Genomic DNA, 57,671 nt, shown 5'->3' with positions numbered 1-57,671 from the left:
GATCAGCACCGCGGTGATGATGGCCACCGGGTGCAGGCTGACCACCTCGGAAAAGAGGATGGGCACCAGTACGTTGCCGTCGAGCGCCTGAATCACGGTATAGGCGATCAGCACGTACCAGAAGCCGGCCGTCGGGCCGAACGCCACCAGGGCCACCAGCGCGACCGGCACGGTCACGACCGCCGCACCGATATAGGGGATGATCACCGAAAAACCGACCAGCATGGACAAAAGCATCACGAACGGCATGTTCAGCACGGAGAACACCGCGTAGGTCACGACCCAGACGATGAGGATCTCGAGCACCTTGCCGCGAATGTAGTTGCCGATCTGGGCATCGACCTCCTGCCACACCCGGGTGACCAGGTCGCGATCGCGCGGCAGGTACTGGCTGACCCAGGCGACGAGCTGGTGCTTGTCCTTGAGGAAGAAGAACACCAGCACCGGCATGAGGACGAGGAAAATCAGAAGGTTGACGGCGCTCATCACGCCCGAGAAGGACACCAGCGTGGCGCCATAATTGACCAGCTCGGAGCCGATATTGTCGAGCCAGCGCGACAGTTGCTCCTGCGAGATCAGCGCCAGTTCGCGCTGCCCCTCCTCGGCGACCAGTTCACCGGCGTCGTTGGCGACCGTCTCGGTTTCGCCTTCCGGCGCGGTCGGGGCGACCAGCTGGGGATAGCGATCCGGCAGCTTGGCGACCCAGTCCTGGGCCATGGCGACGTAGCTGGGCAGGTCGCGCACGATGGCGGCAAGCTGGCGGGTAAGCATCGGCACCAGGCCGAAGAGCAGGTAGACCAGCGCGGCCATGAAGCCGGTAAACACACCGATGACGGCCAGCAAGCGGGGCGCACCCAGCCGCTCGAGCCGCAGGACGCCGCCCTCGAGCAGGTAGGCCAGCACCAGGCTGGCGAGCACCGGCCCGAGCATCTGTCCGAACAATGCCACGGTCAGCACGCCCAGCGCCAGGAAAAGCGCCAGGATGACCACCTGGGGATCGGAGAAGTGCCGTCGGAACCAGTTGTTGACGCGCGCGATCATGTCTGGATTATACGGGCGCGAGCCCTGCCCGGTGGGCCTTCCCCGCAAGAAGGCCACCGGGCAACGTGCCGTTCAGGAGTGTTGTAGCTGCGGGTAGAAAAGCTCGTTGTGTCCTGCACTCAAAAGTCGAAGCTCAGCATGGCCTGAACCTCGAAATCCTGGTCCAACTCGTCACTGACCACGCCCAGGAGGTTGCCGCCGAAGGCGTACTCCGGTGGTGCGTAGGCCGCGTTGAGATGCAGCCGGCTGCGCTTGCCGACATCCTTGGACAGCCCGGCCATGACGGCGTTGCTGGCCATCTCGGAGTGCAGGGCCGCCGCCAGGGTCGCGGCCGTCGGGCGCGGCTGCGTGCGCGTGCGGTAGTCGAAGAACAGTTCGATATCATCCGCGGCGCGCCAGCGCCAGCCCAGGCTGTAGACCGTCAGGTCATCCCAGGCGAAATTCGGACTGTTGCGATCACCCAGCAGGGCGGTAAAGCGTGCCGGCAGCGAGCGGCTGGGAAATGCGCCGACATCGCTGTAGAAAATCTGCGAAACGCCCAGGCTCAACCAGGACCGGGGCGTGGCGTGCAATTCCAGCCCGAACTGCACGCGCGGCGGAATATCGAGCTCCGCGCTGGCGCCATGAACGCCGCGCACGGTGGCGAACTCGTCCATGTCGATGCGCGACTGGAAAGCCGCCTCCACGCGAACACCCCTGAGCAGCTCGCTCGTCATGGCAAAGCGCAAGCCGGTTCCGTGCGACACCTCGGTGCGCGCGGGGTCGAAAAGAAGCTTGTCGACCTGCCCGGTCGTTCCAAGGCGCGTGGCGGCCGGCTGCAGATTCATGCCCGCGCTGCCGAAGCGCTGACTGGCGAGTACCGCGCTGACGGTCAGGTCGCTGCGAGCCGATACGCTGTGAGTCACGCCCGGCATGACGATCGAGCGCTGGAAGCGGTCCGCGCGGCGGATGTTCTCCGACAGCGAATCGTTAAGCAGCAGGCTCATGCGCGACTGGCGAAACGACAGGCGCAAGGGCTGGCGCCCACCGGCCCGCATCAGGGGCAGGGCGAAATCCGGAAGGATGATCGTTTCATCGAACTGCAGCCAGCTGACGTGCGGCAGCTCGCGCGACGACAGGCGCTCGAGCTCGGGCGTGATCTCGTTGGCAAGATACTGATCCCAAGGGCCCAGCTCGAAACCGGCGACGTACCAGGCCAGGCCGGCATAAGGCGTGAAGGGCAGTGAACCGGACACGCGCGGCATCGACCAGGCCGGCGAAGCCAGCGTCAGGGAAGCGGCGAGAACAGCGATGAAAACGAGCCGATGCGTCACGGGTTCGGTCAATCGAATGGAGACGGTGCAAGTGTACCGTCACTCATGGCAAAAATACAACGACCGGGCGCGGAAAATTGCGCATTATTGCCCGAGCCCGCGCGATTGCTGAGCCTGAGCGTGTCGTGGCATGTTGCGAAACAGCAACAAACGGCCCGCCCGGGCGGTGCCCGGAGGTGCTTCAGTCCAGGCGCTCGCAGATGGCGTCGGTGAAACGCTCGGTCGTGCCGCTGCCACCCAGGTCGGGGGTGGTGCGATCACCGGACTCGATCACCTCGGCGATGGCGCGACGAATACGCGCGGCGCGGTCGTTGTCGTCGAGATGCTCGAGCATCTGGGCGGCACCCAGCATCAGGGCGCAGGGGTTGGCAATGCCCTGCCCGGCAATGTCGGGGGCCGAGCCGTGGACGGCTTCGAACATGGCCGCCTTCTCGCCGATATTCGCACCCGGCGCCAGGCCGAGGCCGCCGACCAGGCCGGCGCACAGATCGGAGATGATGTCGCCGAACAGGTTGGTGGTGACGATCACGTCGAACTGCTCGGGCCGCATGACCAGCTGCATGCAGGCGTTGTCGACGATCAGGTCGTTGCTTTCGATGTCCTTGTAGTCCTCGGCCACCTCGTGCGCGACGCGCAGGAACATGCCGGTGACGTCCTTGAGGATGTTGGCCTTGTGCACGACGGTAACCTTCTTGCGACCGGTGCGGCGGGCCATTTCGAAAGCGAATCGAACCACGCGCTCGCAGCCCTTGCGCGTGACCACCATCTTGGATTCGGCGCGGCTGTCGTCGGGGGCCGTCCAGGCACCCTCGCCGAGATAGGCGCCCTCGGTGTTTTCACGCACCGTGATCAGGTCGATGTTCTCGTAGCGCGACTTCGAGCCCTTGAAACTGATCGCCGGGCGGACGTTGGCATAGAGGTCGAAATGCTTGCGCAGGGCAACGTTGAGCGACTTGAAGCCGCCGCCGACGGGGGTGGTCAGCGGGGCCTTGAGCGCGACGCGGTTCTTTTCGATCGAGTCGAGCGTCGCCTGGGGCAGCAGCTCGCCGGTTTCTTCCTGGGCGGCCATGCCGGCGAGCTGAAAATCGTAGCTCAAGCCCGCGCCGATGGCGTCGAGCATGCGGAGAGTCGCTTCCATGATTTCGGGGCCGATGCCGTCGCCCCGGATGACGGTGATTTGCTGCGTCACGCTGCCGTCCCTGTTGTCGTCGAGTCGTTGGAAACAAGCCGCCCATTATAGATCGCAACGCAGCCCGGCATCACCCCGTTTGAACCGGGGCATCCGCGACAGGCGTGCGGGCCGGACCGGTTCACCGGCCCAGCATGCGGTCGAGCGCGCCTTCCTGGTCGAGCGCGTCGAGATCGTCAAAGCCGCCGACGTGCTCGTCGCCGATGAAGATCTGCGGCACGGTGCGACGGCCGCTGCGCTCGATCATTTCATCCCGCCGAGCCGGCTCGGCGCCGATGTCGATCTCGATCCACTCCACGCCCTTGCCGCGCAACAGCCTGCCGGCCGCGGTGCAGAATGGGCAGGTGGATTTGATATACATCTCGACCTTCTTGCTCATCGGGTTTCGTTGCTCCTGTTCAGGTTTCAGGTTTCAGGTTTCAGGTTTCAGGTTTCAGGTTTCAGGGAAAAGACCGGGTTCCGGGTTACGGAGTTCCGGGATTCCGAGTCCGGGGCTCGGGACGCCACCGGGATCTTCCAGCGCACGGCCTGCACGGCGCAAAGATTGTCGACGCCCACCGCTCCGCGCCTCCAAGCGCTCCTGAAACCTTAAACCTTAAACCTGAAACCTTCTTTCAGATGCACCACTCCGGCTTCGGCAGCCCGCCGTAGCGGCAGGCCTCGCGTACCGGGCCTTCGGGAAACAGCCGGTAGAGGTCGCGGCTGCCGCGGCTGTCGGGGCGGCGCTTGCGGTACTCCGACACGACCACGCGCATCAGCGGTGGATTGCCGTAGCGGGCGTGGTGATCGCGCACGAAATCGATCAGCCACCAGTGGTCGTCACCCAGGCGCAGGCCATCGCGGTCGGCGAGCGCCTCGGCGACCTCCGGAAACCACGCCTCGGCGTCGACCAGGAAGCCATCGCCGTCGAGGGCAATCGGCTGGCCGGCCACGTAGAGCTGGCTCGTCGCGTCGTTCACAGTCGCAGCACTCCCGCCGCTTCGCGGCACAGGGCTTCGAACGCGGGCCGGCTCACCGCACTCACGCCCGCGGGCATCAGGGTCGACGCCGGCTGGCGGGCGCGCAGCCCGGCCAGGTCGAAATCGATCAGTTGACGCCAGGGCGCGAACGGTTCGGGCTCCAGGTGGCCCAGGCCCTCGCCCTCGAACACCACCACCATCTCGACCTCCAGGGTGGCACCGGCCAGCACCAGCTCGAGCATTTCGCGGCTGCCCGGTTCGGACGGCGCCTCGGACACCACAATGACCCAGGGCTCAGCCGTCGCCATCGCCTGCTCCGAAGCAGATCACTTCACGCGCATCGACGGCGTGGTTCCAGAACCCGGTCAGACTCGAAATCACGAAGGGGGGCGCCGGCTGTTCGCGGTGCCGCCGCGACCAGGACCCGCTGCAAACCGCCAGCACCACCCCGTGCCAGTCCGCCAGGCTGCGCCACTCGGCCGAGGGCTCGCCCTCGGCGGCGTGTTCGACGCCCTCGGCGTGGAAGAACACCAGTAACCGGCCACCCGGGTCGATCAGATGGGCGGCGTAGTCCTGCCCCAGCCGGCTGCGCTCGCTGCCGGGCCGGGCACGGATCAACAGGATTCGGTGATACTGTATGAATTCGTTCAATGGCCTGCCCGAAAAAGTCTTTGCAGGTGAAACCACGGCGCATTCAGCCGGTCTGAGAACTGGATGATCACTCGCACTCTCAAATCCTTGCTTGCCGGCCTCATTGTAGCCGCCGCCGTGACGGCGGGCGCCAACGATTCGGTTCGGCTTCCCGATCTGGGCGGCACCAGCACGCAGGTGATGTCGCCGCAGGAGATTGAGAGTTTCCCGCGCGAGTTCGAGCAGTACATGCGCGCGAACAAGCTGCTGGTCGAGGATCCGCTCATCCGCGACTACTTCAACGACCTCGGCTTCAGGCTGGTTTCCTATTCTGACAGCGCCGAGGAGCCGTTCCATTTCTTCGTGCTGCGCGAACCCAGCATCAACGCCTTTGCCGCGCCGGCGGGCGTGATCGCCCTGCATACCGGCCTGATCCTCGAGGCGCGTGACGAAAGCGAAGTGGCGGGCGTGGTGGCGCACGAGATCGCCCACGTGACCCAGGACCATATCGTGCGCGGCATGGAGAACAGCCAGCAGGTGTCGCTGCCGACCATGCTGGCGGCGCTGGGCCTGGCGATCGCGGCCGGGGCGGCCGGGGCCGAAGGCGACGCGGCCCAGGCCATCCTGATGGGGGGCATGAGCCTGGCCCAGCAGTTCCAGATCAACCACACCCGCCAGGCCGAGTCCGAGGCCGACCGGATCGGCATCGCCCTGCTGGCCCGCGGCGGCTACGAGCCGGAAGGCATGACGCGCTTTTTCGAACGGCTCAACATGCTTTCGCGGGCCATGGGCGAAGGGCCGCCTGAATACCTGCGCACCCACCCCCTGACCGTCAACCGCATCGCCGAGGCGCGCACTCGCGCCGAGCAGCTGAGCGGAAGCGCTACGCGTGACGGAACCGATTTCCAGTTCATCCAGGCCCGCCTGCGTGCGATGGTATCGGATGCCAGCAGTGCCGAGGCCTGGTTCCGGGCCCGGCTCGACGATGACAGCGAGCGGCCCGAGGCGGCCATGCGCTACGGCCTGGCCATGACCTTGCTCGGTGCACGCCGCCTCGAGGCCGCGCGAGCGCAGGTTGAGCAGCTGCTGGAAACCGCGCCCGACCGGCAGCTTTACCGCTTGCTGGAAGCCGAGCTGCTGCAGGCCGAGGGCCGCATCGCCGACAGCCTCGAAATTCTCGAATCGCTCTACCTGCAGTATCCCGGCAACCGGCTGGTAACCACGCAGTACGCGACCAGCCTGATGCACGAGCGCGACCGCGAGCGGGCGGCGCGAGCAGCCCGGATCCTGCGCGGCTACCTGCGCAACCATCCTGACGATGTCCAGATGACCGAGCTCTATGCCCGGGCTGCGGACCGCGCCGGCGACGAGGTTCGGGCCGCCGAGGCGCTGGCGGAGAGCTATTACATGCGAGGCGGCATCCAGGAAGCCATCGTGCAGCTCGAGCGCATCATCAAGCGCGACGATCTGGACTACTACCAGAGCTCCCGCATCGCCGCGCGACTGGGCCAGCTGCGTGCCGAACGCCTGCGCCTGAGCTCGCGCGAGCGAGAACGCCAGCTGCAATAGCGTCAACAAACTGTCACGATCGCATGGCCCACTAGGACGTTTTTCAAGAGGGGATGGACGCGCATGTCAGACGATGGCACTGACGGCAGGTACCGGGTCACCCAGCTGGCCGAACCGCTCGAGCACTGGTCCGAGGAGGCGCTCGATTCACCGGCGCTGCTGTTCAATCACGAAACGAGCCTGCTCGCCTTTCACCGGCGCGTGCTCGCGCTCGCCCGCGACGAAACGCAGCCGCTGCTCGAGCGGCTGCGCTTTCTGTGTATCTCCTGCACCAACCTGGACGAGTTCTTCGAGGTTCGCGTTGCCGCCATTCGCCAGCGGATCCGGCACGGCGCCAACCAGCCCGCCGCCGACGGCCTGTCGCCGCAAAGTACCCTGGCGGCCATCCGCGAGCGCGTTCTCGAGATGGTCGAAGCCCAGTACCGCGTGCTCGACGAGGAGCTGCTGCCGGCCCTGGAGCAACAAGGCATTCGCATCATCGCCCGCAACCGCTTCACGCAGCGCCAGCGCCGCTGGTTGCATCACCACTTTCGCAGCCAGATCCTGCCGGTGCTCAGCCCACTCGGCCTCGATCCGGCGCATCCGTTTCCGCGCATTCTCAACAAGAGCCTGAATTTCGCCGTGTCCCTGGCCGGGCGCGACGCCTTCGGCCGGAGCGGATCGATGGCGCTGGTGCGCGCACCGCGCTCGCTGCCGCGCATCATCCGCATCCCCAAGAGCTACTCGGCCGGACCCGACGATTTCGTGTTCCTGTCCTCGATCGTGCACGAGTTCATCGACGAACTCTTCCCGGGCATGGAGGTGCTGGGCAGCTACCAGTTCCGCGTGACCCGCAACAGCGAGCTGCTGGTCGACGAAGAGGAGGTCGAGGACCTGGCGCGGGCCCTGGAGGGCGAGCTGATGGAACGCGGCTTTGCCGAGGCGGTCCGCCTGGAGGTGGCCACCGGCTGCCCCGAACACGTCGTCAACCTGCTGGCGAGCAAGTTCGGCGTCGATCTCGACGACGTCTATCACTGCAACGGCCCGGTCAACCTCAACCGCATGGTCGCCGTCTACGACCTGACCGATCGACCCGAGCTGAAGTTCCCCTCGTTCAACCCGCATATTCCCAGGGCGCTGGCCGCCTCGAACGACTTGTTCGCCAGCCTCCGGCGCCGCGACCATGTGCTGCATCATCCCTACGACGGTTTCCAGCCGGTGCTCGATCTGGCCCGGCAGGCCGCCCGCGACCCGCAGGTGCTGGCGATCAAGCAAACGCTCTACCGCACCGGCGTGGATTCGATGCTCGCCGACCTGCTGATCGAGGCCGCGCGGGCCGGCAAGGACGTCACGGTGGTGGTCGAACTGCGCGCACGCTTCGACGAGGAAGCCAACATCAACCTCGCCACGCGCATGCAGGAAGCCGGCGTGCAGGTGGTCTACGGCGTGGTCGGCCACAAGGCTCATGCCAAGATGATGCTGATCGTGCGCCGGGAGGGCCGCCGCCTGCGCCGCTACGTCCATCTGGGCACGGGCAACTACCACCAGGGGACGGCCAAGGCCTACACCGACTGGGGCATGCTCAGCGCCGATGCCGACATCGCCCAGGACGTCCACCGCGTCTTCCAGCTGTTGTCGGGCTTCGGCCGCGTGCAGTCGCTCAAGCGCCTGGTGCAGTCGCCCTTCGACCTGCATGATTTCCTCATCGGCCGGATCGAACGCGAGGCCGAGCACGCCCGCGCCGGCCGCAGCGGCCTGATCATGGCCAAGATGAACGGCTTGACCGAGCCCGAGGTCATCCGGGCGCTCTACCGCGCCTCGCGCGCCGGCGCCACCGTCCGCCTGGTCGTGCGCGGCAGTTGTTGCCTGCGCCCGGGTGTCGCGGGCTTGTCGGAAAACATTCGCGTGCGCTCGGTCCTGGGGCGTTTTCTCGAGCACTCCAGGGTTTATCATTTCGGCAACGACGGCGCGCCGGAAACCTGGGCCTCCAGCGCCGACTGGATGGGCCGCAACCTGTTCCAGCGCGTGGAAGTCTGTTTCCCGATCGACGACGCCGCTGCCGCCGAACGGGTTCGCCACGACAGCCTCGACCTGGTGTTTCGCGACGACGTCCAGGCCTGGGAGCTCGACGGACAGGGCCAGTGGCAGCTGGTGCGCGCCGCGAGCCACGACCTTCACGTACAGGAACTGCTGATGCAGAAAGCCACCGATGCCTGACGCCCCGACCCACCACGCGGCGATCGATCTGGGCAGCAACAGTTTTCACATGATCATCGCCCACCACGACGGCCACCAGCTGCGCATTGTCGACCGCATCAAGGACATGGTGCGGCTCGCCGGCGGCATCGATCGCAACGGCCGACTCGATCCGGTGGTGCGCGAACGCGCGCTGGCTTCCCTGGCCCGCTTCGGGCAGCGCATTGCCGGCATGCCCCGGCTGCAGGTTCGGGCGGTGGGCACGCAGAGCTTTCGCCGACTGGCCCACCCGGCCACATTCCTGGTCGTGGCCGAGACGGCGCTCGGTTGCCCCATCGACGTCATCAGCGGCAGCGAGGAGGCGCGACTGGTCTATCTCGGCGTCCACCAGGGCATGCCCGTCGGCGAAGGGCGCAGCCTCATCGTCGATATCGGGGGCGGTTCCACGGAGCTCGCGATCGGTGCGGACGACGAGCCCGAGCTGACCGAGACCATTCCCGCCGGCTGCGTGTCGATCACCGAGACCCACTTCAAGCGCGGCAAGATAACGCCGTCTCGTTTCAAGCGGGCCGTGGAAGCGGTCGAGGACCGCCTGGTCGAGATGGTCACGCCCTGCCGGAAGCTGGGCTGGCAGCGGGTCATCGGATCATCGGGCACGCTCAGGGCGATCGCGGCGATGGCCGCCGCCGGCGAAGAGGGCGCCCGCGACTTCACGCGCGGCGATCTCGAAAGACTGCGCGATGCCGTGATCGCCGCCGGCCATGTCGACCGCATCGATCTGCCGGGGCTTTCGGCCCGCCGCAGCCCGGTCATCATCGGTGGCCTGGCGATCGTCGAGGCGCTGTCCAACGCGCTCGGCATCGAGCAGTTCGAGGTGTCGCCCTCGGCCCTCAGGGAGGGCCTGCTGCACGACCTCATCGGGCGCCTGGATCACAGCGATCCGCGCGCGCGCAGCGTGGCCGGCATGGCCGAGCGCCTCGGCTGCGACCGCGACCAGGCCGCGCGCGTTCACGACTGGACGCAAGCGGCCTTCGAGCAGGTCGCCGACGACTGGCAGCTGGATGCGCATCATCGCGACCTGCTGCTCTGGGCCGCGCAGCTGCACGAGGTGGGCCGGTCGGTCAACCACCATCATCACCACAGGCACGGCGCCTACCTGGTGGCCAACGCCGACATGCCCGGCTTCACGCGCCCCGAGCAGCGCTTCATGGCCGCGTTGATCGCGCTGCAGCGCGGCAAGGTCCAGTCCGAAGCGATCGACTGGGTGCCGCAGCGCATGAGCCTGGCCCTGACGCGAATGGCCGCCCTGCTGCGCCTGGCCGTCACCCTGGCCCGCCCCCGCGACGACCGCGCCATGCCGGATTTCTCGCTGTCGCTGAGCGACGGTTCGCTGGTCCTCGGGCTACCGCCGGAATGGCTCGACGGCCATCCCCTGAGCGCCCGCGGGCTCGGCTACCAGCAGCGCCAGCTCGGCAAGCTCGGCCTGGAACTCGATATCGACACCATCACCGGCGCCCCGGGGGCGGCCGAGTGAGCGACTGGCAGCCGAGCGCCTCGGCCGCGGCCCTTCGCCGGCGTGCCGAACTGCTGGCGAGCGTGCGCGAGTTCTTCGCACGGCGCGGCGTGGTCGAGGTTCAGACGCCGCTGCTGACGGCCGCCGGGGTGACCGACCTGCATGTCGAAAGTGTCGCCACCGACGCCCCCGCCGGCTGGCTGCGCACCTCGCCGGAATACTTCCACAAGCGCCTGCTTGCCTCGGGCTTGGGTGATCTCTACGAGCTCGGCCCGGTGTTCCGGCGCGGCGAGGCCGGCCGCAACCACCAGCCCGAGTTCACGCTGCTGGAGTGGTACCGGGTCGGCTGGAGCTGGCGCCGCCTGGCCGAGGAGGTGGTCGAGTTGATCGATCACGCGCTGGCAAGCGGCCCGGATCCGCGGCCCGTTCGCTGGGCGAGCTGGAACGACTGCTTTGTCGAGTTCCTCGGCATCGACGCCCTGGCGGCGAGCACGACCGAACTGCAGCGGCTCGCCGACGATGCCCCGGCCGGGCTCGAGCGCGACGCCCTGCTCGACTGGCTGTTCGCCAGCCGCATCCAGCCCCGCTTCGAGGCGAACGCCTTGACCGTGGTGTACGACTACCCGGCCAGCCAGGCCGCGCTGGCCCGCATTGCCCCGGGAAACCCGGGCGTGGCCGAACGCTTCGAGGTTTTCGCGGGTCCGCTGGAGCTGGCCAACGGCTACCGGGAGCTGACCGACGCGCGGGAGCAGAGACGGCGATTCGAGCGCGACAACCGGCTCAGAGAGGACAACGGCCAGGCGCCGATGCCGATCGATACCGCGCTCCTCGCGGCGCTGGCCGAAGGCCTGCCGGAATGCGCGGGCGTGGCTCTGGGCTTCGATCGCCTGCTCATGGCGGCCTGCGGCGAGGAGACTATCGAGCGCGTGGTGTCATTCGCACATCGGCCGTCGTCGTGAGCGGCCATTCCCAGCGTTCGTCCAGCCGGTCGAACCACAATGCCCCGCGTTGGGCCAGGGACATCGCGTTGGGACGGACCATGCGCCGCAGCCCCGCGGCCTCGATCTCGACCTTTTCGCGATCGGCCGTGGCCACGACCAGACGCTGACCTTCCGGCAACGGGCCGTCGACGCGCACGCGCTCCGACCATGCCGGCAACTTCGGCAGCAGCCGCCCGTCAGCGTCGCGCAGACCCACCAGCCAGGCGTGCGTCACCGTCCCGGAACCGGACTCGATGCGCCAAAGCTCGATCGGCCGGCTGCGGGCCACGACCACCGAATCGGTCGCAACCGGCGCCCCGGCCGGCAGCAGCATGCGCTCCACCCGGCCCGGCCCGGCCTCGGCCAGGACTTCTTCGACCCGCTCGGGCCAATCCGGAAACAGGACACCGCGAGCCGGCAGGAGGACCGACACGGCGACCAGGACGAGCAGAACCGCGGCCGTGGAAAACCGACGCAGCACAAGCGACTGCAGGCGTGGCATCATATGCGGAAATATAGCATTGCCCGGCTCCATGGGGGACAGCACATCTGGAGCTTCGGGGTCTTGAAAACTTGCCGGAGCACGCATGGAGAACGCAATTCGGGTTCGACCCGCCCGTAGTTCGGAAGTGGTCACCCTGGCCAAACTGGTCAAGTCCCGCCTGCCCGACATGATGTCGCAGGTGCGGCGCGCCGACAGCGTCGAGACGCATCTGGCCGAACTGGTACCCGACCAGGCCCTGCTGGTGGCCACCCACGGCACCCGCCTGGCCGGCCTGGGTGCGCTCGACCTCGACCACCGCCGCATCCTGGCCTGCTACCTGGATCCGGAAGTCGCGTCGCCGGACACGCCCCGCCGCCTGTTCGAAGCGCTCGAGCGCCACGCACTGCGCTTCGGCATCCGCCAGCTCAACGGCGTGGCGCGCAAGCGCGTGGCCGGTTTCATGCGACAACTCGGCTACGAATGCCGGCCCGACCCCGACGACGAGAACAACGTCGTGATCACGCGCGACCTGCTCGAGCTCGCCGACGAACCCACGCGCAAGATCCTCGACATGTGCGACGAGCTGGGTGTACCCGAGGACTACGGCGTGGCCCACCGCATGCCGCTGGTGACCGAGGCCAAGGGCCTGGTGTTCGCCGCGCGCGACATCTTCGAGCGCGAGCAGCGCCTGACCGAGGACGCCGCGGACGCGTTCAAACGCATGCGCGATGCAGCGCTGAATTCCAACATCGAACTCCGGCTGGTCTCCGGCTTCCGCGCCACCGCCTACCAGGCCAGCCTGTTCCGGCGCAAACTCGACCAGGGCCACTCGATGAAGGAGATCCTGCAGGTTTCGGCACCGCCGGGCTACAGCGAACACCACAGCGGACGCGCCATCGACGTGACCACGCGCGGCGTCAAGCCGCTGGTCGAGGACTTCGCCCAGACCGAGGCGTACAAGTGGCTGCTCGGCAATGCCCGGGTATTCGGCTTTCGCGAATCCTATCCCCGCCACAACCGCCATCGCATCGCGTGGGAGCCGTGGCACTGGTATTTCACGAGATAGGCCGACTGCGTCTCAACGAATCGCTTGCCAGGCGTCGAGGGCGCGGCGGCGGGTCGCCTTGAGGTCGACGAGGGGTGGCGGGTAGGCCAGCGATCCGGCTTCTTCGGCATTCAGCGGCTGATGGACCCTTTTGACGTTCCGGCTCGACAGTTCCGGACACCAGCGCCGGACGTAGTCGCCGTTGGGGTCGAACTTCTCGCCCTGCAGCACCGGGTTGAAGACGCGGAAATACGGCGCAGCGTCGGCGCCGCAGCCGGCGGTCCACTGCCAGCCCTGGGTGTTGTTCGCCAGATCGGCATCGACCAGGGTGTCCCAGAACCACCTCGCCCCTTCCTGCCAGGGAACGAGCAGGTTCTTGGTCAGGAAGGAAGCGACGATCATGCGCACGCGGTTGTGCATCCAGCCTGTCTCCCAAAGCTCGCGCATGCCGGCATCGACCAGCGGAATGCCGGTTTGCCCGCGCTGCCAGGCCGCAAGGTCCGCGGCATAGTCGTCCCGCTCGCGCCAGGGAAATCGCCGAAAGGCCGCCTTCAATGACGCCTCGGGCGTCTGCGGAAAATGCCACAGCAGGTGGTGCGAGAACTCGCGCCAGGCCAGCTCGCTGGCAAACACCATCCGTCCCTTGCCGGCGGGCAGCTCACCGGAGGGCTCGAGCGCGCGCACGACCTGACCGGGCGAGATCTCGCCGAAATGCAGGTGCGGCGACAGTCGCGAGGTGCCCGCCCGGTCCGGGCGGTCTCTGCGCGTGTCGTAGTCGGACGCCTGGTCGGCAAAGGCTTCCAGGCGACGGCGTGCGCCAAGCTCACCCGGAGACCAGTGATCCGACAGCTTGTCCGGCCAGTAGTGCTGCGGCAACAGGTCGAGTTCATCGACATCCAGGCTGGCCGGCCAGCGCGCCGGCCCGGGGAGTTCGCGCGGCTCGGGATGCACGCCGGGCGGCTGCCAGCGCTTCTGGAGCTGCTTCCAGAATGGGGTGAAAACGACGTAGGGACTGCCGTCGGACTTGACGCCGCTCCAGGGCTCGGTCAGCAGCGAAGCGCTGAAGCTCTCGACCGTCAGTCCGTGCTCGCGCAATCGCCGCTTGATGTCGCGGTCGCGCTCGACCGCTGCGCTTTCGTAGCGCCGATTCCAGTACACCGCCGCGGCGCCGGTGACCTGGCGCACCCGCTCGATCGCCGCGAGCGCATCGCCCGAAGCCAGGACCAGGCGGCTGCCGCGATCGCGCAGGCGACCGTCGAGTTCACGCAGCGAGTGATGCAGCCACCAGCGGCTGGCACCCCCGGCCGACCAGGGCGACTCCGAATCCGGATCGTCAACATAGAGCGGCACCACGCGCGCATGCCGTGAGCGCGCGTGATCCAGTGCGGGGTTGCCGGCCAGGCGAAGGTCGCGGCGGAACCAGACTATGGCAGTGTCGAACATGGGCGCGATTGTCGCACCCACGGCATCAACGCAGTGACTTCACCCCCGGCTGCTTCAGGCCGTGCCGCGGCGCTGCATCCTCGCCGAATCGGAGCGGCGGGCCTCGAGTTCATCGAGGTAGCCGTCTTCGAGGCCGGTGACGTACTCGCCGCTGAAGCAGGAACTGTCGAAGCCGTCGAGCTTGCGATTCTTGCCGCGAACGGCCTTCTCCAGCGCATCGATATCCTGGTAGATGAGCCGGTCGGCGCCGATCACCTGGCGGATCTCTTCCTCGTTCCGGCCGGATGCGACCAGCTCGCTGGCGGCCGGCATGTCGATGCCGTAAACATTGGGGTAGCGCACCGGTGGCGAGGCGGAGGCCAGGTAAACCTTCTTCGCGCCGGCCTCGCGCGCCATCTGGATGATCTGCTTGGAGGTCGTGCCGCGCACGATGGAATCGTCGACCAGCAGCACGTTCTTGTTCTTGAACTCGAGCGATATGGTGTTGAGCTTGCGCCGCACCGAGCGCACGCGCTCTTCCTGGCCCGGCATGATGAAGGTGCGCCCGATGTAGCGGTTCTTCATCAGGCCCTCGCGGTACTTGACCCCGAGCTGGTGGGCCAGCGGCAGGCAGGCCGTTCGGCTGGTGTCGGGCACCGGGATGACCACGTCGATGTCGTGGTCGGGCCACTCACTGAGGATCTTTTCGGCCAGGGCCTCGCCCATGCGCAGCCGCGCCTTGTAGACCGACAGGTCGTCGATCATCGAGTCGGGCCGGGCGAAATAGACGTACTCGAACATGCAGGGCGTGTAGGAAGCGGCATGCTCGCTGACCTGGCGGTGCAGTTCCCCCTCGAGGGTGATGAAAACGCATTCCCCCGGCGCGATATCGGAAACCAGGTCGAAGCCCAGGATGTCGAGCACCACCGACTCGGAGGCGACGATGTACTCGGGGCCCTCGGGCGCCTCGCGGCGACCGATGACGGCCGGCCGGATGCCGTTGGGGTCGCGGAACGCGACCAGTCCGAGGCCGGCGATCAGGGCCACGGCCGCGTATCCACCGCGGCAGCGGCGATAGACGCCGTCGACCGCGGCAAAGATATCTTCCGGGTGCAGGCCGTCGCGCGTATGCAGGCTGAGCTCGTGGGCGAGCACGTTGAGCAGCACTTCCGAATCCGACTCGGTATTGATGTGGCGCCGGTCCTCGGCGAACAACTCGTGGCTGAGTTGCTCGATGTTGATCAGGTTGCCGTTGTGGCCGAGCGCGATGCCGCAGGGTGAATTGACGTACATCGGCTGCGCTTCGTCCGGCTGGTCGCAGCCGGCGGTGGGATAGCGCACGTGGCCGATCCCCACCTCGCCGGTCAGGCCGGAGACGGCATTCTCGGAGAAAACGTCGCGCACGAGGCCGAGGCCGCGGGCCGAGCGCATCCGCCCGCCGTCGATGGTGGTGATGCCGGCAGCATCCTGGCCGCGGTGCTGCAGGATGGTCATGGCGTCATAGAGCCGGGCCGCTACCGGGGAGCGACCCACGATTCCGACGATTCCGCACATATCAGGCGTCAGCCTCCGTAGTGACTTCTTCAGTGATGACTTGCTCAGGCAGGTAGGCCTGGATGGACTCGGGAAACAGTTCGACCAGCCAGGTGGCCATTCTTTCCATTTCAGGCAGCAGCATCGATTGCTGCCACCAGGGATCCTGCACGAAGGGCGTGAAACCGGCCACGATCACCGCCGCCAGGACGATGGCCAGGCCGCGTAGCGCGCCGAAGACCGCGCCGAACAGGCGGTCGGTACCGCTCAGCCCGGTACCGTCGACCAGCTTGCCCAGCAGGTAGTTGATCAGGCCGCCGATGGCCAGCACGACCAGGAACACGCCCACGAAAGCGATGATCACGCGCACCGAGGGCACCTCGATGACGCCCTCGAGCTGCAAGGCCAGCGGCCCGGCGGCCTGCAGCGCCGCGTAGACGGCGGCGATCCAGACCAGCAGGGAAAATACTTCGCGAATGAAACCACGGAACAGGCTGACCACCATCGACACCAGCACGATGCCGACGATGGCGTAGTCGGCCCAGTTCATGGATGGGAAACCACGATACCCTTCAGGCCCTGCTCCTCGCTCAAGGTCTCGAGCAGACGTTCGGCGTCCGCGCGCTCTTCGTGGCTGCCCACGCGCACGCGCCAGATGGTTCGCCCGCCCGACTCCTCGGCGTGCATGAAGGCGTCGTACCCGGCCCCGGTCAACTGCTCGACCAGCCGTTCGGCGTTGTTACGGCTGGCAAAGGAACCCACCTGAACGGACAGGCCCTCTCGGTCGTCCGAGCCGGATTCGTCCGATCGCTCCCGCACCTCGGGCTCGACCCCGGCCACGGTGGCCACGATCTGGCCGCGCGCCTGTTCGGCGACGGCTTCGTCGTCGTAGGGGCCGGTACGCAGGCGGTACAACTCGGTCTGATCGCGAACCAGCACGTCCATGCGCGCGCGATGGCCGAGATCGACCAGGCGCTGACGAATCGAATCAGCCGTCTCCCGGTTTCCGAACACCGCGACCTGAACGATCCAGCGCCCGTCGGTCGATGCTTCGGGCGCTTCCGGGGTCGACTCCGGGGCCTCGGTGGACGAGGAATCGGCGCTGTCGTCCCGCGAATCAGCCTCGTCCGAGGTCGTGCTTTCCGCGGTCTCACCCTCGCGTTCAGGTTCTGACTCGGTCTCGGGAGCGATTTCAGGCCCGGACTCGGGCTCCACGGGCTCGGGTTCCAAGGGCGCCACTTCTCGCTCCCGCTCCTGCTGCGGTTCGGGCCGGGTGCGGGCGTCGTCCCCGGGGCGTTCGGACTCGGACGCGCTGTCGTCGAGCGGTTCGGCCCGGGACTCGCCCGGCGGCTGCCGGGCCTGATCGGGATCCAGCGCCAGGCGCCGGACCCGGCGCTCACCGGACTCGCGCTCGGGCGCGTCCAGGCTCAACTCGCGCCGCTCGACGGCATCATCCTCGTCGCCGTCGAACAACATGGGCAGGAAGATCACCGCCAGGGCGATCAGGATGCTGGCGCCGACCAGGCGCTGTTTGAGAACCTTGTCCATATCACTCGGCAAATTCGGACCATGCTTCGGCCACTGTGAGGAAGGAACCAAAAACGACCACGCGGTCGTCGGGCTCACTGTCGGCCAGCGCCCGCTCGAGCGCGGCAGCTACGGATTCTACCGTTTCCACGCTGCCGGAAACAGGCGCATTGCGAAGTTCAGCGGCGATTGCCGCAGCCGGCTGCGCCCGTTCGCCGCGCAGGGGCGCGACCAGCCAGCGCGAGAAGCAGCCGTCCAGGGCCCGCGCGATACCCGCCACATCCTTGCCCGCCAGCGCGCTGAAAACAGCCGTGCTGCGCCCCCCGGGCGGGTTCAGCGCCCCGGCCAGGGCCGCGGCCGCCGCGGGGTTGTGCGCGACGTCGAGGATCACCTCGGGCCGCTTTCGGACCACCTGGTATCGACCGGCCAGGCGAACACCGCGCAAGCCGGCCGCCAGCTGGTCGTCGTCCAGGGGAAGCCGATCGGCCAGCTCGCACAGCGCCAGGACCGCACAGGCGGCGTTGCCGCGCTGCCAGCGGCCGGCCAGGGCCGGCGGCGGCAGCCGCAGCGCACGCGCGCCGTGACGGATTCGGAGCCCGTCGCCGGTGCCGGCCTCTGCGAGGCACTCGTGCGCGGCTATGACCCGCGCGCCGATCGATTCAAGGGTTTCGAAAAGGCCGTCGGGCGGTTCGGGATCGCCGACGATGACGGGCCGGCCGGCTCGCGCCACGCCGGCCTTCTCGCGCGCGATCAGCTCGCGGGTATCGCCGAGAAACTCGGCGTGATCGATACCGATGGTGGTGATCACGGCCACGTCGGCGTCGAGCATGTTGACCGCATCGAGCCGCCCGCCCAGGCCGACCTCGAGCACCAGCGCATCGACTCGAGCCGCTGCCGCCAGACAGAATGCCGCCAGCGTCGTGTGCTCGAAATAGGTCAGGGGCACTTCGGCACGGGCCTGCTCGACCTGATCAAGTGCGTCGACGACTTCAGCCTCCGCGGCTTCGTGCCCGCCGATCCGCATGCGTTCGGAAAAGCGCAGGATATGCGGTGAGGTGTAGGCCAGCGGCCGATAGCCGCCGGCGATCAGCATGGCCTCGATCATGGCGACCACCGAGCCCTTGCCGTTGGTGCCGGCAACCGTGATCACCGGCATGGCAAGCTCGAGGTCGATGCGCCGCCAGACTTCGTGCACGCGTTCGAGCCCCAGTTCGATGCGCGTGGCCGGGGCACGCTGCTCCAGCCTGGCCAGCCAATCGGCCAGGGGAGTCGGGTTCGAGTCGGGTGCGTCGCTCAAGGCGGCCTGGGTCAACCCGGGGTGCGCTACTGGTCGTCGTCGACCAGTTCGCCCTCACGCGCCTCGGCCGCGCGGCGCGGGGCCATCAACATGGTCAGCAGGCCGTGGATACGCTGGCGCAACTCGCGCCGGTCGACGATCTGGTCGATGGCGCCCTTGTCGAGCAGGAACTCCGAGCGCTGGAAGCCCTCGGGCAGCTTTTCGCGCACGGTCTGCTCGATCACGCGCGGGCCGGCGAAGCCGATCAGGGCGTTGGGCTCGGCCAGGTTGATGTCGCCGAGCATGCCCAGGCTGGCCGAAACGCCACCGGTGGTCGGATGCGTCAGCACGACGATATAGGGCAGCCCCTCCTCGGCCATGCGCGCCAGCGCCGCGGAGGTCTTGGCCATCTGCATCAGCGAGAACAGGCCCTCCTGCATGCGCGCGCCGCCCGAGGCGGCAAAACACACCAGCGGCAGGCCGCGCTCGAGGCAGTCGTGCGCGGCCAGGGCGAAACGCTCGCCCACGACCGAGCCCATCGACCCGCCCATGAAGCGAAAGTCAAAGGCACAGGTGACCAATTCCATTTCCAGCAGACGGCCCCGAACCGCCACCAGCGCGTCCTTCTCGCCGGTCGCCTTCTGGCTCGCCACCAGGCGATCGCGATACTTCTTGGTGTCCTTGAACTTGAGCACGTCCACGGGCGCCAGTTCCGCGCCGATCTCGACCTGCTCGCCGGCGTCGAGGAAGGCCTCGAGACGATCACGCCCGGTCAGGGTCATGTGGTGGTCGCACTTGGGGCAGACGTTGAGGTTGCGTTCCAGTTCGGGCCGATAGAGCACCGCCTCACAGGCCTTGCACTTCGTCCACAGGCCGTCGGGCACCTTGCGGCTCTTGCTCGAACCCTCGGTGCGGATACGGGCCGGCATCAGTTTCTGGAACCAGGTCATCTCAGGCACTCACCACGTCGTTTGTCGAAGAGGCGGTATTGTCCATGGCCTGACGGATGGGAGCAAGGTAGGCGCGCGCGGCCTCGACCGCCGAGGCGGCGGAATCGGTCTTCCCGAGGCGCTCGACCAGCGCCGAGCCGATCACCACGGCATCCGCGCTGGCGGCCGCCGCGGCCGCGTGCTCCGGCGTGCGGATGCCGAAGCCGACGGCGACCGGCACGCCCGCGGCCGAGCGGATGCGCTCGACGGCCGGCGCCAGCGATGCCGTGTCGAGGTTGGCCGCGCCGGTCACGCCCTTGATGGTGACGTAGTAGAGGAACCCGCCGGCCAGTTCGGCCGCGCGCTTGAGGCGCGAGTCGGTGGTCGTCGGGGCGACCAGGAAGATCTGGTGCAGGTCGTGGCGGGCCAGCGCGGCCCGCATCTCGTCGGCTTCGTCGGCCGGGCAGTCGACAATCAGCAGGCCGTCGACGCCGGCGGCCGCGGCTTCCTCGCAGAAGCGCGCCACGCCGCGGCGCTCGATCGGGTTGGCGTAGCCCATCAGGATCAGCGGCGTATTCGGATCACCGCGTCGAAACTCGGCGACCATCGCGAGCACCTGCTCGAGCCCGGTGCCCTGCTCCAGAGCGCGGGCGCAGGCCTCCTGGATGACCGGGCCGTCGGCCATCACGTCGGAAAACGGCATGCCGACCTCGATCAGGTCCGCCCCCGCCTCGACGGCGGCGTGCAACACCGGCACGGTCGAGTCCGGGGTCGGGTAGCCGGCGGTCACGTAAGGGATCAGGGCGCGGCGCCCGCGCCGGCCCAGGTCCTCGAATCTCGTGTCGATACGGTTCAAAGCGTCATTCCTTCCAGGTCTGCCACGGTGTTGATGTCCTTGTCGCCCCGGCCGGAAAGATTGACCAGGACGATCTCATCCTTGTCGCGCTCGGCCGCGAGCTTCATGCCGTAGGCGATGGCGTGGGCGGATTCGAGCGCCGGCATGATGCCTTCCGAGCGGGTCAGCTCGTGGAAGGCGGCCAGGGCTTCCTCGTCGTCGATGCCGACGTAGTTCGCACGCCCGGAATCCTTCAGCCAGGCGTGCTCGGGACCGACCCCGGGATAGTCCAGGCCGGCCGAGACCGAGTGGGTGTCGATGATCTGGCCGGCGTCGTCGTCGAGCAGGTAGGTGCGCGAGCCGTGCAGCACGCCGATACGACCGGCGCAGAGGCTGGCGGCGTGTTCGTGGCCGGACAGGCCGCGACCGGCCGCTTCGACGCCGTACATGGCGACTTCACGATCATCGATGAAGGGGTGGAACAGGCCGATGGCGTTGGAACCACCGCCGACGCAGGCCACCAGGGCATCCGGCAGCCGGCCGTATTCCTCGCGCATCTGCGCGCGGGCCTCGCGCCCGACCACGGCGTTGAAATCGCGCACCATGGCCGGATAGGGATGCGGGCCGGCGACGGTGCCCAGGATGTAGAACGTGTCGTCGACATTGGTGACCCAGTCGCGCATGGCCTCGTTGAGGGCGTCCTTGAGCGTTCTCGAGCCGGCGTCCACGCTGACGACTTCTGCCCCGAGCAGCTTCATGCGAAAGACGTTGACCGACTGGCGCTCGATATCGTCGGCGCCCATGTAGACCACGCAGGGCATGCCCAGGCGCGCGGCGATCGTGGCCGAGGCGACGCCGTGCTGGCCGGCCCCGGTCTCCGCGATCAGGCGCTTTTTGCCCATCGCCCTGGCCAGCAGCCCCTGGCCGACGGTGTTGTTGATCTTGTGCGCGCCGGTGTGGTTGAGGTCCTCGCGCTTGAGCACGATCTTCGCCCCGCCCATCTTGCGCGTAAGGTTCTCGGCAAAATACAGCGGCGAGGGCCGGCCGACGAAATGCGCCAGGTCGGAATCGAGCCGCGCCATGAAATCATCGTCGGCGATGTAGCGGCGCCAGGCAGATTCGAGCTCCTCGAGCGCGGCCATCAGGGTCTCGGAGACGAAGCGTCCACCGAATACGCCGAAGTGGCCACCGGCGTCGGGCAACTGGGTCTCGAATGCTGTCTTTTCGGCTGCTTCAGCCATGTTTCACCGCCTTTATAAAGTCACGAATCAGCTTATCACTCTTCACGCCCGGTCGGACTTCCACGCCGCTTGAAACGTCCACCGCGTCGGGCTTGAGCCGGGCGCAGGCCTCGCCCGCATTGTCGGGATCGAGGCCGCCGGCCAGGACCCAGGGCCGCGGGATTCGCGGCACCCGGTTCCAGTCGAAGCGCGTGCCGCTGCCGCCGGCCTGGCCGGGCGCGTGGGCATCGAGCAGCAGGGCATCGGCAAGGTCGAATTCACCGGGGTCGTCGGGCCGCTCGCCGCCCATCGCCAGGGCCTTCATCCAGGGCCGGCCGAACTGCCGGCAGAAGTCCTGGGTTTCGCGGCCGTGAAACTGCAGCCAGTCGAGCGAGACCTGCGCGAGGGTCGCCTCGACTTGTTCGGCCGGCGCGTCCATGAACAGGCCCACCCGTGTCACGAAGGGCGGCAGCGCCCGGCAGACGGCCTGCGCCTGTTGCGGATCGATGCAGCGCGGGCTCGCCTCGACAAAGGCCAGGCCGATCGCATCGGCACCGGCATCGGCGGCCGCCAGGGCGTCCTCGATGCGCGTGATGCCGCAGATCTTGACTCGGATCATGCTGCTTTCCGGAAAGCGCGTATCGCAATCGCGGATGAACGCAGATGAACGCGGATTGTTGAATACGTTTTCACTGTCGATTCCTGAACTGCGTGAACCCGCGAAATCCGCGGTTCCAGCCACAACGGTCATGCTCGGTGCGTGGCCCGTCGAGCAACTAGTCCCTGCCGTCGCGCGGTGGAAAATCGATCTCCCGACCCAGCGGCAGGTACCCGTGTTCCGGGTAGGACGGCGCCACGAAGTAAAGCCCTTCGGCCGGCGCCGTCGGCCCGGCCCGGGTGCGATCGACCGCAGCCAGCACCTCACCCGGCCAGGATACGGCGCGATCGCCCGTACCCACCGGGATCAGCGTTCCGGCCACGTTTCTGACCATATGGTAGACGAAGGCGTTGGCCTCGATGTCAATGACCACTTCGCTGCCCCGGCGCGTCACGGACAAGTGGTGAATCTCGCGCACGGGCGACTTCGCCTGGCAGCCGACGGCGCGGAAGCTGGTGAAATCATGCTCGCCAAGCAGGGCCCGGGCGGCGGCGTGCATGCGCTCGGCGTCGAGCGGCTGGCGAACCCAGGCAACGCGGCCGCGCTCGATCGCCGGGCGAACCCAGCGGTTGAGCATGCGATAGCGGTAGCGGCGGCGCGTGGCCGAGAAGCGGGCGTGAAAGTCGTCGTCGACCGGCCGGACCCAGTGCACCGAAATACCCGGATGCAGGTGGGTGTTGGTCCCGAGCACCCAGGCGCGCTCGCGGCGAACCGCCTGCGTGTCGAAATGCACCACCTGGCAATGCGCGTGCACACCCGTGTCGGTGCGACCGGCGCAATGCACCCGGACCGGGTGATCGGCCACGCGGCCCAGGGCGGCTTCCAGGCAGGCTTGCACGGTCGGCGACTGGCGCTGCGTCTGCCAGCCGTAGAAACCGCTGCCGTCGTACTCGATGCCGGCGGCCAGTCGCATTCGGGTTCAGCTTGCGGCGATCACACGATGCTGTCCAGAAGCTTCTTCGCTTCGGCGCGCTTGTCCTCGCTGCCGTCGCTGACCACTTCCTCGAGCACCGAGCGGGCCGAATCGGCCAGGTCCACCGAGATGTAGGCGCGCGCGAGGTCGAGCTTGACGTCGGCGTCCTCGTCGCTGAGCGAACCACCGGCCGCCGCGGGCGACTCGGATTCGGACGTCTCGGGCTCGGACAGCTCGAACGCGTCGTCGGCTTCGGACGATTCGCTGTCCTGCTCCGCGTCGGCCGAGTCGGTCGCTTCATCCTCTGTCGCAGGTGCTGCACCCAGCTCGAAGTCCAGCCCACCGTCGTCGGATGTCGACTCGAGATCTTCGACGTCGGAGCTCAATTCGAGATCGAGGTCCCCGGTATCGCGCGTTCCGGACTCACCGAAGACTTCGTCGGCTTCCTGCTCGCGCGCCGGGTCGAGATCCAGGTCGGGCTCCGGAGCGGTCTCATCCTCGAGATCGATCGGCGCTTCGGACGGCTTGTCCCGGGACTCCCCGGCTTCATCGGGCTCGTCTTCGAGGCTGAACTCGTCGATCTCCTTGAACTCGCCGAAATCGGCGTCACCCTTGTCTTCATCCAGGGAATGATCGCTGCCCGGCTCCTTGGACGGATCGTCCAGGCGCTCGGACAAGACGGCCAGGTCCATGTCGTTGTCGAAGGTGTCTTCCTTGCCCGCCTCGGACGTTTCGCGCTCGCTTTCGGCCCGCGTAGTCCGCTCGGCCTCCTCGTCGTCTTCCATTCCGAGATCGAAGACTTCCTCGTCGGCGCCGCGCTCGTCGGCGTCGAATTCCGCCGGCGCTTCCGATTCGCTCTCGTCGACATCGAGCATGCCGAACATCTCGTCGGCGCGCCGATCAAAATCGTCGTCCTCGTCGAGCGAGGTCTCACGCGGCGTCAGCAGGGGATGGTCGGGCACGTGCACCGACGCCAGCGACAGCGCTTCCTGCCATTCGGGCTCGGACTCGTCATCGACCTCCTGGTACATCTGGTCGAAAGCGTCTGTGAACTCCTGCTCGCGACCCTCGTCGGCGAGCAGCTTGAGCAGAGCCAGGCGAGCGCCCAGGTCGTGCGGCTTGCGCGCCACCGCGGCACGCGCGGCGTCGACCGCGTCACCGCCGCCCAGCGACAGTTCCGAACCGCCATCCTCCGCGCGGCGTCGACGCAGCCAGACCAGGGCAGCGGCCGCCAACAGGATCACCAGCAGCAGGCCCAGCGCCGGCCACAGCCAAGCCGTCAGGCCGCCCGAACTGGTGCGCGTCACCGTCATCGAAGGCTCGGCCTCCTGATCGCCGGCGGCGTCGGACGATTGCTCGCTGGTGTCCGCCGTTTCGTCGGCTGCAAGCTCATCGGCCGGATCTTCGTCAGAGGCCGCGTCATCGGCATCACCGGCGGCTTCATCGCCGTCGTCGGCCGATCCGTCCGCGCGCGCCGTGGCCTCGTCGGAGTCATCGGCCGAGTCGTCTTCACCGGGGCCGAACTCCTCTTCCAGTTCGCTCATGTAGTCGGCGATCTGGTCGCCTTCTTCGCTATCGGTGGCTTCGTCGCCGCCGTCGGACCGGGCAAGCCGCTCCTCCTCGGCACGCGCTTCGCGTGCCTCGCGCAGCCGGGCCTCGAGTTCGGCCAGGGACTCCTCGGCCACGGCCAGGCCGGCCATGTCGCGCTGCTCGAGCGCATCGCGCACTTCCGCGACGTGATCGTCGAAGGCCGGATTGTCCAGATCCTCGGCGATGATGGCCTCCTCGACCTCGGCCAACTGATCGCCCACGCGCTGAATCTCGCCTTCGGCAACGGCCGAGCTTTCCGAGTACTGGTCTTCTTCGGGCGGAACGACGTCGAGCCGGAAATCCTCGTCCTCGCCGGCATCCGTTTCTTCGGTCTCCGCCTCGGCAGATGCGTCGGCGTCATCATCGGACGGCGTCGACGGCGACTCGGGCATGGCGGCATCGGAAACGACGGGGACGTCTTCGGCCACCTCCGGCTGCCATGAGCGCATGTGCTCGCGCACGCGCTGCTCGGCGTCGGCGCGATCGACCGAACGGACGTCGTCAACGCCCGGCATGTCCAGCTGGGCGCCGCTGCGCAGGCGATTGATGTTCTCGCCCAGGAAGGCGTCGCGATTGCGATTGAAGATGGCCAGCATCACCTGGTCCATGCTCAGGCTGCTGTCCGGCCGCCAGTTCTGCGCGATGCTCCAGAGCGTGTCGCCGTCGGCGACGGCCACGGAATCGGCGCCGCCGGAGGCGGGTGCCGAAGCGGTATCGGCCGGCTGCTCGCTCGGGGAAGGACGTTCCCTGGGTTCATTGGATGCAGCGGATTCGGCGGGACGTCGGGCCGGGCGCTCGCGCTCGGCCGGTTCAGCCGCGGGTTGCGACGCCGGCTCTGGTGCCGGCTCGGAAGCGGGCTGGCTGACCTCGCGCGCCGGCGCGGCCGAATCCCGCACCGGGGGATCGAGAAACAGCGTGTACTCGCGCAGCACTCGGCCGCTCGACCAGCGTGCATCGATGAGCACCTGGACCACCGGATCGCTGACCGGGCGCTGGGAACGAACGCGCACCACCGGCGGCGAGGCGCTGCGATCGACGGTGACTTCGAGCCCCAGCCCGAGCGACTCGCTCGGGACGCCGAGGCGCTCGAAATCCTCCAGCGATGCCGGCCCCACGCTGACCGACTCGATCGCCTCGGACTCGACCTCGAGCAGGCGGATGGAAACGTCCAGCGGCTGGCCCAGCCAGGAATCGACGCGGGCCTCCCCGAGCCCCAGCGCCCTGAGACCGTCGGCCGGGAACAACAGGATGAGTGCGCCCAGCAGAACTGGTGCGATCATTCGAACAGCGGTGTTGGCCATGAGCGCCGATTCCCTCTAATGCTTGACAAATTTATTTCAATTCAAGCGAGTATACCAATGTCTTCACACGATGCGAAAGCGCCGCGGTCACGGCGCTTTCCAGGGATCTCTGATTGGAATTGATCGTCGAGGAGCGTAGCGAGCGACTGTGTGACGGTGGCCGCCGGAGCGCAGGGACCGGAGTGTATATGGAAATACATGAGGATCCCGAGCACGCGCTATACGACGCTGGGGCCCAGGCTTCTTGCCTTGGCAAGCCGCCAAGGCCCCAGCGCCTGCGCTGCCGGACGCCGTCACACAGTCGCGCAGTAGCTCATCGGCGATTAATTAGATATTCGGCGATCTGGATGGCGTTCAGCGCCGCACCCTTGCGCACGTTGTCGGCCACGACCCAGAAATCCAGGCCCTGCGGATGGCTCAGATCGCGCCGGATGCGGCTGACGAAGGTCTCGTCGTGGCCGCTGGCATGCGTCTGGGGCGTGACGATTTCGTCGTCGCCGACCACCTTCACGCCCGGCGCCTTGCTGAGCAGTTCGCGCGCGGCGTCGACTTCCAGCGGCTCGACCGTTTCCAGGTGAACCGCCTCGCCGTGGCCGAAGAACACCGGCACACGCACCGCCGTGGCGTTGACGGCGATCTCGTCGGAATCAAGGATGCGACGCGACTCGTTGTGCATCTTCATCTCTTCCTTGGTGTAGCCGTTGTCCTCCAGCTTGTCGATCATGGGGATGACGTTGAAGGCGATCGGCGCGTTCAGGGCCTTGACCTCCGGCTCCTGGAAGTTGAAGCGATCCTTGGACTGCTGCGCCAGTTCTTCCATGGCCTTGGCGCCGGCACCGGAGACCGACTGGTAGGTGGCCACGTTGATGCGGCTCACGCCGGCGGCCCGGTGGATGGGCGCGACGGCCAGCAGCATCTGGATGGTCGAGCAGTTGGGATTGGCGATGATGCCGCCGTCGGTGCCGAAGTCGTCGAGCACGCTCGCGTTCACTTCGGGCACGATCAGCGGCACGTCCGGGTCGAGGCGGAAATGCGAGGTGTTGTCGATCACCGTGCAGCCGGCCTTCGCCGCCCGCGGCGCATGCTCGGCCGACACGCTGCCGCCGGCGGAAAACAGCGCGAAGTCCCAGCCGCTGAAGTCGAATTCGGCCAGGTCCTTGACGGTCACGGACTTGCCCTTGAAGTCCACCTGGCTGCCCGCCGACCGGCTGGAAGCCAGCACCGCCAACTCGCTGATCGGAAACTCACGCTCGGCCAGCAGCTCCAGCATGACATGCCCCACCGCACCGGTCGCACCGACGACGGCAACTCGATAACCTTGCTTCGCTTCGCTCATGATAATTGTCTGGTTTGATTGAATTAAAAAATGTCCACAGATGAACACAGATAAACACAGATTGAACTTGCCAGGAGTTCCTCAGGCAACAGTAGCCGCCTGAACTGCAAGCCCTTGGCACCACTGGCGAGGGGAGCCGGCGGTTTTTTAAACGTTTTTATCTGTGTTCATCTGTGTTCATCTGTGGACAATTAGATTTTGAATTTGAACTTGAATTCGAATCACCCGGGAATGCGCGGCGTCTGCTCGCCCACATCGCCGCACTGGGCGCGGTGGAGCAGGACGTGGTCCATGATCACCAGGGCCAGCATGGCCTCGACGATCGGCACGGCGCGTATCCCGACACAGGGGTCATGGCGGCCGGTGGTCACGATTTCAACCGGTTCGCCCCGGATATCCACGGTTTTTCCGGGCAATCTCAAGGAAGATGTCGGCTTGAAAGCCACCGCGCATTCGAGCGGCTGCCCCGTCGAAATGCCGCCCAGCACGCCGCCGGCATGGTTGGATTCGAAGCCCTCGGGCGTGATCTCGTCGCGGTGCTCGGTGCCCTTCTGCGCCACGGAGGCGAAACCCGCTCCAATCTCCACGCCCTTGGTCGCGTTGATGCTCATCATCGCCGCGGCCAGGTCGCCGTCGAGCTTGGCGTAGACCGGTGCACCCAGGCCCACCGGCACTCCGGTCGCGCGCGCCTTCACCAGCGCGCCGACCGAATCGCCCGACTTCCAAAGCTCCTTCATGTAGCCCTCGAGCGCCTCGATTCGAGACGCATCGGGACAGAAGAACGGATTCGTGTCGATCACCGTCGCATCGAAGTGCTCATCGCAGACCTGATCACCGATCTGTCCAAGCCACCCCGTGATCTCCACGCCAAACTTCTCGCGCAGCCACTTCCGCGCCAGCGCCCCGGCCGCCACCCGCATCGCCGTCTCCCGCGCCGAAGACCGCCCGCCGCCGCGGTAGTCGCGAATGCCGTACTTGTGGTGATAGGTGTAGTCCGCATGCCCGGGCCGGAACTGATCCGCGATCTTCGAGTAGTCCTTGGGCTTCGCATCGGTGTTGTAGATCAGCAGCGCAATCGGCGCCCCGGTCGTCTTCCCCTCGAACACCCCCGACAGAATCTGAACGTCCTCGGCTTCCTTGCGCTGCGAAGTCCACCGACTCTGCCCCGTCGCCCGCCGCATCAGCTCGGCCCGAATCTCCTGGGGCGTGATCTCCATCCCGGGCGGAAACCCGTCGATCACACAGCCAATCATCGGCCCGTGGCTCTCGCCGAACGTGGTCAGGGTCAGGACGTGGCCGAAGGAGTTGCAAGACATCAAGGCAGAGCCAGATAAGTGACCTGTTTGGATTCGATTCTATCCGACTTTCACTGGAACCGTGCCGCAAATGTACTGCCCGCCCCGCGACAGATTCACCGAGACGCCCCTGAGAAGCCCGCGCCAGTCATTCAGCGTACACACCCGATGAATTCAACGTCACACCGGCTTCGCGAAGATAACAGTCAATCAAATCCTGCTCGAAACTGTAAATCCTTTCCAGCGACTCGCTCAGAAGCTCTCGGTAAGCCGACCTGACAGCAGGATCTGGATCACCGCAGAAATCACCCTCCTGCATACTGGCAACTCCAACGGCAGCCGAATACCTTGACACCTCATCGGAACAGACCCCCGGACACCCTCGCGAAAACTTGGCCGATGTATCAGAATCAACATAGGATGTTAGCGGCATATCCGAACAGAAATCTCCTTTGAAATCCGAAATATCGCGCTGACCCAGTAAAATATCGTTCGCGCCGACTCTCGCCAAACCGTCCCTGCAAGACTCGTACTCGATCGAACAGGAGGCAAGAAGGGCAGCAAGGCATATTGCGACAACTCTGTTCATGTCAGCAGCACCAAGAAAACTAACGACCTGGCTTGAGCAAGGTCGTATCGCACCCAAGAATGATGTTGGAGCCGATACCACCCATACAACTTGTATATTCTTCTTCGGCACGCTGCAAGCGCTCCATGCACTGCGCATCGAAATCCCTAAGGCAATCAAGATAACAATCTTGATTAAAGCCTCCCGTTCGCGCTGTTTGGTATCTAGTGCTATCGTGGCACTGCTCTTCGTTGCTCTCGCAGCTTTCATTGATCTTTGATCGCTGCTGATTTCGATTCTCTTCACACTGACGGCGTCTATAGTCCTTCCAGGAGTTCGCAACGTCATCGGCAGCATCCATTATATGGCATGCAAGCCAAGAGGCCGTACGTGGATTCAAGCCCCACAAGCCAAAGGGATCTCTATAGAAGAGCGGATTGGCATAGCCATATGCATAGAGGTTGATGCCACCAGCCAACCCAATCGGATCACTCTGCACATACCGCCCAGTCTGCGGCTCATAGTCCCTGAAGTAGTTGTAGTGCAACCCACTCTCGGAATCATAGTACTGCCCAGGAAACCGCAGATTCAAATCAAAGCTGGTGCCGGTGTTCTCTGGATCCTCGTCCGCCGAAACTTCCCCAAACGGATTGCTCTGGAACTGCCATTCCCAGCGCTTGACCCCACTGCCATCCGATACCGCACGCGGCGTACCCAGATGGTCGGCATGTACGTAGTATGTGGTCTGACCAGACTCGTAATCAATCACGGCTACTGGGATATCTTCCAGGTATACGTATTCCCGGCGCACGACCGGGTAAAGCCCCATCGGCGGGTAGGATAGTTCTGCCAACAGCCGACCGGATTCGTCGTAGACGAAATATACCTGCTTGGTCGAACCGCTCTCGTTCACCACCTTGGAAGTGCGCTGTCCCCGACCGTTGTGGACGTAGTCAGCATTGACGCGCGGGGCGGAGAATTCGGAAAGCCGATTGTGATCACCATAGACGTAGTTGCGGCTACCCTGACTGTCCGAGACCAGATTACCCACAGCGTCATGGGTGCGCATGTTTCCGTCCACGCTTACAAGATGATGGCTATCGACAGCGTAGTCGTACATCTCTGTGCCGAAGTCCGTCGTCTTGCTCTGACGATTTCCAATAAGGTCATAGGCATAGGATTCAATATCGACACCCTGGTCATCCTGAACAGCCTCAAGACGATAGAGATCGTCGTAGACGTACTCTTCGACGATCGACTGGTTGCCACCCGACATTCCAAGCTGATCGATATTGCCGACCGCATCTCGCTGCAACTGAAGATCCAGAGCAGGACTCTCTACCTCGGTGACGTCATAGTCAAGGTTATGACTGCGCACCAAATTCTCCTGATTTCCGAACGTGTACTGCTTTACAGCCCCGAAAGGCAAGTAATCGACAGCAGACACGATTGTCTTCACTCTCTGCGAATCCCCGGGGGACAACTGCAAGGATGTGACCCGACCGCCGGCATCTCGGGAGTACATGACCTCCCGACCACTGGGGTACGTGATACTGGTCAGGCGACCAACCTCATCATGATCATAGCCAACCGCAACGGAATCCAAGCCAACGGCCTGCGTCTTTTTGGTAACGCTTCCGCGAGCATCGTAGCAATACACGGTCGTTCCGGAAGGATCCATCATTCGCGTGAGCCTGCCTACCGGATAGGACTCTTCACAGCCCGTAACACTATCATCTTCGTCGTAGAAGTAGCTTATATCCAAGCTGCTGTCAGGAAACTGGACGCCAATCAAGCGATTCAGGGCGTCGTATGCGAATGTCGTAGTCACGCCCCGCGCATCGGTTTTTGTTTCACGATTCCCCGCCTCATCATAGGTGTAGCTCGTAGTCCCGGTATCCGGGCTGACGAGAGCGGTCAACTCATCAAATGCATTATATTGGTAGCTCGTTGCTAGACCTTCGGAATCCACAACCTCGGTGGAATTACCTACCGCGTCGTAGGAAAAGGCCGTAACACCGCCAAGAGCGTCCAGGACGTAATCCAGACGCCCAAGCGGGTCATACTCGGATTCCGTCGCATTTCCCAGCGGGTCCGTTTCCTTTTCGACGCTGCCCCCCGGCTCATACTCGTAGTCAGTTGTCTGTCCGGTTCCGGATACCATTGCGTCGAGTCGTCCGAGTTGATCGTAGACCCTTTCGAGCTGGTAGCGAACATCACCATCGCTGTCGATCATCTCTTGTAGCTCGATGTTCCCACCCTCGTCCAGCACAAATTCTATGCGCTCGCCCAGCGCATTCTCGACGGCTTCTAGTCGCTCAGCACTGTCATACTCGAACTCCAAAAAACTGCCATCAGGATGCACAGTCTTCTCCAATAAGCCGTTTGGAGAGTACACATAGGTGGTGGTTTCCTCATCCACAGTAGAGCTTTCGAGCCAACCTCTCGGGCTGTACTGCAATTCATTGATCACTCCGTTCGCGTCCAGGATCCTGATCGGGCGACCAGCCTGGTCGTAGCTCAAATACTCCACTACATGCCCAAGCGGATTGACCACCATCCATAGATCGCCGGCTCGAAAGCAGTCACCCGGGCCATCTGCACAGCCCTGCTCGCTCGTATGGGCATAGTAGTGGTACTCGGTCGGTTCAGCGGGATCATCGCCTGGAACTGTACTGGCAACCAGAAGCCCTTCAAGCGGGCAATCCGGCGAAGAAGAGTCGCAGTACGCCCATGTCCAACGCCGAACGGGCTCGCCCGTTGGCGGAGCGACCGAGCCGCTGCACTCGTATGCAACCGCCTCGGAGTCATTCGGGTCGTACTCGCATCGAGCGACCAGCCGGCCATCTGCGTCGTAGTCGTTTCTGGTCAGTCTGACGAGCGCGCCCTGGGCGTCATAAACCCGCTTCTCTGAAACGCGCGTCAGCCCTGGCGCCCATTCGGTCTCCGTTCGGCGCTGCTCCGGTGTTCCGTCCGCTTCCACAACCGCGCTTTGGTGAAGACCATCGCCACCGTACTCGTAGCGGGTCACCGTTCCCCTGGGATCGGATTTCCAGTTCAGACGGCCGGAACTGTCGTACTCGAAGTCAGTTTCGATTGCCTCGCCCGATGGGTCCGTGCGGTCAATCCACAAATCATCCTTGCGGAACGCATTGGCGATTGTCGTGAACTCGATATGACGCTCACCACCTTCCGGGTAGGTGACCACGGCTTCGTCGTTGCCCAGGTAGCTGATGCCCGTTCGGTCGAGGCCATTGGCCAGGGCACTCGAGATCACTCGTTCATGGTGGTCATACTGGTAGGTGGAATATCTCGACACTTCTAGGGTTCCATCACTCCCAACGAATTCGTCGCTTATGCCGGTAAGCAGACCCGGAAACCCGCCGTCAGGGACGGTGCCACCAGAGCAGGTATCAGCCGGGGCATCGGCGGGACAAATGTTTTCAGTCTCGTTGTAATGGTAGAGCCGGCGAGCGCCATTGGCGTATTCCACCGACTCCAGGCGCCCCTCGCTGTCGTAGCCGTAAAGGATTTCATGACCATCCGGCAGCTCAACGCGTGAGACCCTTCGAGCGGAACAAGCGGACTGATCGGACGCTGACTCACAATCCAGAGGACCTGTCTGATCATAATGGAACGTCAACGCCCGTCCAACGCGATCTTCGACCAAGTGCAGGAGGCCATCCGGGCCGTATTGCATGCTAAGCTCATAGCCTTCCGGGCCTGTTTGCTCAATAAGCTGGAGCCGACCATCCTCGGAAAACTGTCGCACTTCTCCACCCGGCCACCTGAGAATCCAGTTTCCATCCGGCTCTTTCGAGAGAGTCAGCCCTACCACGTTCGTAGAGCGATACGTGCCAATGGCATTCTGAAGCTCAAACTTTTCGTATCGCCCATCGACGTCGACATAGAAAACGTCATTGGGTTCGTTTCCCGGAGAAACGAGAAGGCGATCGCCGAAGTTTCCGTGCCACGCCGTTCCAAAACGACTATTGCTCCTCGCTAACCTTAGTGAATGGTAGGTCCTCTCGATGGAAAGCGATCCGACAGAGAAGTCAACCTCGCGCTTTATCTTGGCACCTGTGGCTGGAACACATGGATTGCCATACTCACATTGCTTGCTCGGAATGAGGTGAGCTCGTATCTGACCGGTCTGATAGCTCTTGCAAACTTTATCTTTCCTTCCAATTTCCTCCGGCGGGTAGTAGTTCTGCGGGTTAAGCCTGACATAGGGTGAAGGCACGCGCAGGCCTTCATCGCATTCAAACCTCTGCCACCTATCGATCATCATGTTTTTGGTGCCAGCGCTATCCGAACATGACCCGTCGGATTCTTTTGGTACGTACTCAACTTCCACCTCGACATTGAAGGGAAATCGGGGATCATCTTCGGAATGCGAGTAGCTGTTGTGATAGTTGAAGCTTCCCGTGTTCTGAAAGAAATCTAGCCCGTTAATTCCGCTAAATGATGTGGCATGATTCGGCGGCGATGGCCACGGTGACTGAGAATTTCGATTGCTACTGCAGTTCTCAGATTCAGCACACCCCATGCCTGATTGAGTCATGTTATTTTCACCGCTTGATTCTGCCGGAATAACCGTCGCACTGTATCCACAACCCTTGTCCCATTGGTTCTCAAAGGCATCCAAAATCGGGTCAAGTTCTCCATCACTCGACGGGCACCTATAGCATTTCTCGGGATCAGAAGCACAGTTGAACCTATCACTGTAGCAAGTTGGGTCTGTGCCACCATCACAGCCACAAGCGGTTCCGGGGCCTATGTAACTGCTTCTTGATAGCGCGTAGAGGTAATCTTCTTCAATTGTCTTAGGTGGACGCCGCTTGACATCGTAGTCATAGCGAATGTCTGTGGCACTGATTGAAGGGGGCCCATCCAACTCCAGGAAGCGCCGCCCACTTAGGTCATCCGGACTGCAGTCCGGCGCACCTAGATCGCAGGGCTCCTCTCGCATGTAGTCTTCAGCTTCGGAAAGCGAGTCAAAGCATTGGTGCTCATCTGCGTAATTATCAGTGCAAAACTCCCACACGCTGTCTTGAGAAGCCGACAGAGCCACCAAAGGCATACAGGCGAGGAGGAACGCCACTAGGTGCGCCAAACGCAGCCCAGTGTTTCGTTCACGACCCTTAAGGGAATGGTTAAAAAGTTGGATTACATCAAAGAACGGAACAAATTTGCTAATACCCATGAAACTAGGACCCTCTATCTGCCAATGCCGCAGCCAGACAAATCTGACGCAGTCAAGCCCCTTGATCATTCAGGCCGTAATCAGATTGAAGGCATCTGAAGTGGCGGGTAGCGCGCTCAATGAAGCTGCACACAATGACCCGATCAGATTACCAACCGCTACTGCAGCGAGCCCTATCTCACTACAGCCAAGCCCCATAAATCAGCCTGCCCTTGAACGCTAGCACAGGAAAAACGACAACGTCAAGACTGCTCAACCAATTCGGGCATAGAGGAGAGAAATGGAATAAGCTCGCCGGCCGAAACCGATTGTCAACGGAGTTCTGAAGTACACACCGGAGGCCCCTCAGGCGTTCTCGATTCGGCAATTCTGCATTGACTTTGTCGTGACTGATCTGCCTAAGAGTGACCGTGGCGAGGCGCACAGGCGGCGGGACATTGCGACAAAGGAAATTGAGCTACAACTCATGATCTCCCACATCGATCAACCGCGATGTCCTCTGCAGTCCAGCACTACGTGTCTTCAGTTGAAATGAACGCTGAGCGAGGATAGCCGCTTGGTCGATTCGAAACTCTTCGGTGACTACTCACAGCCCCGCACGACCCCCCACGATCACGCAAGAAATCGCCGCTCCTTGCTTTTCCCTGGGAATGGCGATGGCCCAGGCTTGGTTTAGCTAGAGAAGGGGACAGCCTGAGCTCGAGCTTATACTGTTCGCAACAGCCGTCGAAGCAGGCCTCTTCTATCAGAGATTGCTCATCCTATGCCGCCTGAAGTTCGTTCCTTGCAACACTGCGCCCTTACAGCTATTCTTGAAGTCGTTGGCTTCAATGAGTTTAGTACGGGGTGCGCAATGCGCAAGCAATCATCGTGCCGCTTGGCACTACTTCCTGTTGGCCTGTTGGCAATCGCCTGCCTCACTCTCGTTCTCCCTCACGGACAGGCCCTGTCGGCTACGGTATCGGTTTCTCAGTCGGGAGATGACGGGCAGATTGATACCTGTACCCTGCGACAGGCAATCGAGTCGATTAACATTGCCAGCACGAATGGCAACAACTGCGACGTCATGGGAGATTTTGGGGTCGACGACACTGTATTGATCCCGGAAATAGTATCCAGCCCGATCATCCTGAGCGATCATAGCGACTCGCAGCTGACGGTAGAAGTGCCAATGGTTATCGAGGGCCCCGGCAGATCCGCGATGACCATAATGCGCTCCGACGAATCCCAGAGCACATTTCGAGTGTTCAACATCGATGCTGATAGTGCGACGCTTCGGGGACTTTCCATTTCCGGCGGGGCGGTCGACTCTTCGGAAGGCGGGGGCTGCATTCTGAGCAACGGCGAACTCGTACTGCAACGAGTTCGGGTGGAAGACTGCCAGGCATCAGTGACGTCAAGCGGCGGGGGTGGGGCAATTCGCGCCAACGGCAGCCTGACGATCATCGAGTCCGGCATAAACCACAACCAGTGCAGCTCAAAGTTCAACGGCACACAGGACATGTGCTCGGGCGGAGGCGTTGCCGTCACGGGCACCCTCACGTTGGAGCAAAGCGTTCTGGGCGGGAATGTCGCTGACATCGGCGGCGCGCTGGCCATCACCGAGGCCACCGGCAGTGATGCTTCGACCATTTCCGGAGCCCTGCTGCATTCCAATACAGCGAGATCGGCAGGCGGAGCGATCCATTGGGGCATCCGTTCGGCCGGCTACCTGATCAACTCGACTCTGTCAGACAACCTGGCCGAACCCAACGACTTCAGTTTTGGCGGCGGCGTGCAGTTGGCTAATCAGAATGCGGCTACCACGCCCGTCTTGCATATTCTGAACTCCACCATCACACGAAATGAAGCCAGCGTTGGAGGTGGCGGCCTGACCACGATCGGGACTGACCCCGTTGACCTCCACCTCGTCAGTAGTGTGGTGACCGAGAACACCGCGCCCGACAACGGCGACGTCTTTGTCAATGGAGAAATTTCAGGAAGCCATAACCTGGTATCCGTATCCGGCTCAACGCTCCCGCCCGACACGTTGAACTGTGACCCCGACTTGGGACCGTTGGCAAACAACGGCGGCGCGACGATGACTCATGCGCTTGCACAAGACTCCTGTGCGGTGGATGCCGGATCTAATCCGCAGGAACTCGAATTCGACCAACGTGGCCAGCCTTATGGCAGGCAAATGGGCCAGGAAACAGACATCGGAGCCTTCGAGCTCGAGCTGCTGTTCCAGGATCGCTTTGAAAACTGACGCTTCATGGCAGCCGTACGCATCACTCAATCCGACGATCTTCATAGTTAGGCTTGCCACTCCAGGCACATGACTGAAATACCCGCCGACCTCCTTTCCCAGATCCGACAGATCAAATGGCTCTTGGTTGTCTTGTTGATCTTGGCTGCCCTGTTTGTACTGGCTGTACTGTCAGCCCTGAGACGTCTGCCGATTTTCCATCCGGACACACGGCGCGCCCTTGAGAGACGTGCATTCGAGAAGAGGGTTGACGATCTGGTTTCGCGGTGTGAGTACCAACAAGCAAAGAACCTTTCCAATGGGGAGGTAATCGCGCGGCCCGGAGATCCGTTGCCCCAGTGGTATTTAGGAAAGTGCCATTATCACTTGGGCTCGTTTGCGTCTGCTAGGGCGTGCTTCTTAGAGGTAGAGCGGTTGGACCCATCATGGAGCGCCCGAACAAGAGCGTGGCTTGAATCGGTAGAGCGCGCTCTTTCCGAGCAACGGCCTTCTCCAGTAGATTAGTGAAACCCTAGCCCCCTGAGAACAAAACCTAACAAGCCGCTCAAGTGCGTTCCGGCCCTATTGGGCCTCCCCCGGACGCGCTTACGCGCGCCGCTTAACTAAACGGTAGGCAGCAAGCGTTGGTCGCCGGCGCCCCCTTGCCCAAAGCAGTAACCCGCTATTGAGATCGCCGGCCTGTGGCTTTCGGCTAAGCTCGTGGGAGTGGAGCCCGACCGGATGGACTGAGCATGGAATAGGAACCGCAGATGAAAGCTGATTAACGCAGATGAAAATCAAGTTCAAAGAATCTGCGTTTATCTGTGTTCATCTGCGGTTCCCAATCACAGGTTGGTGTAGTTCGGCCCTGACCCACCCTCGGGCGTGACCCAGTCGATCACCTGGTAGGGATCGGCGATGTCGCAGGTCTTGCAGTGGACGCAATTGGCGGCGTTGATCTGGAGGCGTTTGCCGCCTTCGTCTTCGACCACTTCGTAGACGTTGGCCGGGCAGAATTTAGTGCAAGGGTTGCCGTATTCTTCCTCGCAGCGGGTGAAGCACACGTCCGGGTCGATGATCTTCAGATGGACGGGCTGGTCTTCGTCGTGTTCGGTCTGGGCGAAGTAGACCGAGGCGAGGCGATCGCGCGGCGGCAGGTCGCGGTCGACGTAGTCGAACTTCAGACCCTTTTCGTCGAGCTTGCGGTACTGCTCGTGGTCGGCGTGGTTGGACAGCGTGCGCGGCAGCTTGCCGGCGGTGGCGGTCTCGAGCGCGGCGACGGCCATGCCGCGCCACAGGCCCTTGTTGAAGCCGGGGCGGATGTTCCGCACCTTCTTCAATTCGGCCATGATGTCGGAGTCGCGCAGGCGGGCGTCGAAACCTTCGCTGCTGAGCTTTTCGGCCAGGTGCTCGGCGGCGAGCATGCCCGACTTCATGGCCTGGTGCGTGCCCTTGATCTTGGGCACGTTGAGTAGGCCGGCCGAGTCGCCGATGAGCATCGCTCCCGGCATTTCAACCTTCGGCAGCGACTGGTAGCCGCCCTCGACCAGCGCGCGGGCGCCGGCGGAAAGGATTTCGCCGCCCTCGAGCAACTCGTGCATCATCGGGTGGTGCTTGAACTGCTGGAAGGCTTCGAAGGGCGAGAACTTCGGATCCTGGTAGTCGAGGCCGCAGACGAAACCAACGGCGACACGATCCTTGTCCAGGTGGTAGACGAAGCTGCCGCCGTAGATTGCCTCTGGCAGCGGCCAGCCCACGGTGTGCTGGATCAGGCCCGGCTCGACGCGACCCTCGGGCAGGCGCCAGAGTTCCTTCAGGCCAATACCGTAAGTCTGCGGATCGCTGTCGGCATCGAGCTTGTACTTCTTGATGGCGCGCTTGGACAGGTGGCCGCGGCAACCTTCGCCCAGCACGGTCACCGGGGCGTGGATCTCGATGCCCTGGACGTAGCTGTCCTTTTCCTTGCCCTCGGCATCGACGCCCATGTCGCCGATGATCACGCCCTGGACTTCGTCCTTGTCGTTGTAGGACAGATCGGCGGCGGCAAAACCGGGGAACAGGTCCACGCCCAGCGCTTCGGCCTTGGGCGCCAGCCAGCCGCACATCGCACCGAGAGAGACGATGAAGTTGCCGTGGTTCTTCTGCTGCGGTGGCGTGGGCAGCTTGCGCTTGCCGGTCTTGCTCAGGTGCAGGAACTGGTCCTTGCCCGCTTCCACGCAGATCGGCGGCGGATCGTCGCGCCAGCCTTCGATCAGCGCGTCCAGCGGTTCGGGCTCGATCACCGCGCCGGAGAGAATATGTCCGCCGATTTCGGCGGCCTTCTCGATCACGCAGACGTTGAGGTCGTCCTTGATCTGCTTGAGCCGGATCGCGCAGGCCAGCCCGGCGGGGCCGGCACCGACGATCACGACGTCGTATTCCATGATTTCGCGTTCGGACATGGGATTCGCTGGAGGTCTCGGGTCAGACCCCAAAGGATACAGGCAAGGCCTTGGCGGTGTCAGCCGGATCGCAGCGCCCTGATCAGGCTTGTCAGCCGCGCTGCTATACTCCAGCCATGAGCAGCAGGCGTCCCAACCCGCATCGCGGACTGGCAAAAACCCTTGAATCCGAGGGTGATATCCAACTTGCCGTGGTGTTCGGTTCAGTGGCCTCGGACTCCGCCGGCCCAGACAGCGATCTGGACATCGCTGTCGATGCCGGCAAACCGCTGGATAGTGAACGCCGAATGGCACTGATCGACAAGCTGGCCCGAAAGACGGGACGCCCTGTGGATCTGATCGACTTGCAGCAGGTCGGCGAACCCCTGCTCGGCGAGATCATTTCCGGCGGGGCCCGAATTCTGGGCAGCAACGAGGCCTGGGCCCGGCTCGTCAGCCGTCACCTCATTGACCAGGCTGACTTCCTGCCGCTACGCAACCGCATGCTCGAAGAGCGACGCAAGGCATGGCTGGAGCAGTCCTGAATGAAAAGCTGGAGTCGTTGCGCCGCTGTATTCAGCGGGTAGAAGCGACCTGTCCCGACTCGGCCCAGCAGCTGGCCGAGAACATCGATGCCCAGGACATCGTTACGCTCAACCTGACGCGGGCGATTCAACTCACAGTCGATATCGGCAACCACGCGCTCAGCGCGACCGAGCAGCCTGCCCCCACGACCATGGGTGAAACATTCCGGCTGATGCAGCAGGCCGGCATGATCGACTCCGAGCTTGCCGATCGCTTGCAGCGAGCTGTGGGCTTTCGCAATATCGCCATCCACAGCTATCGAGATGTCGACTGGCGCATCGTCCACTCCATATGCACGGACCGACTGGAAGACTTTCGCGATTTCGCGCGAATCACCGCCTCAATTCAGTAGACGACTCAGCTCTGACCACACGGCCTCGAGCATCCGCGGCTGGGCCTCGGCCGTCGGGTGGATGCCGTCGTCCTGCAGCATGCCCGGGCGCTTGTACAGGTCTTCGAGGAAGAAGGGGAGCAGCTCGATCCCGTGGCGCTCGGCCAAGCGCGGGTAGACCGACTCGAAGCGCTCGATGTAAGTCGGGCCGAGGTTGGGCGGCAGGCGGATCTGCATCAGGGCCACGGTCGCGCCGGCCGACTTGCCTTTTTCGATCACGGACGCCAGATTGTCTTCGAGTTGTGCCGGTGCCAGCCCGCGCAGGCCGTCGTTGCCGCCGAGGATGATCAGCACCACGTCCGGCCGGTGGGTTTCCAGCAATCCGTCGATCCGGGTCACCGCCCCGGCGGTGGTCTCGCCCGATATGCTGGCATTGACCACCTCGTGCTCGTCGGCCAGGCGCTCGGACAGCCGGTGCACCCAGCCCGATTCACGGGGAATGGAATACGCGTCGGACAGACTGTCGCCGACAATCATCACCGTGTCCGCGCGCACGGCGGCGCTCTGCGCCCCGGCGGCGAGGAAAACGGCGATCAATAAACAGAGTGAAACACGAGCATTCATGAGCGATTCCGGCAACAACATCCTGTCGGCCCGACAGGTGGGTTTTTCAGTCGACGCCCCGGGCGGGCGACTCGAGATCCTCAAAGATATCAGCCTGGACCTGAACGCCGGCGAAACGCTGGCGATCGTCGGGGCGTCGGGCTCGGGCAAGACCACCCTGCTCGGCCTGCTGGCCGGCCTCGACCGGCCCACGTCGGGCGATATCCGGTTGAGCGGCAGCGAACTCAAGGCGCTAGACGAAAACGCTCGCGCCCGGCTGCGCAAGCGCCACGTCGGTTTCGTGTTCCAGAGCTTCCACCTGCTGCCGAGCCTGACCGCGCTGGAAAACGTGATGCTCGCCCTCGAGATCGCCGGCTTCGAACACCCGCGCAAGCGCGCCCTGCACGCGCTCGACCAGGTCGGCCTGAGCCATCGCCTGGAACACTACCCGCGCCAGCTCTCCGGCGGCGAACAGCAGCGCGTGGCGATCGCGCGGGCCTTCGCCGGCGAGCCCGACATCCTGTTCGCCGACGAACCCACCGGCAACCTGGACCAGCGCACCGGCGAGTCGGTGGCCGACCTGCTGTTCGAACTCAACGAACACCACGGCACCGCGCTGGTGCTGGTTACGCACGATATGAAGCTCGCTCGGCGGTGTGGAAGGGTGGACGAGATTGATGACGGCGTGCTTACGAGTGGCGAGGGAGCTACTGAGCATGCTTGACGCTCGCAAATTCGAAATCCGAGGCATCAAATCCGAAACAAATTCGAAGCACGAAATCCCGAAACGGCGGACGAACCGCGCCTCGGCGCCTTCCCGTTTTGGTCATTCGAATTTCGAATTTCGTGCTTGTTTCGGATTTGGTGCTTCGAATTTCGGGTTTGCGCCACATAGCGAAGCCATCTCCTCATGAACGCCACCACCCTCTCGCTAAAGCTCCTCACCCGGCAAGCGCGCTCAGGCGCTCTAATCATGTTGTTTGCCGGCCTGGTCGTGGCCACCGCGGCGCTGGCGGCGGTGAGTCTGTTTACCGACCGGGTCGGGCGGGCGCTGGAGCGCCAAGCCGGAGAGGTGCTGGCCGCCGACCTGGTGGTGACCGGGCGCGAGCGGCTGCCGGACGAGTACCTGCAAAAGGCCGGCGAACTGGGGCTGGAGACGGCCGAGATCGCGCTCTTGAGCACGGTGCTGTTCATCGACGAGGAAAGCCACCTGGTCGACCTCAAGGCCGTGACCGACGGCTACCCCCTGCGCGGACAGCTCAAGCTGGCCGAGCGGCTCGGCGGCGAGGAGACGGTCGCGAGTGCCGGGGCGCCCGAACCCGGACAGGGCTGGATGGCCGCCCGCGGCCTGCGCCTGTTTGAGACCGACACGGGCGTGGAAGTCGACATCGGCCGCCGACCGGTCACCGTCAACAGGGTCCTGACCTGGGAGCCGGATCGCGGCGGCAGCCGCTTCATGCTGGCCCCGCGCCTGATTATCCACATGGACGATCTGCTGGAAAGTGAACTGCTGGGCCCCGGCTCGCGGGTGCGCTGGCGCCTGCTGGTAGCCGGTAGTGAATCGGCCGTGGCCGAGTTTCGGGGCTGGGTCGAACCTCGTCTCGAAGACCGCCAGGAGATCGAAACCGTCGCTGAGGCCGAAGCCGACACCGGCCAGGCGCTCGAGCAGGCCCGACGCTTCCTCGGCGTGGCCGCGCTGACGGCCGTGATCCTGGCCGCCGCGGCCGTGCTGCTGGCCGCGCTTCGCTACTCGCGCTCGCAGCGCGACCTGGTCGCCCTGCTCAAGGCTTTCGGGGCCGAAGGGCGGCAGATTCTCGGCGCGCTGAGCCTGATGCTGCTGTGGCTGGCGCTGGCGGCGATCGCCACTGGCGGGCTACTGGCTTTCGGCGCCCAGGCCGTGATCGCCTCGATCCTGGCCGACGGCCCGGCCGGCGAGCTGCCGCCGGCGCGCCTGATGCCGCTTGTCGGCAGCGGCAGCTTCACGCTGCTGCTGGCGGCCGGATTCGCCCTGCCGCCGCTCGTCGCGCTTAGATCGGTCGCGCCGATGCGCATTCTCAACCGCTCGCTCGATACCCGTCCCGGGCTGGCCGGCGGCCTGTGGCTGCTTCCGATTCTTGGTGCGCTGGCCATCCCCGTGCTGCAGCTCGGCAATCTGCGCCTGGCGATGATCGTGCTGGGCGGCTCGGCCGCCCTGGCCGCGGTGCTGGCCCTGTCCGCCTGGGGGGCGATGGGCCTGAGCCGCCAGCTGTCGAAGCGAACCCGCGCGGACTGGCGCTTCGGCCTGGCCGGGCTGCACCGCCGGCGCGGCCAGGGCATCATCCAGATCACCGCGCTGGGCTTGGGTTTGATGGCCCTGCTGCTGCTGATGATCGTGCGCGCCGAGCTGCTGGAACAGTGGCGCGGCAGCCTGCCGGAAGACACGGCCGATCATTTCGTGGTCAATATCCAGCCCGACCAGCGCGAGGCGGTACAGGAAGCGCTGGCCGAGACCGGTGCGCGCAACCTTCAGGTCCGTCCCATGGCCACGGTCAACCTGCTCGAGGTCAACGGCGAACCGCCGCCGGACCACCGCTGGGCCGGGCAGGTCAACGTCTCCTGGATCGACCGGCTGCCGCCGGCCAATCGCGTCACCGACGGCGCGTTCTTCGCGCCCGATGCCGACGGCGAGATTTCCCTGGCGCAGCGCTGGGCCGAGCGAACGGGCATCGGCATGGGCGACACCATGCTGTTCGAAGCCGGCGGACAACGCCTGGAGGCGACGGTCACGAGCATGCGCGAGGTCGAGTGGGAGTCGTTCAACGTCAACTTCTTCATCCTGCTCACCCCCTCGGCCGGCGATTCCCTGCCGCACCAGTTCATTGCCAGCTTCAGCCTGCCGGACGAAGCCGGGCCCCTGCGCGATGTTCAGCAGGGCTGGCCCAACGTATCGATCATCGATATCGGCGCCCTGCTCGATCGAATCGGGGAAATCATCGACCGGGTTTCGAGCGCGGCCCAGGTGGTGTTCTTCTTCACCCTGATTGCCGGGCTGGTGGTACTGCTGGCCGCACTCGAGGCCACGCGCGACGAACGCCGGCAGGAAGCGGCGCTGATCCGCGCCCTCGGTGCCGACGACGGCCTGGTGACGCGCGGCCTGCTGATCGAGTACGGCGCCATGGCCCTGATCGCCGCGGTGCTGGCCACCGGCGGCGCGGCCCTGACCGGCTGGCTGCTGGCGCGCGAGCTGTTCGAGTTCGCCTACCGGCCCTCCGGCCTGCTGCTGGCGACGGGGTTCGTCGGCGCCTTCGTGCTAGTCGTCGGCAGCGGCTGGCTGGGCAACCGCTCGGTGCTCAAGGCCTCTCCGATGCGTATCCTGCGCGCCGGCGGATAGCTTGAACTCAACCCGCGCCACTGCAATTCCCGAAGCACACGCCGACCCGCAAGCCCACCTGATCCTGTACGGCTCGCGGCTGCGGGTTTTGTGGCACATGGCCTGGCCGGCGATCGCGGTGATGATGGCCTTCGGCCTCAATGCCGTCATGGATGCCGTCTACATCGGCCATTTGATCGGCGAACAGGCCCTGGCGGGCGCGGTTCTGGCCTATCCGCTGACGCAACTCACCCTGGGCCTGGGCTCGCTCGCCGGCATCGGCGGCGGCGTGGCGCTTTCGATCGCCATCGGCCGGGCCGATCGCGATACGGTCAAGCAACTGCCCGGGACGGCCGTGACCATCGCCTTCGGACTATCTGTAGGCTACGCCCTGCTCGGCGGCAGCCTGGCCGAGAAGCTGGTCTATGCCATGGGTGCCAGGGATGATCTCGTACCCATTGCCGCCGCCTACCTGCGCGCCTCGGCCCTGGGCGGCTTCGGCGCCATCGGCGGCCTGACCCTGAACATGCTGCTGCGCGGCGAGGGCAAGATGAAGCTGGCGGCCGGTTACATGGCCACCGGCCTGCTGATCAATATCGCACTCACACCGCTGTTCATTGCCGTGTTCGACTGGGGCGTGGCCGGCGCGGCCTGGGCGACGAACATCGGTGGCGCGGTCGGCGGGCTCCTGGTCTGGCGGCGCTTCGCGAAGGGCCGGGCGAGTTACCCCGTCGACGCGCGCTTTCTGGGCCTGCCGCGCGCCCTGGCCGGCCGCATCGTTCGACTGGGCACACCGGCCATGGTGCAAAGCTCGACCGGCCTGGTCCAGGCGGTCGTCGTGTTCAACATGCTCAGCCGCATCGGCGACGAGGCCGACATCGCCTTCTTCGGCGCGGCCTGGCGGGTGCTGCTGTTCATGCTCACACCGCTGTTCGGACTGATGCGCGCCTTCCAGCCGGTGGCCGGGATCAACTACGGCGCCGGGCAGTGGCTGCGCATCCGAGACAGCTACTGGACCTTCGTCGCCGCCGGCGCGGCGATGATCGTGCCGATCTGGATCGCGATGAACCTGTTCCCCGAGGCCACGCTGGCACTGATGCTGCCCGATACCGTGCTCACGGCCATCGACCTGCATCGCTTTCGCGTGCTGATACTGGTGCTGCCGGTACTGCCGATCGTGTTCACCGCGCTGGCCCTGCTGCCGGCCATCGAGCAGCCCGGAAAGGCCACACTGGTATCGGTTTCGAGGCAGTTCCTTTTCTACGTGCCGGTGATGCTCACGCTGCCGAGTCTGATCGGCGTATCCGGGGTTTACTACGGCGCAACGTCAATCGACTTCGTCTGCGCCCTGTGGCTGCTGGGGATCGTGCTTGTGACCTTCCGAGGCGCGACCGGGCAATCATCGCTCCCCGCAGACCGATAGCGGTCGGTCCGGTACCAGGAACGACCTGGTGCGGCACCGTGTGGGGACAACTCAGCGCTTTCGAACGTCGCGCAGGATCGTATAGATCGCGATGTGCCGGTTCGCTTCCTCGTCGTCCTGGCGCTGACCGGGACGCGTGTCGGCGTGGCGACCGAGGTACTTCATGTCATCGCCCGGCCCGGCACGAAAGACCAGCAGGGCGTTGCTGGTCGAAGGCAGCGGCTTTTCGGATACCAGTGTCAACTGATCGGCGCTCTTGCCCGAGTCGGCCACGGTCACCTTGCTGAAGCGGCTGCCCGTCCCATTCATGTCGGAAATCGCGCCCTGGTAGTAGGTGGTCTGCCCGCGCCGTTCGAGCCCGATATTGCTCGACAGCGAGGAGCACATTTCCTCGGCACGCTTGATCGTGTCGCTTGAAACGAATTCGTAGATATCGTCGTCTTCGTTGCGCATTCTTCCCGACCTCCTGCAGAAAAGTGACAACTGTCACGCCTGCGGTATATCAATGCAATATAGCGCAAATTTCGGGCCACCCGAAACCGCTCTGTCACAAATGTGATCCGCTCGTCGGACAAATGTTCCGCGCAAGCGCTGTCAGGACCCGCTTCGCTGGCGCTGCCACCAAGCCATGCGCTTGGCCACCTCGCGCTCGAAGCCGCGCTCGACGGGGCGATAGAAACGCTGGCGCTCGATCTCCTCCGGAAAGTAATCCTGCCCCGAAAACCCCGCATCCGTGTCATGGTCGTAGACGTAGTCCTTGCCGTAGCCCAGATCCTTCATCAGGCCCGTCGGCGCGTTGAGGATGTGCGCCGGCGGCATCAGCGAACCGGTCTCCCCGGCCGAGCGCCAGGCAGCGCCGGCGGCCCTGTAGACGGCATTGGACTTGGGTGCGGTGGCCAGGTAGAGCGTGGCCTGGACGATGGCCAGCTCACCCTCGGGCGAGCCCAGCACCTCGAAGGCCTCGCGCGCGGCCAGGGCCTGGGTCAGGGCCTGCGGGTCGGCCAGGCCGATATCCTCGGAGGCAAAGCGAATCAGTCGACGGGCGACGTAGAGCGGATCCTCGCCGCCGACGAGCATGCGCGCCAGCCAATACAGGGCGGCGTCGGCATCCGAGCCGCGCAGGGATTTGTGCAGGGCCGAGATCAGGTTGTAGTGCGCTTCTCGATCCTTGTCATAGGCCGGCGCCCGGCGCTGCACCAGGCCCATCAAACGATCGCTGTCGACGGTTTCATCCTCGCCGGCAAGATCGTAGATCGCCTCGGCCATGTTGAGCAGGTAGCGGCCGTCACCGTCGGCCATGGCCAACAGCATCTCGCGCGCGGCCCCGTCGACCGGCAATTCGCGATCGACATGCTCTTCGGCTCTTTCCAGCAGCCGCTCGAGCGCCTTGTGATCCAGGCGCTGCAGCACCAGCACCTGCATGCGCGAGAGCAGCGCCCCGTTGAGCTCGAAGGAGGGATTCTCGGTGGTCGCGCCCACCAGGGTGATCGTGCCGTCTTCGACGTGCGGCAGGAAGCTGTCCTGCTGGGCCCGGTTGAAGCGGTGGATTTCGTCGACGAACAGCAGCGTGCCCTGGCCGTTGCCACGACGCAGACGGGCCGCCTCGAAAATCTTCTTGAGATCGCCCACGCCGGAGAAGATGGCCGATATCTGGACGAAACTCAGGTCACCCACCTGGGCAAGCAGCCGCGCCAAGGTCGTCTTGCCGGTTCCCGGCGGCCCCCAGAACACCAGCGAGGCCACGCGGGAGGAATCGATCATGCGCCGCAGCGGCCCCGACTCGCCGAGCAGGTGTTCCTGCCCCACGACCTCGTCGAACTGCCGCGGGCGCAATCGGTCGGCCAGCGGGCCGCCGGGCGCCTGGTCAGTGCTTTCGGAGGCAAACAGATCGCTCATGGCGGTCATTCTACGCGCCGGTGACGATGACCGAGCGGCCGCGAACACGACCATTGCTATACTCGGCGGCACAACCAATCGACGAGGGGAGAAGCCAGCATGCGCGCCATTCAGGATCAATTGGCTCACCGGGCCCGAAACACGCCCGACCAGCTCTACCTTTCCCAGCCGATCGAGCGGGAGTGGCATACCTGGACCTGGGCCGAGGCCTTCGACGAGGCGCGCCGTATGGCCGCCGCGCTGGAAAGGCTGGGACTCGAACCCGGTGACCGGGTCGGCCTGATTTCGCGCAACTGCGCCCATTGGGTTCTGGCCGACATGGCCATCATCCTCTCCGGCCTGGTGAGCGTGCCGGTCTACCCCACGGCCAAGGCTGATACGATTCGGCAGATCCTCGAGCACAGCGGCTGCCGCGCCTGTTTCATCGGCAAGGTCGACCAGGCCGAAGAACGTCTCGCCGGCATACCCGAAGGCGTGGAGACGATTGCGATGCCGTACCCCGAGACCCAGGGCGTTCGGCAATGGGACGACCTGATCGAGCAATCGGCCGGTGAGTTCCAGACGCGCGAGCGTCGCGACGAAGACCTGGCCACCCTGCTCTACACCTCCGGCAGTACCGGCACGCCCAAGGGGGCGATGCACAGTTACTCGAACTTCGCGTTCGTCGGCCATACCATCTCGACGGCACTGGGCGTCGAGCCGGGTGACAAGGTGTTCTCTTACCTGCCGCTGTCGCATTGCACCGAGCGGGCCTACGTCGAAGCCGTCAGCTTCTATGCCGAAACCTCGCTGTACTTCGCCGAGTCCATCGACACGTTCGCCGAGGACCTGCGCCACGTCCGGCCGACCCTGTTCGGATCGGTCCCGCGTCTGTGGAAGCGCTTCCAGTTGGGCGTGTTCGACCAGCTGCCGCCGGAGAAACTGGACCGCTTGCTCAAGATTCCCCTCGTCTCCGGACTGATCAAGCGCAAGATCAAGAAGGGGCTCGGGTTCGATCGCGCGCGCTGGTTCGCCAGCGGCAGCGCGCCGATGGCCGTGTCCCTGCTGGAATGGTGGGATCGCGTCGGCGTGACGATCCGCGAGGGCTGGGGCATGACCGAGACCTTCGCCTACGGCTCCCAGATCGGCCTCGACGTCGAGCCGCGTTTCGGCACGATCAGCCGCGCCCTGCCGGAGGCCGAGCTGAAGATCGGCGATGACCAGGAACTCCTGATCCGCTGCCCCTGCCTGATGGACGGTTACTACAAGGCCGACGAACTCAGCGCCGAAAGCATGACCCCCGACGGCTTCTTCCGAACGGGCGACCGGGCTTTCATCGATGACGGGTTCGTCACCATCACCGGCCGAGTCAAGGAGCTGTTCAAGACCGCCAAGGGCAAGTACATCGCGCCGGTGCCGATCGAAAGCCTGCTGGCGCGAAACTCCTGGATCGAGATGGCCTGCGTGCTCGGCAGCGGCATGACCCAGCCGGTCGCGCTGGTGCAGATGGCCGAGCACGCGCCCGACGATCGGGAGCACCTGGCCGAGCAGCTCGAAGCCGACCTCGAACGAATGAACCGTGAACTGGAACCGCACGAACGCCTGTCCAGCCTGATCGTGGTGGCCGAAGCCTGGGAAGTCGACAACGGCATGCTCACGCCCACGCTCAAGATCAAGCGGGACGTGATCGAGGCGCGCTACGTTTCGCTGGCCGAGCAAGCCGCCCCCGGGATCGTGTTCGAAGAATGAATGCCGGCACATTCGGCAACTTCGAGGAGGCGTCGCGCTCGGTACTCGACTTCCTGCACCGCCGATACGGCTTCGGCCTGTGGATGGTCACGCGCGTTCAGGGCGAGGACTGGATCATCCTCCAGGCGGAGGATCACCACTACGGCGTCGGCGACGGCACGGTGCTCAAGTGGGCCGACTCGTTCTGTTCCCGGATGACGCGCGGCGAAGGCCCGCGCATCGCCCCCCGTTGTCGAGACATTGCCGCCTACGTCGAAGCACCGATCGGAGACCAGCTTCCGATCGGCGCGTATGTCGGCGTGCCGCTGCAGCATCCCGACGGCCGGCTCTTCGGCACCATGTGCGCCATCGACCCGGCCGAGCAGCCCCATGTCAGCGACGACGACCTGCCCCTGATCGAACTGCTGGCGAGGCTGCTGTCGACCGTGCTCGCCCACGACATCGAATATGCCGAGAGCCAGGATCAGGTCCGCCAGGCCGTCAGCGACTCGCTCAGCGATCCGCTGACCGGACTGCCCAACCGGCGCGCCTGGGACCGCATGATCGAACGCGAGCAGGACCACCTGAGGCAGTTCGGTGGTAGCGCGGTCATCAGCATCGTCGACCTCGACAAGCTCAAGGAAATCAACGATTCCGAAGGTCATGCCGCCGGTGATGAACTGCTCCGCCGCTGCGCCGAGGCGATCGCCCGAAGCGTTCGCGACAACGACTTTGTCGCCCGCCTCGGTGGCGACGAGTTCGGCATTGCCAGCATCAGCTACCACAGCCCTGAGACCGGCTCGGTAACGGAGCGCTTGCGAGAGCAGCTCGAAGCCTCGGACGCGCAGGCCTCCATCGGCGGCGCTGCCTGGCATCCCGGGGAAACCCTGTCGGAAACCTGGCAACGCGCCGATGCGGCGATGTATGCGCACAAACAGCGCCACTCGGCGCCCGGGCAGCGCTAAGGAGCCTCTGAACAACTCTGCAAGGAGCGCGTTTCAGTCGGAAATACCGCAGCTCGTGTGGTGCGACGCGAGTGACAGTAGCCGTAGCTACGGCCGAGGGGCGCAACGCGCGAGATGCGGCATTTCCGCCGAAACCCGAAGGGACGGGCCTTTGCGGGAGGCTCCTTAACCACCGAACTGGCTGTCGACCGGCGTTTCGGCGATGTGGTTGGTGTAGTTCGACAGGGTTTTCATTCCCACCCCGGTGATGATGTCCAGCACGTGGCGTCGCTCGTAGCCGGCATCCAGGAACGACGCGATGTCGTCTTCGGCGGGATTGCCCCGGCTGGAGACCACCTTGCCGGTGAACTGCCGCAGGGCCTCGAGCCTGGAATCGTCGATTTCCCGACCCGCCGCGGCGGCCTTGGCCACGTCCTCGGGCACACCCTGCATCGATGCAATGGCCGTGTGCGCGGCCGTGCAATAGCCGCACTCGTTGTCGGCACTCACCGCCAGCAGCACCACCTGCTTCTCGCTCGCACTGAAATCGGTCTTCTCGAAGATCTCGCCCATGGTCATGTAGGCCTCCAGCAGGGCCGGCGATTCGGCCATGACACCAAGCAGGTTGGGCACGAAGCCGTAGGCCGATTCGGCCTTTTCCAGCGGCGCCCGAGCGTTGGCCGGCGCGCTCGCCTTGTCGTGTACGCTATAGCTCATTTCGTTTCTCCTTGATCAGTCGGCAGTGAAAATATCCACGCAGACCCTGACATGGAATCATGACCGGCCTGCGGACACCCACTAATCTGCGATCGATCAGGTTTCGTCAAAATACGTAGTAACCGCAGCCGCCGCCGTGACCCGAATCCTTCTCCTGTCCGCCTACCGCTCCGACAGCCATGCCGCCTGGGCCGACTGGCTCCGGAACAATATCGAAGGCGTCGAATGGACGCTGCGCGAACTGCCCGGGCGCCACTTCGCCTGGCGCATCCGCGGCAACCCGCTGAGCTGGCTCGACGGCATCCCCGACGACCCGCCCGATCGAATCCTGGCCACTTCGATGGTCGACCTGGCCACACTCAAGGGCATTCATCCGCAGCTGACCAGCGTGCCGACAACCTACTATTTTCACGAGAACCAGCTCGCCTACCCGGTCAGCCGCAACCAGGTCAGGACCATCGAGCACGCCATCGTTCAGATCTACGGCGCGCTGGCGGCCGACGAGCTGCTGTTCAACTCCGACTACAACCGGCGGACCTTCCTGGAAGGTGTTGGGAAGTTCGTCGACAAGATGCCCGACCGCGCGCCCGGCGATCTCGCCGACCGGCTGGCACCGAAGTGCCGCGTCCTGCCCGTTCCGATCGAGCCTGTGCCTCCGGCGGAAAATCGCGATCGGCGCCTGATCGTGTGGAATCATCGGTGGGAATACGACAAGCGCCCGGAACTGTTTGCCGAAGCCGTCGATCGCCTGGTCGAGTCGGGCATCGACTTCCGCCTGGCCCTGCTGGGCAAGCGCCCGCGCAGCACGCCCGCGGCCCTCGACCGGATCCGAAAAAGCGCAGCCGGACGCATCGTCGCCGACGGCCTGCTACCCAAGGAGGAATATCGCCACCTGCTCGGCCGCGCCGGCGTCGTCGTCAGCACCGCCGCCCACGAATTCCAGGGCCTGGCCATGCTCGAAGCCGTCAGTGCAGGGGCGATTCCGGTGGTGCCGGATGCGCTTTGCTATCCGGAGCAGTATCCGGGCCGTTTTCGCTACCCCAGCGGTGATGTCGAGCAACTCGTGATGCGACTCGAAGCACTGTTCTCGAGTGTTAAGACCCAGGCGCCCGACGTGACGAGCTTCTTCAGCTCTAACCTGCTCGCAACCTGGCAACGTGCGTTGGTGCAGTGAGTCGAACCATCCGTGTAGCCGGATTCGTCGATCGCTTTAATCGCGCGAGCCCGACCCGCCCTGCTTTTGCCACCCGTGACCGGACCTGCTAGAGTCGGGCACAGCCGACCGACGCCGCTGATTTTTCCGCTCGAGGGTCACCCAAGGACGCGGCGCCGAATCCGAGCCGGGGCAGTTGGCGGACACATCTGAATTTCTGGGGACGGGGCCATTGGCCCATTTGGCAGGGAGCAACATGATCAGCATTTCTTCGCCTTCGGGAACGCGCGTCATTTCCTTCCTATTCGTTCTAGTCTTGCTGGCTTGGGCTAACCCGGCCCTGGCTGCCGGCAGCGGCCCAGACGAAGCTCGGTCAGAATCACGATCCAAATCTGCACCACGCGGATTTCCCGAGCGGCCGGCGGAAGTGGATGCTCAGACCTGGTCCCGACTGGCAGCGGCTGTACAGCAGGCCAAACTGCTACCGTCGCCAGACGGCATCGGGGGCGACGACAGTCTCTTCGGCTACGCCGTTTCGATCGATGGCAACCGCGCCCTTGTTGGCGGCGTGGGCCTCGTGGGTGTCGGAGCGGCTCTTGTACTGGTGGATTCGGGAAACGGCTGGATCGAGGAAGCGGTGCTACTACCTTCAGATTTGGAATCAGATGACCGCTTCGGCTCCTCAGTTAGCCTATCGGGCGATCGGGCGTTGGTCGGCGCCCCTCTCGATGACGACAACGGCAACAATTCCGGCTCGGCTTATGTGTTCGACTTCGATACAAGCACTAGCAACTGGAGCGAGACCGAAAAGCTCCTGCCCGACGACGGCGTGTTTGGCGACTATTTCGGTTCCGCGGTCAGCTTATCAGGCAACCGGGCACTGGTCGGGGCCCCTTTCGATGACGACAACGGCAGCGACTCCGGCTCAGCCTACGTCTTTGATCGTGTAGGCACAGTTTGGAGCGAAACCCAAAAGCTCCTACCCAACGACGGTGCGAATGACGACTACTTCGGCTCGTCAGTCAGCCTTTCGAACAACCGGGCACTGATCGCGGCTGTCACCGACGACGAAAATGGCTACTACTCCGGCTCAGCCTATGTATTCGATTACATTGGGACGGAGTGGAGTGAAACCGAAAAGCTACTACCGCAAGACGGCGCAAATGGCGACTATTTTGGCCGCTCGGTCAGTTTGTCAATCGATCGGGCGCTGATCGGGGCTTTCGGTGACGGCGACAACGGCGAGAGTTCCGGGTCGGCCTACGTCTTCGACTTCAACGGAACGAGCTGGAACGAGGCAGCCAAACTGAAGCCGGCCGACGGCGGGCCTATGGATGAGTTCGGCAGCTCGGTCAGCCTATCTGGCGACCGAGCACTGATCGGCGCTTTCGGTGACGGGGCCAACGGCACCAGTTCCGGGTCAGCCTTCGTGTTCGACTTCGATGGTGTGAGCTGGAGCGAAACCGCCAAGCTCACGCCGACCGACGGCGCACCGAACGACTGGTTCGGCGGCTCAGTCAGCCTGGCCGGAGACCGGGCGCTGGTCGGGGCGCGTGGCGACGACGACGACGGAAACGCTTCGGGCTCGGCCTATGTATTCGACTTCGATAAAGGCACTAGCAACTGGAGCGAGACTGAAAAGTTCCTGCCCGGCGACGGCGTGTTTGGCGACTATTTCGGCTACGCCGTCAGCTTGTCCGGCAACCGGGCACTGGTCGGGGCCCATCGCAATGACGACAATGGCATAAATTCCGGCTCAGCCTACGTATTCGACCGTTTAGGCACGGGTTGGAGCGAGACCGGAATACTCGTTCCCGCCGACGGCGTGGCCGACGGTAATTTCGGCTTCTCGGTCAGCCTTTCCGGCGACCGGGCGTTGATCGGCGCCCCTGGCGATGACGACAACGGCGCCGCTTCGGGCTCGGCCTATCTATACGAATTTGACGGAACTACTTGGGACCAGACCCAGAAACTACTACCGGAAGACGGAGATGAGTACGACTATTTCGGCTACTCGGTCAGCCTGGCCGGCGACCGAGCGCTAGTCGGTGCCCATCGCAATGACGACAACGGTTTAAATTCCGGCTCAGCCTACGTGTTCGAATTCGACACGAAGTGGAGCGAGATAGAAAAGCTCCTGCCGGAAGACGGCGCGATTCGCGACGAATTTGGCATATCAGTCAGCCTTTCAGGCAGCCGGGCGCTCGTCGGAGCCCATAGCACTGGCGACAACGGCATCAATTCCGGTTCAGCCTACGTGTTCGACTTCGACAGCACGGCCTGGAACCAGACCGAAAAGCTTTTGCCCACCGATGGAACGGGTTACGAATATTTCGGCGTTTCGGTCAGCCTGTCCGGTGATCGGGCACTGGTCGGAGCCTATCGCGATGATGACAATAGCCTATCGGGATCGGCCTACGTATTCGATCTTGTCGGCACTGTTTGGGGTGAAACCGCGAAACTCCTGCCCGCTGACGGCGCGGGTGGCGATTTTTTCGGCTACTCGGTCAGCCTGTCCGGCGACCGGGCGCTGATCGGGGCCCACTACGACGATGACAACGGCGAGGCTTCAGGCTCGGCCTACTTATTCGACTTCGTCGACAAGGACTGGATCCAGGTCGAGAAGCTCTTGCCAGTCGACGGTGCAGCTGGCGACAACTTTGGCCACTCGGTCAGTCAGTCCGGCAACCGGGCGCTCATCGGGGCCCTTTACGACGACGACAACGGGCCAAATTCAGGCTCGGCTTATCTTTTCAATCGGCCAGCCGGTTTGATCTTCTCGGATCGATATGAGGATTGACAGACACGCAGGTTGGGACTCGTCAGCCGTCGGGTCGGCTTGACACCGAAGCGAAGCCGTGAGCCCCGTCGCGACCGCTCTTTCGAGGTCAGTGGCCCCGCCTCCAGAGCCTTGAGCCGTTCAAGTGAGGTTCTGCGGCAAATGCTGCTTTGGAAGTTGCTCGCGGAAGGCTATGACTTCGGCCCGGGCGCGCCCGAGGTTGCCCATGAAAATCAGGCGGTCGACCAGCAAGCGCGCATTGTGCCTCGGGCGTTTCGGCTTCGAAGGCCTTGATCTCGGTTATGTCGGCGGCCGCCCAGTGCGTGCGCCATTGCAGCATGGTCTTCGGCGTCGGGAGGAGGGGCCGAATCTTTCAGGGCGCCGCGCTCCTCTAACGCTTCGGGTTGAGCGCGGAGTTGGGCAACGTCCGCAAACCTGGATGCCGGAGCGACGGACACCGATTCATTCGCCTACACCATTTCGGGTGGCTTCGCCTCCGACTCGGCAACGGTGACCGTAACCATCAACGGCGTCAGCAGGATCTTCTGGGACAGCTTCGGGAATTGACCGCACTGGATCGGGCAGCCGGGCCTCGCGGTTGCCTGATCAATCGGCGCCGGCTCGGATACCACTGTGGCCCGGACTCAATCGTCCCTGGCATCCGTCTCCAGCCGCTCCAGCCGGTCGAGAAGATCCTGCGGAATCTCTTGCTCCGGATAGCGCTCGCGGAAGTCCTCCAGTCGGGCCCGGGCGCGCTCGACATTGCCGATGGAGATCAGCTGCCCGATCAGCCATAGCGATCGCTCCGCGTCGGCGGCACCTTCTTCGGCCAGATCGAAATCGGACCCAACTGTCGGTTCCAGCGGCGCTCGCATCCGCCCATCGCCCTCGGCGGAGGCACCCAGTTCACCGACGGCCCGGTACTGTTCGCGTGCGGTCTCGGCCGCATTGTCGGCGGCCGACCAGCGGGTGCGGCGCTGCAGCATGCTGTCCGACGCGAGGGCGGAAGAGTCCGGGCCGGAGCGCTCCTCGCGCGCTTGGGGTTCGGCCTGCTCGGCGAGCGCTTCGGGCTTGGCCCGCTCGGCAACTTCTTCGAGTTCGCCTTGCCGCTCGGGCGCCTGGCGTGCGGCCCGCTGCGCGACATCGCCCAGAGTTCGGGGCGCGAAGTCGTCGGATTCGGCAGAGCCCGCTTCAGGTGCTTCCGCATCCGGCGCGCTTTCTTCGGCATTCGTCGGCGTCGATTGGGTGGCGGGCAACTCCGCCTCCGGCGGCTGGATGTTGGTGACGATGGACACGACCACGAACAGCGAGGCCGCCACCGCCACGCCGCCCAGCCAATGGGCGGGACGCGGCAGGCCGGACAGCCGCGTGTCCGCCTTCGCCCGGGCGCGGATGCGCTGGTCGACGCCGGGGCCGGGTTCGATATCGCCCTGCTCGCGATAGAGCCGCGCCAGGCGATCGTGGTCCTTGTGTGGTTCCTTGCCCGTCATGGTTCGCTCGTTCCGGTTGCCGGCCTCAGTAGGGTTCGCAGCTTGCCCGTTGCGTAGCGTAGGCGACTCTTGACCGTTTCGCGGCCCACGCCGCTGCGCTCGGCGATCTCGACCAGGGTCAGGCCGGCTTCCTGTTGCAGCAAGAAGGCTTCGCGCTGCTCGCGCGAGAGCTGGCCGAGTGCGGCCATCAGCTCCGCCCGGTGCTGCGCCTGCTCGACGCTCGCCTCGGGTGATTCGGACCGGCGGGTGGCCGGTTCCGTTCCCGAGCCGTCGGCATCTTCGCGCCGGCGATCGAGTGAGCGCCAGTGATCGACGAGCCGGTTATGGGCGATGCGGAAGGCATAGCGCTTGAAGCCGGCGTCCTTCCTGAACCGCTTGCGCGCGTCGACAATGCGCATCCAGACATCCTGGAAAAGTTCGTCGGCCACCGTCCGGTTGCGCGCGGCATGAAACAGGTAGCGGTAGAGCGACTTGCGATAGCGTTCATAGAGCAGGTCGAAGGCATGCGCATCGCCGCGGCCGTAGGCCAGCATCAGCTCGTCGTCGGATCGCGGATCATTCATTGCATGCGTTCGGGTCGTGCTCGGTGGCGATTCTACCGCGCAAAGCAATGAAGCGAGCCGGGCGTCGCCACCCGACCCGTCCCTGACGCTTTTTTCAACGAGAAGCGACAGTCTCTTTCCGATCGTCCGACCCGGCCACCTGGAAGCCCTCAGCCAATCGGACCAGCTGCAGGAACTCGCCGCGATAGCCGAAGGGATCCTCACCTTTCGAACCCTGTGCCAGCTCGTGAATGTCGGCCATGCCGTAGCCTTCGAGGTACTTGCCGCCCCTGAGGTGCTGACCGAAGGCGGCCACGGCCGCGGCGAACTGCAGTCGACTGGCGGGCGATTCGGGCAACGCACCGGCGACGGCTTGCTCGATCAGCTGACTGCTGTCGGCTTCCGGATCCTTGTAGCGCAGGCGCACGAAGCCGAGCTCGGAATGCGTGGTTTCCCGCGTGGCGCGGTCGACGCCATAGCGCAGCGGATCCATCCGCTCGCCGGCGCCATGCAGCGCCACCTCGTAGAGCGCAGTCACGGTGTGGCCGGCGCCGATATCACCAGCGTCGACGGCATCGTTGTTGAAGTCCTCGCGCTCGAGCATGCGGTTCTCGTAGCCGATCAGGCGGTACTCGGCGACCACGGCGGGGTTGAACTCGACCTGGATCTTGACGTCGCGGGCAATGGTCTGAAGTGTGGCACCCAGCTCGTCGACCAGTACCTTGCGCGCCTCGCCGAGGGTATCGATGTAGGCGTAATTGCCGTCACCGGCGTCGGCGAGCTGTTCCATCAGGTGGTCGTTGTAGTTGCCGGTGCCGAAACCCAGGGTGGTCAGGGCGATGCCCGTTTCACGCCGGCGTTCGACCATGTCGACCAGCGAGTCGAAGTCGACCGTGCCGACGTTGAAGTCACCGTCGGTGGCCAGGATGACGCGGTTGATGCCGCCTTCGATGAACCCTTGCCGCGCCTGGGCATAGGCCAGTTCGATGCCGGCCGCG

Annotated in this window: 46 protein-coding genes (2 of these 46 running past the window's edge); 15 read left to right on the top strand and 31 right to left on the bottom strand. The window is 64.6% G+C overall.

What is annotated here, in order from left to right; translation table 11 throughout:
• From ACDC67_RS06335 to ACDC67_RS06305, 7 genes are all read right to left on the bottom strand, one after another.
• Positions 1 to 1,041, bottom strand: partial view of an AI-2E family transporter gene (locus ACDC67_RS06335; RefSeq protein WP_376691565.1) — the 5' portion only. 144 nt of this gene lie to the left of the window's left edge; the window shows 1,041 of its 1,185 coding nt (coding positions 1-1,041); it begins with the start codon at positions 1,039 to 1,041; its stop codon lies off the left edge, out of view.
• 119 nt (positions 1,042 to 1,160) lie between these two features.
• On the bottom strand, positions 1,161 to 2,354 hold the full coding sequence (locus ACDC67_RS06330) for a hypothetical protein (RefSeq protein WP_376691563.1): 1,194 nt from the start codon (positions 2,352 to 2,354) through the stop codon (positions 1,161 to 1,163).
• Between the two features lie 181 nt (positions 2,355 to 2,535).
• Complete coding sequence (locus tag ACDC67_RS06325) at positions 2,536 to 3,543, bottom strand: isocitrate dehydrogenase (RefSeq protein ID WP_376691562.1); 1,008 nt, start codon at positions 3,541 to 3,543, stop codon at positions 2,536 to 2,538.
• 121 nt (positions 3,544 to 3,664) lie between these two features.
• A complete protein-coding gene (gene grxC, locus ACDC67_RS06320) occupies positions 3,665 to 3,922 on the bottom strand; it encodes a glutaredoxin 3 (RefSeq protein WP_376691560.1) in 258 nt (85 codons plus the stop codon).
• Positions 3,923 to 4,157: 235 nt separating this feature from the next.
• Positions 4,158 to 4,502: a TusE/DsrC/DsvC family sulfur relay protein gene (locus ACDC67_RS06315; protein WP_376691558.1), complete on the bottom strand. Its 345-nt coding sequence runs from the start codon at positions 4,500 to 4,502 to the stop codon at positions 4,158 to 4,160.
• Positions 4,499 to 4,810, bottom strand: coding sequence for a hypothetical protein (locus ACDC67_RS06310; RefSeq protein WP_376691556.1), 312 nt, complete (start codon positions 4,808 to 4,810; stop codon positions 4,499 to 4,501). Before ACDC67_RS06310 ends, ACDC67_RS06315 begins: the two co-directional genes overlap by 4 nt.
• The gene (locus ACDC67_RS06305) at positions 4,797 to 5,153 is read right to left on the bottom strand and encodes a DsrE family protein (protein WP_376691554.1); all 357 of its coding nucleotides are present in this window, start codon (positions 5,151 to 5,153) and stop codon (positions 4,797 to 4,799) included. The genes ACDC67_RS06310 and ACDC67_RS06305 overlap by 14 nt, the downstream gene beginning before the upstream one ends.
• Positions 5,154 to 5,216: 63 nt before the next feature.
• Here ACDC67_RS06305 and ACDC67_RS06300 point away from each other — a divergent pair, with 63 nt between their 5' ends.
• The 4 genes from ACDC67_RS06300 (at position 5,217) to epmA (ending at position 11,348) form a co-directional block, all read left to right on the top strand.
• Positions 5,217 to 6,701 (top strand): M48 family metalloprotease, encoded by a 1,485-nt coding sequence (locus tag ACDC67_RS06300; RefSeq protein ID WP_376691552.1) that lies wholly within the window; start codon positions 5,217 to 5,219, stop codon positions 6,699 to 6,701.
• A gap of 63 nt (positions 6,702 to 6,764) precedes the next feature.
• Positions 6,765 to 8,897 carry a polyphosphate kinase 1 gene (ppk1, locus tag ACDC67_RS06295; RefSeq protein ID WP_376691550.1) on the top strand — a complete coding sequence of 711 codons (2,133 nt, stop codon included), beginning with the start codon at positions 6,765 to 6,767 and terminating at the stop codon, positions 8,895 to 8,897.
• Positions 8,890 to 10,410, top strand: a complete 1,521-nt coding sequence (locus tag ACDC67_RS06290) for a Ppx/GppA phosphatase family protein (protein ID WP_376691548.1) — start codon at positions 8,890 to 8,892, stop codon at positions 10,408 to 10,410. Before ppk1 ends, ACDC67_RS06290 begins: the two co-directional genes overlap by 8 nt.
• Positions 10,407 to 11,348, top strand: coding sequence for an EF-P lysine aminoacylase EpmA (epmA, locus tag ACDC67_RS06285; protein WP_376691546.1), 942 nt, complete (start codon positions 10,407 to 10,409; stop codon positions 11,346 to 11,348). The genes ACDC67_RS06290 and epmA overlap by 4 nt, the downstream gene beginning before the upstream one ends.
• Here the strand turns inward: epmA and ACDC67_RS06280 are convergent.
• The gene (locus tag ACDC67_RS06280) at positions 11,305 to 11,874 is read right to left on the bottom strand and encodes a hypothetical protein (RefSeq protein WP_376691545.1); all 570 of its coding nucleotides are present in this window, start codon (positions 11,872 to 11,874) and stop codon (positions 11,305 to 11,307) included. The genes epmA and ACDC67_RS06280 overlap by 44 nt on opposite strands.
• A gap of 82 nt (positions 11,875 to 11,956) precedes the next feature.
• Here ACDC67_RS06280 and ACDC67_RS06275 point away from each other — a divergent pair, with 82 nt between their 5' ends.
• Positions 11,957 to 12,919, top strand: a complete 963-nt coding sequence (locus ACDC67_RS06275; protein WP_376691543.1) for a D-alanyl-D-alanine carboxypeptidase family protein — start codon at positions 11,957 to 11,959, stop codon at positions 12,917 to 12,919.
• 12 nt (positions 12,920 to 12,931) lie between these two features.
• Here ACDC67_RS06275 and ACDC67_RS06270 read toward each other — a convergent pair whose 3' ends face one another.
• The 15 genes from ACDC67_RS06270 to ACDC67_RS06200 form a co-directional block, all read right to left on the bottom strand.
• The gene (locus ACDC67_RS06270) at positions 12,932 to 14,341 is read right to left on the bottom strand and encodes a cryptochrome/photolyase family protein (RefSeq protein WP_376691541.1); all 1,410 of its coding nucleotides are present in this window, start codon (positions 14,339 to 14,341) and stop codon (positions 12,932 to 12,934) included.
• A 54-nt stretch (positions 14,342 to 14,395) separates the two neighbouring features.
• Positions 14,396 to 15,874, bottom strand: coding sequence for an amidophosphoribosyltransferase (gene purF / locus ACDC67_RS06265; protein ID WP_376691540.1), 1,479 nt, complete (start codon positions 15,872 to 15,874; stop codon positions 14,396 to 14,398).
• Position 15,875: 1 nt separating this feature from the next.
• On the bottom strand, positions 15,876 to 16,403 hold the full coding sequence (locus ACDC67_RS06260; RefSeq protein WP_376691538.1) for a CvpA family protein: 528 nt from the start codon (positions 16,401 to 16,403) through the stop codon (positions 15,876 to 15,878).
• Positions 16,400 to 17,401: an SPOR domain-containing protein gene (locus ACDC67_RS06255; RefSeq protein ID WP_376691536.1), complete on the bottom strand. Its 1,002-nt coding sequence runs from the start codon at positions 17,399 to 17,401 to the stop codon at positions 16,400 to 16,402. Before ACDC67_RS06255 ends, ACDC67_RS06260 begins: the two co-directional genes overlap by 4 nt.
• 1 nt (position 17,402) lies before the next feature.
• The gene (locus ACDC67_RS06250; RefSeq protein ID WP_376691534.1) at positions 17,403 to 18,677 is read right to left on the bottom strand and encodes a bifunctional folylpolyglutamate synthase/dihydrofolate synthase; all 1,275 of its coding nucleotides are present in this window, start codon (positions 18,675 to 18,677) and stop codon (positions 17,403 to 17,405) included.
• Between the two features lie 26 nt (positions 18,678 to 18,703).
• A complete protein-coding gene (gene accD, locus ACDC67_RS06245; RefSeq protein WP_376691533.1) occupies positions 18,704 to 19,606 on the bottom strand; it encodes an acetyl-CoA carboxylase, carboxyltransferase subunit beta in 903 nt (300 codons plus the stop codon).
• A 1-nt stretch (position 19,607) separates the two neighbouring features.
• A complete protein-coding gene (trpA, locus tag ACDC67_RS06240; RefSeq protein ID WP_376691531.1) occupies positions 19,608 to 20,441 on the bottom strand; it encodes a tryptophan synthase subunit alpha in 834 nt (277 codons plus the stop codon).
• Entirely contained in the window at positions 20,438 to 21,661 is a 1,224-nt protein-coding gene (trpB, locus tag ACDC67_RS06235; RefSeq protein ID WP_376691529.1) for a tryptophan synthase subunit beta, read from the bottom strand. The genes trpA and trpB overlap by 4 nt, the downstream gene beginning before the upstream one ends.
• Positions 21,654 to 22,259 (bottom strand): phosphoribosylanthranilate isomerase, encoded by a 606-nt coding sequence (locus tag ACDC67_RS06230; protein ID WP_376691527.1) that lies wholly within the window; start codon positions 22,257 to 22,259, stop codon positions 21,654 to 21,656. Before ACDC67_RS06230 ends, trpB begins: the two co-directional genes overlap by 8 nt.
• 157 nt (positions 22,260 to 22,416) lie before the next feature.
• Entirely contained in the window at positions 22,417 to 23,211 is a 795-nt protein-coding gene (gene truA / locus ACDC67_RS06225) for a tRNA pseudouridine(38-40) synthase TruA (protein WP_376691525.1), read from the bottom strand.
• Between the two features lie 20 nt (positions 23,212 to 23,231).
• A complete protein-coding gene (locus tag ACDC67_RS06220) occupies positions 23,232 to 26,102 on the bottom strand; it encodes a FimV/HubP family polar landmark protein (protein ID WP_376691522.1) in 2,871 nt (956 codons plus the stop codon).
• 313 nt (positions 26,103 to 26,415) lie between these two features.
• Positions 26,416 to 27,438: an aspartate-semialdehyde dehydrogenase gene (locus tag ACDC67_RS06215; protein ID WP_376691520.1), complete on the bottom strand. Its 1,023-nt coding sequence runs from the start codon at positions 27,436 to 27,438 to the stop codon at positions 26,416 to 26,418.
• 221 nt (positions 27,439 to 27,659) lie between these two features.
• The gene (gene aroC, locus ACDC67_RS06210; RefSeq protein WP_376691519.1) at positions 27,660 to 28,754 is read right to left on the bottom strand and encodes a chorismate synthase; all 1,095 of its coding nucleotides are present in this window, start codon (positions 28,752 to 28,754) and stop codon (positions 27,660 to 27,662) included.
• A 127-nt stretch (positions 28,755 to 28,881) separates the two neighbouring features.
• Positions 28,882 to 29,322 carry a hypothetical protein gene (locus ACDC67_RS06205; RefSeq protein WP_376691517.1) on the bottom strand — a complete coding sequence of 147 codons (441 nt, stop codon included), beginning with the start codon at positions 29,320 to 29,322 and terminating at the stop codon, positions 28,882 to 28,884.
• A 19-nt stretch (positions 29,323 to 29,341) separates the two neighbouring features.
• Entirely contained in the window at positions 29,342 to 34,576 is a 5,235-nt protein-coding gene (locus tag ACDC67_RS06200; protein WP_376691515.1) for an RHS repeat-associated core domain-containing protein, read from the bottom strand.
• Positions 34,577 to 35,360: 784 nt separating this feature from the next.
• On the opposite strand from ACDC67_RS06200, the gene ACDC67_RS06195 reads away from it, so the two are divergent.
• A complete protein-coding gene (locus tag ACDC67_RS06195; protein WP_376691513.1) occupies positions 35,361 to 36,755 on the top strand; it encodes a choice-of-anchor Q domain-containing protein in 1,395 nt (464 codons plus the stop codon).
• An 824-nt stretch (positions 36,756 to 37,579) separates the two neighbouring features.
• On the opposite strand, the gene ACDC67_RS06190 is transcribed toward ACDC67_RS06195, so the two are convergent.
• Complete coding sequence (locus tag ACDC67_RS06190; protein ID WP_376691512.1) at positions 37,580 to 39,175, bottom strand: electron transfer flavoprotein-ubiquinone oxidoreductase; 1,596 nt, start codon at positions 39,173 to 39,175, stop codon at positions 37,580 to 37,582.
• A gap of 116 nt (positions 39,176 to 39,291) precedes the next feature.
• Here ACDC67_RS06190 and mntA point away from each other — a divergent pair, with 116 nt between their 5' ends.
• Both mntA and hepT read left to right on the top strand, forming a co-directional pair.
• Positions 39,292 to 39,699, top strand: coding sequence for a type VII toxin-antitoxin system MntA family adenylyltransferase antitoxin (mntA, locus tag ACDC67_RS06185; RefSeq protein WP_376691510.1), 408 nt, complete (start codon positions 39,292 to 39,294; stop codon positions 39,697 to 39,699).
• Complete coding sequence (gene hepT / locus ACDC67_RS06180) at positions 39,681 to 40,091, top strand: type VII toxin-antitoxin system HepT family RNase toxin (protein ID WP_376691508.1); 411 nt, start codon at positions 39,681 to 39,683, stop codon at positions 40,089 to 40,091. The genes mntA and hepT overlap by 19 nt, the downstream gene beginning before the upstream one ends.
• Here the strand turns inward: hepT and ACDC67_RS06175 are convergent.
• Positions 40,080 to 40,694, bottom strand: a complete 615-nt coding sequence (locus tag ACDC67_RS06175; protein ID WP_376691506.1) for an arylesterase — start codon at positions 40,692 to 40,694, stop codon at positions 40,080 to 40,082. The genes hepT and ACDC67_RS06175 overlap by 12 nt on opposite strands.
• Here ACDC67_RS06175 and ACDC67_RS06170 point away from each other — a divergent pair.
• The 3 genes from ACDC67_RS06170 (at position 40,693) to ACDC67_RS06160 (ending at position 45,445) form a co-directional block, all read left to right on the top strand.
• The gene (locus ACDC67_RS06170) at positions 40,693 to 41,397 is read left to right on the top strand and encodes an ABC transporter ATP-binding protein (protein WP_376691504.1); all 705 of its coding nucleotides are present in this window, start codon (positions 40,693 to 40,695) and stop codon (positions 41,395 to 41,397) included. The genes ACDC67_RS06175 and ACDC67_RS06170 overlap by 2 nt on opposite strands.
• Before the next feature lie 249 nt (positions 41,398 to 41,646).
• On the top strand, positions 41,647 to 44,043 hold the full coding sequence (locus ACDC67_RS06165; RefSeq protein WP_376691502.1) for an ABC transporter permease: 2,397 nt from the start codon (positions 41,647 to 41,649) through the stop codon (positions 44,041 to 44,043).
• Between the two features lies 1 nt (position 44,044).
• Positions 44,045 to 45,445: an MATE family efflux transporter gene (locus tag ACDC67_RS06160; protein ID WP_376691501.1), complete on the top strand. Its 1,401-nt coding sequence runs from the start codon at positions 44,045 to 44,047 to the stop codon at positions 45,443 to 45,445.
• A 51-nt stretch (positions 45,446 to 45,496) separates the two neighbouring features.
• On the opposite strand, the gene ACDC67_RS06155 is transcribed toward ACDC67_RS06160, so the two are convergent.
• Entirely contained in the window at positions 45,497 to 45,898 is a 402-nt protein-coding gene (locus tag ACDC67_RS06155; RefSeq protein ID WP_376691499.1) for a hypothetical protein, read from the bottom strand.
• A gap of 141 nt (positions 45,899 to 46,039) precedes the next feature.
• Complete coding sequence (locus ACDC67_RS06150) at positions 46,040 to 47,341, bottom strand: replication-associated recombination protein A (RefSeq protein WP_376691497.1); 1,302 nt, start codon at positions 47,339 to 47,341, stop codon at positions 46,040 to 46,042.
• A gap of 99 nt (positions 47,342 to 47,440) precedes the next feature.
• On the opposite strand from ACDC67_RS06150, the gene ACDC67_RS06145 reads away from it, so the two are divergent.
• Positions 47,441 to 49,069, top strand: a complete 1,629-nt coding sequence (locus ACDC67_RS06145) for an AMP-binding protein (RefSeq protein WP_376691495.1) — start codon at positions 47,441 to 47,443, stop codon at positions 49,067 to 49,069.
• Positions 49,066 to 50,013, top strand: a complete 948-nt coding sequence (locus ACDC67_RS06140; RefSeq protein WP_376691494.1) for a sensor domain-containing diguanylate cyclase — start codon at positions 49,066 to 49,068, stop codon at positions 50,011 to 50,013. The genes ACDC67_RS06145 and ACDC67_RS06140 overlap by 4 nt, the downstream gene beginning before the upstream one ends.
• A gap of 165 nt (positions 50,014 to 50,178) precedes the next feature.
• Here ACDC67_RS06140 and ACDC67_RS06135 read toward each other — a convergent pair whose 3' ends face one another.
• Positions 50,179 to 50,709, bottom strand: coding sequence for a carboxymuconolactone decarboxylase family protein (locus tag ACDC67_RS06135; protein WP_376691492.1), 531 nt, complete (start codon positions 50,707 to 50,709; stop codon positions 50,179 to 50,181).
• A 145-nt stretch (positions 50,710 to 50,854) separates the two neighbouring features.
• On the opposite strand from ACDC67_RS06135, the gene ACDC67_RS06130 reads away from it, so the two are divergent.
• Positions 50,855 to 51,883: a tRNA-queuosine alpha-mannosyltransferase domain-containing protein gene (locus ACDC67_RS06130; protein ID WP_376691642.1), complete on the top strand. Its 1,029-nt coding sequence runs from the start codon at positions 50,855 to 50,857 to the stop codon at positions 51,881 to 51,883.
• Between the two features lie 235 nt (positions 51,884 to 52,118).
• Positions 52,119 to 54,662, top strand: coding sequence for an FG-GAP repeat protein (locus tag ACDC67_RS06125; protein WP_376691490.1), 2,544 nt, complete (start codon positions 52,119 to 52,121; stop codon positions 54,660 to 54,662).
• Between the two features lie 623 nt (positions 54,663 to 55,285).
• Here ACDC67_RS06125 and ACDC67_RS06120 read toward each other — a convergent pair.
• From ACDC67_RS06120 to ACDC67_RS06110, 3 genes are all read right to left on the bottom strand, one after another.
• Positions 55,286 to 56,131, bottom strand: coding sequence for a hypothetical protein (locus tag ACDC67_RS06120; RefSeq protein ID WP_376691488.1), 846 nt, complete (start codon positions 56,129 to 56,131; stop codon positions 55,286 to 55,288).
• The gene (locus ACDC67_RS06115) at positions 56,128 to 56,694 is read right to left on the bottom strand and encodes a sigma-70 family RNA polymerase sigma factor (protein WP_376691487.1); all 567 of its coding nucleotides are present in this window, start codon (positions 56,692 to 56,694) and stop codon (positions 56,128 to 56,130) included. Before ACDC67_RS06115 ends, ACDC67_RS06120 begins: the two co-directional genes overlap by 4 nt.
• 94 nt (positions 56,695 to 56,788) lie before the next feature.
• Positions 56,789 to 57,671 carry the 3' end of a vWA domain-containing protein gene (locus tag ACDC67_RS06110; protein ID WP_376691485.1) on the bottom strand. 905 nt of this gene lie beyond the right edge of the window, so 883 of the gene's 1,788 nt are visible here — the last part of the coding sequence; the start codon falls outside the window, past its right edge — the gene reads right to left on this strand; its stop codon occupies positions 56,789 to 56,791.

Source organism: Wenzhouxiangella indolica (genome assembly GCF_042310355.1).
Lineage (GTDB): Bacteria > Pseudomonadota > Gammaproteobacteria > Xanthomonadales > Wenzhouxiangellaceae > Wenzhouxiangella.
This window is presented reverse-complemented; position numbering and strand designations above follow the sequence as displayed.

Excerpts from the sequence above, each read along its gene's own strand:
- grxC (WP_376691560.1), bottom strand. The coding sequence starts at position 3,922 with ATGAGCAAGAAGGTCGAGATGTATATCAAATCCACCTGCCCATTCTGC.
- ACDC67_RS06310 (WP_376691556.1), bottom strand. The coding sequence starts at position 4,810 with ATGGCGACGGCTGAGCCCTGGGTCATTGTGGTGTCCGAGGCGCCGTCC.
- ACDC67_RS06300 (WP_376691552.1), top strand. The coding sequence starts at position 5,217 with ATGATCACTCGCACTCTCAAATCCTTGCTTGCCGGCCTCATTGTAGCC.
- ppk1 (WP_376691550.1), top strand. The coding sequence starts at position 6,765 with ATGTCAGACGATGGCACTGACGGCAGGTACCGGGTCACCCAGCTGGCC.
- ACDC67_RS06290 (WP_376691548.1), top strand. The coding sequence starts at position 8,890 with ATGCCTGACGCCCCGACCCACCACGCGGCGATCGATCTGGGCAGCAAC.
- ACDC67_RS06280 (WP_376691545.1), bottom strand. The coding sequence starts at position 11,874 with ATGATGCCACGCCTGCAGTCGCTTGTGCTGCGTCGGTTTTCCACGGCC.
- ACDC67_RS06275 (WP_376691543.1), top strand. The coding sequence starts at position 11,957 with ATGGAGAACGCAATTCGGGTTCGACCCGCCCGTAGTTCGGAAGTGGTC.
- ACDC67_RS06270 (WP_376691541.1), bottom strand. The coding sequence starts at position 14,341 with ATGTTCGACACTGCCATAGTCTGGTTCCGCCGCGACCTTCGCCTGGCC.
- purF (WP_376691540.1), bottom strand. The coding sequence starts at position 15,874 with ATGTGCGGAATCGTCGGAATCGTGGGTCGCTCCCCGGTAGCGGCCCGG.
- ACDC67_RS06260 (WP_376691538.1), bottom strand. The coding sequence starts at position 16,403 with ATGAACTGGGCCGACTACGCCATCGTCGGCATCGTGCTGGTGTCGATG.
- ACDC67_RS06255 (WP_376691536.1), bottom strand. The coding sequence starts at position 17,401 with ATGGACAAGGTTCTCAAACAGCGCCTGGTCGGCGCCAGCATCCTGATC.
- accD (WP_376691533.1), bottom strand. The coding sequence starts at position 19,606 with ATGACCTGGTTCCAGAAACTGATGCCGGCCCGTATCCGCACCGAGGGT.
- trpB (WP_376691529.1), bottom strand. The coding sequence starts at position 21,661 with ATGGCTGAAGCAGCCGAAAAGACAGCATTCGAGACCCAGTTGCCCGAC.
- ACDC67_RS06230 (WP_376691527.1), bottom strand. The coding sequence starts at position 22,259 with ATGATCCGAGTCAAGATCTGCGGCATCACGCGCATCGAGGACGCCCTG.
- truA (WP_376691525.1), bottom strand. The coding sequence starts at position 23,211 with ATGCGACTGGCCGCCGGCATCGAGTACGACGGCAGCGGTTTCTACGGC.
- ACDC67_RS06220 (WP_376691522.1), bottom strand. The coding sequence starts at position 26,102 with ATGGCCAACACCGCTGTTCGAATGATCGCACCAGTTCTGCTGGGCGCA.
- ACDC67_RS06215 (WP_376691520.1), bottom strand. The coding sequence starts at position 27,438 with ATGAGCGAAGCGAAGCAAGGTTATCGAGTTGCCGTCGTCGGTGCGACC.
- aroC (WP_376691519.1), bottom strand. The coding sequence starts at position 28,754 with ATGTCTTGCAACTCCTTCGGCCACGTCCTGACCCTGACCACGTTCGGC.
- ACDC67_RS06205 (WP_376691517.1), bottom strand. The coding sequence starts at position 29,322 with ATGAACAGAGTTGTCGCAATATGCCTTGCTGCCCTTCTTGCCTCCTGT.
- ACDC67_RS06200 (WP_376691515.1), bottom strand. The coding sequence starts at position 34,576 with ATGATCAAGGGGCTTGACTGCGTCAGATTTGTCTGGCTGCGGCATTGG.
- ACDC67_RS06195 (WP_376691513.1), top strand. The coding sequence starts at position 35,361 with ATGCGCAAGCAATCATCGTGCCGCTTGGCACTACTTCCTGTTGGCCTG.
- ACDC67_RS06190 (WP_376691512.1), bottom strand. The coding sequence starts at position 39,175 with ATGTCCGAACGCGAAATCATGGAATACGACGTCGTGATCGTCGGTGCC.
- mntA (WP_376691510.1), top strand. The coding sequence starts at position 39,292 with ATGAGCAGCAGGCGTCCCAACCCGCATCGCGGACTGGCAAAAACCCTT.
- hepT (WP_376691508.1), top strand. The coding sequence starts at position 39,681 with ATGGCTGGAGCAGTCCTGAATGAAAAGCTGGAGTCGTTGCGCCGCTGT.
- ACDC67_RS06170 (WP_376691504.1), top strand. The coding sequence starts at position 40,693 with ATGAGCGATTCCGGCAACAACATCCTGTCGGCCCGACAGGTGGGTTTT.
- ACDC67_RS06175 (WP_376691506.1), bottom strand. The coding sequence starts at position 40,694 with ATGAATGCTCGTGTTTCACTCTGTTTATTGATCGCCGTTTTCCTCGCC.
- ACDC67_RS06165 (WP_376691502.1), top strand. The coding sequence starts at position 41,647 with ATGTTGTTTGCCGGCCTGGTCGTGGCCACCGCGGCGCTGGCGGCGGTG.
- ACDC67_RS06155 (WP_376691499.1), bottom strand. The coding sequence starts at position 45,898 with ATGCGCAACGAAGACGACGATATCTACGAATTCGTTTCAAGCGACACG.
- ACDC67_RS06150 (WP_376691497.1), bottom strand. The coding sequence starts at position 47,341 with ATGAGCGATCTGTTTGCCTCCGAAAGCACTGACCAGGCGCCCGGCGGC.
- ACDC67_RS06145 (WP_376691495.1), top strand. The coding sequence starts at position 47,441 with ATGCGCGCCATTCAGGATCAATTGGCTCACCGGGCCCGAAACACGCCC.
- ACDC67_RS06140 (WP_376691494.1), top strand. The coding sequence starts at position 49,066 with ATGAATGCCGGCACATTCGGCAACTTCGAGGAGGCGTCGCGCTCGGTA.
- ACDC67_RS06135 (WP_376691492.1), bottom strand. The coding sequence starts at position 50,709 with ATGAGCTATAGCGTACACGACAAGGCGAGCGCGCCGGCCAACGCTCGG.
- ACDC67_RS06125 (WP_376691490.1), top strand. The coding sequence starts at position 52,119 with ATGATCAGCATTTCTTCGCCTTCGGGAACGCGCGTCATTTCCTTCCTA.
- ACDC67_RS06120 (WP_376691488.1), bottom strand. The coding sequence starts at position 56,131 with ATGACGGGCAAGGAACCACACAAGGACCACGATCGCCTGGCGCGGCTC.
- ACDC67_RS06115 (WP_376691487.1), bottom strand. The coding sequence starts at position 56,694 with ATGAATGATCCGCGATCCGACGACGAGCTGATGCTGGCCTACGGCCGC.